At 60.7% G+C, this 44,236-nt stretch carries 45 protein-coding genes, 2 tRNA genes and 1 riboswitch (1 of these 48 running past the window's edge); of the genes, 19 read left to right on the top strand and 28 right to left on the bottom strand.

Features of this window, described 5'->3' with window-relative positions:
- Positions 1-276 precede the first annotated feature (276 nt).
- Positions 277-3,060 carry a DUF349 domain-containing protein gene (locus B9Z47_RS15110; protein ID WP_199226425.1) on the bottom strand — a complete coding sequence of 928 codons (2,784 nt, stop codon included), beginning with the start codon at positions 3,058-3,060 and terminating at the stop codon, positions 277-279.
- Between the two features lie 402 nt (positions 3,061-3,462).
- On the opposite strand from B9Z47_RS15110, the gene B9Z47_RS15105 reads away from it, so the two are divergent.
- The 3 genes from B9Z47_RS15105 to nrdR all read left to right on the top strand — a co-directional run bounded on the left by B9Z47_RS15105 (position 3,463) and on the right by nrdR (position 6,215).
- Positions 3,463-4,248: a transglycosylase SLT domain-containing protein gene (locus tag B9Z47_RS15105; protein WP_158271702.1), complete on the top strand. Its 786-nt coding sequence runs from the start codon at positions 3,463-3,465 to the stop codon at positions 4,246-4,248.
- Between the two features lie 38 nt (positions 4,249-4,286).
- A riboswitch (ZMP/ZTP riboswitch) is annotated at positions 4,287-4,457 on the top strand.
- A gap of 51 nt (positions 4,458-4,508) precedes the next feature.
- Positions 4,509-5,753, top strand: coding sequence for a serine hydroxymethyltransferase (gene glyA / locus B9Z47_RS15100; protein ID WP_108332039.1), 1,245 nt, complete (start codon positions 4,509-4,511; stop codon positions 5,751-5,753).
- A gap of 12 nt (positions 5,754-5,765) precedes the next feature.
- The gene (gene nrdR, locus B9Z47_RS15095) at positions 5,766-6,215 is read left to right on the top strand and encodes a transcriptional regulator NrdR (protein ID WP_108332038.1); all 450 of its coding nucleotides are present in this window, start codon (positions 5,766-5,768) and stop codon (positions 6,213-6,215) included.
- Positions 6,216-6,280: 65 nt separating this feature from the next.
- Here the strand turns inward: nrdR and B9Z47_RS15090 are convergent, their stop codons facing one another.
- Complete coding sequence (locus B9Z47_RS15090; RefSeq protein WP_233253835.1) at positions 6,281-6,826, bottom strand: GspH/FimT family protein; 546 nt, start codon at positions 6,824-6,826, stop codon at positions 6,281-6,283.
- 180 nt (positions 6,827-7,006) lie between these two features.
- Here B9Z47_RS15090 and B9Z47_RS15085 point away from each other — a divergent pair, with 180 nt between their 5' ends.
- The 5 genes from B9Z47_RS15085 (at position 7,007) to ribD (ending at position 11,068) form a co-directional block, all read left to right on the top strand.
- A complete protein-coding gene (locus B9Z47_RS15085) occupies positions 7,007-7,468 on the top strand; it encodes a type IV pilin protein (protein WP_108332037.1) in 462 nt (153 codons plus the stop codon).
- A gap of 127 nt (positions 7,469-7,595) precedes the next feature.
- Positions 7,596-8,195 carry a PilW family protein gene (locus B9Z47_RS15080; RefSeq protein ID WP_108332067.1) on the top strand — a complete coding sequence of 200 codons (600 nt, stop codon included), beginning with the start codon at positions 7,596-7,598 and terminating at the stop codon, positions 8,193-8,195.
- Positions 8,192-9,424 (top strand): hypothetical protein, encoded by a 1,233-nt coding sequence (locus B9Z47_RS15075; RefSeq protein WP_108332036.1) that lies wholly within the window; start codon positions 8,192-8,194, stop codon positions 9,422-9,424. Before B9Z47_RS15080 ends, B9Z47_RS15075 begins: the two co-directional genes overlap by 4 nt.
- Positions 9,421-9,894 carry a hypothetical protein gene (locus B9Z47_RS15070; RefSeq protein WP_146185813.1) on the top strand — a complete coding sequence of 158 codons (474 nt, stop codon included), beginning with the start codon at positions 9,421-9,423 and terminating at the stop codon, positions 9,892-9,894. The genes B9Z47_RS15075 and B9Z47_RS15070 overlap by 4 nt, the downstream gene beginning before the upstream one ends.
- 70 nt (positions 9,895-9,964) lie before the next feature.
- On the top strand, positions 9,965-11,068 hold the full coding sequence (gene ribD, locus B9Z47_RS15065) for a bifunctional diaminohydroxyphosphoribosylaminopyrimidine deaminase/5-amino-6-(5-phosphoribosylamino)uracil reductase RibD (protein WP_233253834.1): 1,104 nt from the start codon (positions 9,965-9,967) through the stop codon (positions 11,066-11,068).
- A 17-nt stretch (positions 11,069-11,085) separates the two neighbouring features.
- Here the strand turns inward: ribD and rpiA are convergent, their stop codons facing one another.
- Positions 11,086-11,757 (bottom strand): ribose-5-phosphate isomerase RpiA, encoded by a 672-nt coding sequence (rpiA, locus tag B9Z47_RS15060; RefSeq protein ID WP_108332066.1) that lies wholly within the window; start codon positions 11,755-11,757, stop codon positions 11,086-11,088.
- Positions 11,758-11,863: 106 nt separating this feature from the next.
- On the opposite strand from rpiA, the gene B9Z47_RS15055 reads away from it, so the two are divergent.
- Both B9Z47_RS15055 and B9Z47_RS15050 read left to right on the top strand, forming a co-directional pair.
- Positions 11,864-12,907 (top strand): quinone-dependent dihydroorotate dehydrogenase, encoded by a 1,044-nt coding sequence (locus tag B9Z47_RS15055; RefSeq protein WP_108332033.1) that lies wholly within the window; start codon positions 11,864-11,866, stop codon positions 12,905-12,907.
- A 17-nt stretch (positions 12,908-12,924) separates the two neighbouring features.
- Positions 12,925-13,260 (top strand): lipase secretion chaperone, encoded by a 336-nt coding sequence (locus B9Z47_RS15050; protein ID WP_158271701.1) that lies wholly within the window; start codon positions 12,925-12,927, stop codon positions 13,258-13,260.
- A gap of 27 nt (positions 13,261-13,287) precedes the next feature.
- Here the strand turns inward: B9Z47_RS15050 and B9Z47_RS15045 are convergent, their stop codons facing one another.
- The 3 genes from B9Z47_RS15045 to B9Z47_RS15035 are packed head-to-tail and all read right to left on the bottom strand — an operon-like array spanning position 13,288 to position 15,017.
- A complete protein-coding gene (locus B9Z47_RS15045) occupies positions 13,288-13,575 on the bottom strand; it encodes a BrnA antitoxin family protein (RefSeq protein WP_108332031.1) in 288 nt (95 codons plus the stop codon).
- Entirely contained in the window at positions 13,565-13,852 is a 288-nt protein-coding gene (locus B9Z47_RS15040; protein WP_233253833.1) for a BrnT family toxin, read from the bottom strand. The genes B9Z47_RS15045 and B9Z47_RS15040 overlap by 11 nt, the downstream gene beginning before the upstream one ends.
- A 43-nt stretch (positions 13,853-13,895) precedes the next feature.
- Positions 13,896-15,017 (bottom strand): NAD(P)/FAD-dependent oxidoreductase, encoded by a 1,122-nt coding sequence (locus tag B9Z47_RS15035; RefSeq protein ID WP_108332064.1) that lies wholly within the window; start codon positions 15,015-15,017, stop codon positions 13,896-13,898.
- Between the two features lie 170 nt (positions 15,018-15,187).
- Between B9Z47_RS15035 and B9Z47_RS15030 the strand changes: the two genes are divergently transcribed.
- Positions 15,188-15,949, top strand: a complete 762-nt coding sequence (locus B9Z47_RS15030; RefSeq protein ID WP_108332030.1) for an SDR family NAD(P)-dependent oxidoreductase — start codon at positions 15,188-15,190, stop codon at positions 15,947-15,949.
- 53 nt (positions 15,950-16,002) lie between these two features.
- Here B9Z47_RS15030 and B9Z47_RS15025 read toward each other — a convergent pair whose 3' ends face one another.
- On the bottom strand, positions 16,003-16,410 hold the full coding sequence (locus B9Z47_RS15025; protein WP_108332063.1) for a heme-binding protein: 408 nt from the start codon (positions 16,408-16,410) through the stop codon (positions 16,003-16,005).
- A gap of 184 nt (positions 16,411-16,594) precedes the next feature.
- Between B9Z47_RS15025 and B9Z47_RS15020 the strand changes: the two genes are divergently transcribed.
- On the top strand, positions 16,595-17,290 hold the full coding sequence (locus tag B9Z47_RS15020) for a Bax inhibitor-1/YccA family protein (protein ID WP_108332029.1): 696 nt from the start codon (positions 16,595-16,597) through the stop codon (positions 17,288-17,290).
- Positions 17,291-17,381: 91 nt separating this feature from the next.
- Here the strand turns inward: B9Z47_RS15020 and rlmD are convergent, their stop codons facing one another.
- The 5 genes from rlmD to surE all read right to left on the bottom strand — a co-directional run bounded on the left by rlmD (position 17,382) and on the right by surE (position 22,154).
- On the bottom strand, positions 17,382-18,818 hold the full coding sequence (gene rlmD, locus B9Z47_RS15015; RefSeq protein ID WP_108332028.1) for a 23S rRNA (uracil(1939)-C(5))-methyltransferase RlmD: 1,437 nt from the start codon (positions 18,816-18,818) through the stop codon (positions 17,382-17,384).
- A 65-nt stretch (positions 18,819-18,883) separates the two neighbouring features.
- Positions 18,884-19,669 (bottom strand): 3'-5' exonuclease, encoded by a 786-nt coding sequence (locus B9Z47_RS15010; protein ID WP_108332027.1) that lies wholly within the window; start codon positions 19,667-19,669, stop codon positions 18,884-18,886.
- Between the two features lie 43 nt (positions 19,670-19,712).
- Positions 19,713-20,528, bottom strand: a complete 816-nt coding sequence (locus B9Z47_RS15005; RefSeq protein ID WP_108332026.1) for a peptidoglycan DD-metalloendopeptidase family protein — start codon at positions 20,526-20,528, stop codon at positions 19,713-19,715.
- A 13-nt stretch (positions 20,529-20,541) separates the two neighbouring features.
- Positions 20,542-21,387: a protein-L-isoaspartate(D-aspartate) O-methyltransferase gene (locus B9Z47_RS15000; RefSeq protein ID WP_369912401.1), complete on the bottom strand. Its 846-nt coding sequence runs from the start codon at positions 21,385-21,387 to the stop codon at positions 20,542-20,544.
- A complete protein-coding gene (gene surE, locus B9Z47_RS14995; RefSeq protein ID WP_108332024.1) occupies positions 21,384-22,154 on the bottom strand; it encodes a 5'/3'-nucleotidase SurE in 771 nt (256 codons plus the stop codon). The genes B9Z47_RS15000 and surE overlap by 4 nt, the downstream gene beginning before the upstream one ends.
- A 165-nt stretch (positions 22,155-22,319) precedes the next feature.
- Between surE and B9Z47_RS14990 the strand changes: the two genes are divergently transcribed.
- On the top strand, positions 22,320-23,294 hold the full coding sequence (locus B9Z47_RS14990; protein WP_108332023.1) for an NADPH:quinone oxidoreductase family protein: 975 nt from the start codon (positions 22,320-22,322) through the stop codon (positions 23,292-23,294).
- Between the two features lie 190 nt (positions 23,295-23,484).
- Here B9Z47_RS14990 and B9Z47_RS14985 read toward each other — a convergent pair.
- The 5 genes from B9Z47_RS14985 to B9Z47_RS14965 all read right to left on the bottom strand — a co-directional run bounded on the left by B9Z47_RS14985 (position 23,485) and on the right by B9Z47_RS14965 (position 27,297).
- Positions 23,485-23,560: transfer RNA gene (locus tag B9Z47_RS14985), tRNA-His, on the bottom strand.
- Between the two features lie 57 nt (positions 23,561-23,617).
- Complete coding sequence (locus tag B9Z47_RS14980; protein ID WP_108332022.1) at positions 23,618-25,531, bottom strand: SurA N-terminal domain-containing protein; 1,914 nt, start codon at positions 25,529-25,531, stop codon at positions 23,618-23,620.
- A gap of 61 nt (positions 25,532-25,592) precedes the next feature.
- Positions 25,593-25,668 (bottom strand) — tRNA-Val (locus tag B9Z47_RS14975).
- Positions 25,669-25,680: 12 nt separating this feature from the next.
- A complete protein-coding gene (locus B9Z47_RS14970) occupies positions 25,681-25,953 on the bottom strand; it encodes an HU family DNA-binding protein (RefSeq protein WP_108332021.1) in 273 nt (90 codons plus the stop codon).
- A gap of 255 nt (positions 25,954-26,208) precedes the next feature.
- On the bottom strand, positions 26,209-27,297 hold the full coding sequence (locus B9Z47_RS14965; RefSeq protein ID WP_108332020.1) for a tartrate dehydrogenase: 1,089 nt from the start codon (positions 27,295-27,297) through the stop codon (positions 26,209-26,211).
- A 96-nt stretch (positions 27,298-27,393) separates the two neighbouring features.
- On the opposite strand from B9Z47_RS14965, the gene B9Z47_RS14960 reads away from it, so the two are divergent.
- Positions 27,394-28,383 carry a LysR family transcriptional regulator gene (locus tag B9Z47_RS14960; RefSeq protein WP_233253832.1) on the top strand — a complete coding sequence of 330 codons (990 nt, stop codon included), beginning with the start codon at positions 27,394-27,396 and terminating at the stop codon, positions 28,381-28,383.
- On the opposite strand, the gene B9Z47_RS14955 is transcribed toward B9Z47_RS14960, so the two are convergent.
- Genes B9Z47_RS14955 through uvrC form a run of 3 tightly spaced genes read right to left on the bottom strand, consistent with a single transcriptional unit; the run spans position 28,334 to position 31,797 of the window.
- Entirely contained in the window at positions 28,334-29,245 is a 912-nt protein-coding gene (locus tag B9Z47_RS14955) for a DMT family transporter (protein WP_108332018.1), read from the bottom strand. The two genes, B9Z47_RS14960 and B9Z47_RS14955, sit on opposite strands and share 50 nt — an antisense overlap.
- Positions 29,242-29,811 (bottom strand): CDP-diacylglycerol--glycerol-3-phosphate 3-phosphatidyltransferase, encoded by a 570-nt coding sequence (gene pgsA / locus B9Z47_RS14950; protein ID WP_108332062.1) that lies wholly within the window; start codon positions 29,809-29,811, stop codon positions 29,242-29,244. The genes B9Z47_RS14955 and pgsA overlap by 4 nt, the downstream gene beginning before the upstream one ends.
- A gap of 54 nt (positions 29,812-29,865) precedes the next feature.
- The gene (gene uvrC / locus B9Z47_RS14945; RefSeq protein WP_108332017.1) at positions 29,866-31,797 is read right to left on the bottom strand and encodes an excinuclease ABC subunit UvrC; all 1,932 of its coding nucleotides are present in this window, start codon (positions 31,795-31,797) and stop codon (positions 29,866-29,868) included.
- 125 nt (positions 31,798-31,922) lie between these two features.
- Here uvrC and earP point away from each other — a divergent pair, with 125 nt between their 5' ends.
- The 5 genes from earP to B9Z47_RS14920 all read left to right on the top strand — a co-directional run bounded on the left by earP (position 31,923) and on the right by B9Z47_RS14920 (position 35,615).
- Complete coding sequence (earP, locus tag B9Z47_RS14940) at positions 31,923-33,035, top strand: elongation factor P maturation arginine rhamnosyltransferase EarP (RefSeq protein WP_108332016.1); 1,113 nt, start codon at positions 31,923-31,925, stop codon at positions 33,033-33,035.
- A gap of 9 nt (positions 33,036-33,044) precedes the next feature.
- On the top strand, positions 33,045-33,527 hold the full coding sequence (locus B9Z47_RS14935; RefSeq protein WP_108332015.1) for a YeeE/YedE family protein: 483 nt from the start codon (positions 33,045-33,047) through the stop codon (positions 33,525-33,527).
- Positions 33,524-33,958 (top strand): DUF6691 family protein, encoded by a 435-nt coding sequence (locus tag B9Z47_RS14930; RefSeq protein WP_108332014.1) that lies wholly within the window; start codon positions 33,524-33,526, stop codon positions 33,956-33,958. Before B9Z47_RS14935 ends, B9Z47_RS14930 begins: the two co-directional genes overlap by 4 nt.
- Before the next feature lie 96 nt (positions 33,959-34,054).
- Entirely contained in the window at positions 34,055-34,609 is a 555-nt protein-coding gene (efp, locus tag B9Z47_RS14925) for an elongation factor P (protein ID WP_062404128.1), read from the top strand.
- A 121-nt stretch (positions 34,610-34,730) separates the two neighbouring features.
- Complete coding sequence (locus B9Z47_RS14920) at positions 34,731-35,615, top strand: TIGR00730 family Rossman fold protein (RefSeq protein WP_108332061.1); 885 nt, start codon at positions 34,731-34,733, stop codon at positions 35,613-35,615.
- Between the two features lie 119 nt (positions 35,616-35,734).
- Here B9Z47_RS14920 and B9Z47_RS14915 read toward each other — a convergent pair whose 3' ends face one another.
- The 8 genes from B9Z47_RS14915 to B9Z47_RS14880 form a co-directional block, all read right to left on the bottom strand.
- Positions 35,735-36,913, bottom strand: a complete 1,179-nt coding sequence (locus B9Z47_RS14915; RefSeq protein WP_108332013.1) for an MFS transporter — start codon at positions 36,911-36,913, stop codon at positions 35,735-35,737.
- A 15-nt stretch (positions 36,914-36,928) separates the two neighbouring features.
- Positions 36,929-38,326 (bottom strand): DNA recombination protein RmuC, encoded by a 1,398-nt coding sequence (locus tag B9Z47_RS14910; RefSeq protein ID WP_108332012.1) that lies wholly within the window; start codon positions 38,324-38,326, stop codon positions 36,929-36,931.
- The gene (locus B9Z47_RS14905) at positions 38,323-39,309 is read right to left on the bottom strand and encodes a D-glycerate dehydrogenase (RefSeq protein WP_108332060.1); all 987 of its coding nucleotides are present in this window, start codon (positions 39,307-39,309) and stop codon (positions 38,323-38,325) included. The genes B9Z47_RS14910 and B9Z47_RS14905 overlap by 4 nt, the downstream gene beginning before the upstream one ends.
- Positions 39,309-40,733, bottom strand: coding sequence for a sodium:proton antiporter (locus tag B9Z47_RS14900; RefSeq protein ID WP_108332011.1), 1,425 nt, complete (start codon positions 40,731-40,733; stop codon positions 39,309-39,311). Before B9Z47_RS14900 ends, B9Z47_RS14905 begins: the two co-directional genes overlap by 1 nt.
- A 58-nt stretch (positions 40,734-40,791) precedes the next feature.
- Complete coding sequence (gene pncB, locus B9Z47_RS14895; protein WP_108332059.1) at positions 40,792-41,976, bottom strand: nicotinate phosphoribosyltransferase; 1,185 nt, start codon at positions 41,974-41,976, stop codon at positions 40,792-40,794.
- A 67-nt stretch (positions 41,977-42,043) separates the two neighbouring features.
- Entirely contained in the window at positions 42,044-42,700 is a 657-nt protein-coding gene (locus B9Z47_RS14890; RefSeq protein WP_108332010.1) for an ABC transporter ATP-binding protein, read from the bottom strand.
- The gene (locus tag B9Z47_RS14885; protein ID WP_108332058.1) at positions 42,693-43,526 is read right to left on the bottom strand and encodes an ABC transporter ATP-binding protein; all 834 of its coding nucleotides are present in this window, start codon (positions 43,524-43,526) and stop codon (positions 42,693-42,695) included. The genes B9Z47_RS14890 and B9Z47_RS14885 overlap by 8 nt, the downstream gene beginning before the upstream one ends.
- A gap of 5 nt (positions 43,527-43,531) precedes the next feature.
- Positions 43,532-44,236, bottom strand: the 3' portion of a protein-coding gene (locus B9Z47_RS14880; protein ID WP_108332009.1) for an ABC transporter permease. Its footprint extends 1,167 nt past the window's final position; only the last 705 of its 1,872 coding nucleotides appear in the window; its start codon lies beyond the right edge, outside the window — the gene reads right to left on this strand; it ends in the stop codon at positions 43,532-43,534.

Genomic DNA, 44,236 nt, shown 5'->3' with positions numbered 1-44,236 from the left:
CCACCTCGCCTTGGTCACAAGAGCTTTGCAGTAATGGGCCTGCTCGCCCTGCTTGGCAACGCCTTCTATGCGGTTCTTGTTCATCGGCTCACGATTTACGCTCCACGCTTCCTTCCCACGCTCGGTCACCCTCACGCAGTTGCGCTTCGCTTTGCTCACTGTGACCAGCTCGCAGCGGGACTTGCACCCGCAGGTGTGCGCCCATGCTGGGCGCACCCAAACAAAACGGCCGCTCACAGAGCGGCCGTTTTGCATGGGCGCAACAGGTGACAGAGATCAGCCGCGCAACAGGTTCTTCAACACGTTTTGCAGACGACGTGCCGTGCCGGCATCGTGCGGTCCTGACAAGACCTGGGCCACATCCTGACCCCAGGTTTCCGTGGGGCCGGGCTGGTTGCGCTGGGTCAGCAATTGCAATTGCAGGGCGCGACGCTCGCTCAGGTTGTCGGCCGGGGTCGGCACTTCAGCGGCCATTTCCAAGCGCAGCAAAGCGGTGCTGGCGGGCGTTTTGGCTTCGGTGCTGACCGCTTGTGCCCAGGCCTGACGGGTTGAAGCATTGATGGCTTTGCCCAGCTCCTGTGCAGTGGGCAGGGCCTCGGCCTGACGCTCTTGCCAGGCGGTCATCAATCGGGTCAGGGTTTCGCCATGGGCTTGTGCGGCCAATTTGCGCAGCGACATTTCGGCGCGTTCCATGGCCTCGCGCTGGGCACGGAAAGCGGCATCGCCCAAACGCGGACCCCGGTCTTCCCGGAAATCACGGCCTTCACCACGCCCGCCCCGGTCACCAAAACGGTCCCCACCACGTTCACTGCCACGCTCGCCAAAGCGGCCCGGTCCCCGGTCACCACCCGGACGCGCGCCGCGCTCACCGGGTCGGCCATCACGGCGACCATCGCGCCCTGTCGGGGCTTCGGTCTTTTTCTGGCCGGGGCGGTCATCGCCGCGCACCGCCACCACCGGCTTGGCCGGTTTGGGGGCCGCCACGGGGGCCGTTTCGGCAACGGGCGCTTCAGACTGGGCCGACCCATCCACATCGGTCACGCTGTCCTGAACGCCTTCGGCAGCCTCAACCTCGGCTGCAGCGGCAGCTTCCGGTGCAGGGGCCGCCTCAGGGCCAGCCTTCGCATCGGCAGCCACAGCAGTCGCAGCCACTTGAGCGGCCTGTGCTTCCTGAGCCTGACCGCGCAAGGCAGCGTCCAATGCGGCCATGGCCGTGCGGATTTTGGCCGCATCACCGCTGGCATTGGCGTCATCCAGTGCTTTCGAGGCGTCGATCACGGCACGGTCGCGGGCACTCAACGGCCCCGCGGCCTGTGGTCGGTCACTGCCTTTGCGCTGGAATGCTTCGTCCAAGGGCGCACGGAACACTTCCCACAATTTCTGCTCTGTCTTGCGGTCCAGCGGCACCTGCTGGGCTTCAAGCTGCCAGCGCTGCTGCAAAGCTTTGACGGCGTCCACCCGCAAGGCCGGTGCAGCACTCACTTCACGGGCTTCATGGATCAAGCCTTGACGCCGCTCAATGCTGGCTTTTTGTGCCGCTTCCAGGCGAGCGGCTGCGGCCTTGAAGACCACCTTCCATTGCGCTTGCATGTCGCCAAAAGCTTTTTCACTCAAATGGCCCGCGTTGCGCCACCGATCCGCAAACTGATGCAGGGCGCGCAATTGCGCACGCCAGTCCTCGCTTTGCGCTTGCGCAGCAGTCCAGGCTTTGACTTCTTCGAGCAAAGCCAGGCGCTGAGCGCGGTGATCGGCTGATTCTTTTTTGATCTGCTCCAGCCATAGCAGCACCGTCTTGTAAGCCTCATTGCAAGCGGCATCAAAACGCTTCCACAAAGCATGGTTGGGCAAGCCACCTTGGTCGGTTTGCTTCCAGCTCTCACGCAATTGGCGCAGCTTGTCCTGCATCTTGCGCCCCCCCACGGTCGGTGCTTTTTCGGCATCCAGCAGGGCTTCAGCTTGGGCAACCAGGTCATGGCGAAGTTGATCGGCTCGCCAACGCTGCCAGCCTTCCAGCTCGCCTGCTGACGTCAAAGCGACATGCACGCGCTCATCCAAGGCTGTATCCAGGTGTTTGCCATGCGTTTTGAGCACACTGCGCAAAGCAGCCGCAGCACCCGCCGAGGCTTGGCCATGACCTTCGGTCACTTCTTTTTCTACGGCTTCGAGCACTTGCGTCACGGCCAGATTCGCAGCATCGCGCAAGGCCTGGCGCTCAGCGGGGTCCATTTTGGGCTTGACCGGCTTGTCGGCTTTTTCGGGCTTGACTGTGCCGTGTGCGGGGACCGCGTCTTTGGTCACTTCACCGCGCAAACGGCGGATTTCATCGGCCCAAACAGGGACCGGAGGCAAGGCTGCCGCAGCGTCGGTTTGTGCCAGACTGGCCATCGCCACGGCAGCTGAAAAACCATCCCAGACGGCTTGCAGCTGCTTGCCGGCCGTGTCCAGCTGGGAGGGGTATTTCAAATCGACGCTAGGCCAAACATGGTTCTGCATCAAGGCCTGGGCCTGGTTTTGCCATTGCGCCACATCGGCCTGCAGACCTGTTTGCCCGCCTTGCGCCTCACTCAAAGGTTTGGTCGAGAGCACTTCAATCCGCTGCGCCAACAAAACCGCGGCCTCGCGCTGCACCATCACCTGGTGTTGCAAGTCTTCCACGCCTTTGACGACTTCGTTCAACCGCAGCTTCAAGCTGGCCAGAGGCTCGCGAGACAACGGTGCTCCCGCCTTGGCCGCATCACGTTGCCATGCCAGCGCATCGGCAATGTTCAAGCGGGATGCCTGCAGCATGTGCTCTGCCTTTTGTGCCCACTCGGCAGCCAAGGCTTCTTGGCCATGGGTGCGTTTGATGTCATCCAGCTTTTCTTTGACCAACTTGGCCACCCCTTTGTCGCGACTGGAAAGCTCGCGGTAAACCTCTCCCAGGAGTTCTGGCGACGGCTCGGTCAGCAACCATTCACGCAAACGGGCGCTGCGCTCGCCGGAGGTCGGGGCGTTGAAAATCCCAGCCGTCAAAGGGTCAAGGGCGGCAAAATCAAGGGGTTTGGATGAAGATGAAGTCACGGTAAAACTTTAAAACACGGACATGCCAATGCGGCGTCAAGCGCGGTTGGGCTGAAGATGCAAAGCAAATCAACACACACGGCAACACCCGGTATTTTCGCCGGTATTTCAGCCGGACAGGCCGTCGTCCTTCAATCCACTGCAATCTCTGTGAATTTTCGAACACACCCCGCCTTTATATACAAAATATTACAACAAAAAAACCATCGATATACTTGACTGGTTATGAAAACTTCCTAAAATCCGTCCACCCTGAACCTATCAGGGATAACCCGATACCGCTGCCGAACCCGGCTCAACCTGCAAAAGTGCAGACCACTTGTTGCAGGTCGCGTACCCCCCAACCCACCGATTGCGAGCGACCACCGTCCGTTGCTCGCGCTTGGCATGAGAGGAAGTGCTATGACAGCGAATTTGACTTGGATCCGTTTTTGGCAGGCCCTTGCCACACTGGCTGGCGACATTCGTGAAGGCTTTGTGGAAATCACCCGTCATAGCCTGGCCTTGATTGGCCTGGCCGTGGTGGCCATCACCTTGACATTTGCGGCCCGTCCGGCTTTGCAGATTTATGCCAGTGAAACCCTGATGAACTGGCTGGAAATGCGTCAAGTGGTCGCACTGGATTTGCCCAGCATGGACAACGCCGCCACGCGCTCGACGGCAACGCCCCTGCAGGACTTGCCCAGAAATCAGGTGGCCATCACGCACTGGCTCAGCCGCAAATACGGTGTGTCACCAGAACCTTTGGGCGCTTTGGTATCCGAGGCTTGGAGCATCGGCGAACGCAGCCAGATCGCGCCGACCCTGATCCTGGCAGTGATGGCCATTGAATCAAAATTCAACCCTTTTGCCTCCGGTACACAAGGCGCGATGGGCTTGATGCAAATCGAGCCAGAAGCGCACAACACGGCGTTGACCTCTTTCGGTGGCCGTTTGGCCGCGTTCGACCCTTTGACCAATTTGAGAATTGGTACACGTCAGCTGCAAGCGCTGATCCAGAAGTCCACCACGATCGAAGAGGCCTTGCGCCTTTACGCATCCACCTCCGGACAAGGCAATGAAGGCCAATACATTGAACGGGTGCTGGCAGAGCAAAAGCAGCTGGACAAAATCAACACGGGTCAAAAAACCGCTTCAGCCAACAAAAACACCACGGCTTTGCCCAAGGTTCAGCAAGCCCAGTTGTGATGTCAGGGCCATCGGGTGCAGCGGGCGTGGGATACACTCAGTGGGTGCGCGACTGGCGATAGGAGCCTGTTTTCAAAAGCAAAACAGACCACTCTGACGTGGAGCGTGGCGGCCCAACACCGCCCCCGAACCACTGGGAAGCGCACAGCCGACCGAGAATTTTTTCAAATCCCCGGCTTGGTTTTAAGCCGTTCGCCTGGGCAGCCCTTGTCCATTCACCCTGAGTTCTGGTCAAGGTCACCTCCATCCAAAGGACTGCCATGTACAACCGCAACATTCTGATTGAACAAGCCGACCCCGAAATTTTTGCCGCCATCCAGGCTGAAAACGCGCGTCAGGAACACCACATCGAGCTGATCGCCAGCGAAAACTACGCCTCGCCCGCCGTCATGGCCGCGCAAGGCTCGCAGCTGACCAACAAATACGCCGAAGGCTACCCCGGCAAGCGCTACTACGGTGGCTGCGAGTTTGTGGACATTGCCGAACAGCTGGCCATTGACCGCATCAAGCAGATTTTTGGTGCTGACTGCGCCAACGTGCAGCCCCATTGCGGCGCATCGGCCAACGAAGCCGTGTTCTTGGCTTTCCTGAAACCCGGCGACACCATCATGGGCATGAGCCTGGCCGAAGGCGGTCACCTGACCCACGGCATGCCGCTCAACATGTCGGGCAAATGGTTCAACGTCGTTTCTTATGGCCTGGACAAGAATGAAGCCATCGACTACGACGCGATGGAAGCCAAAGCCCGCGAGCACAAGCCCAAGCTGATCGTGGCCGGTGCCTCGGCCTACTCGCTGCACATCGACTGGGCCCGCTTTGCCAAAGTGGCCAAAGAAGTCGGCGCAATCTTCATGGTGGACATGGCCCACTACGCGGGTTTGATTGCCGCTGGCGTGTACCCCAACCCCGTGCCCCACGCGGACGTGGTGACCTCGACCACGCACAAGAGCCTGCGCGGCCCACGCGGCGGCATCATCTTGATGAAGGCCGAGCACGAAAAAGCCATCAACAGCGCCATCTTCCCCGGCCTGCAAGGCGGCCCGCTGATGCACGTCATCGCAGCCAAGGCCATTGCCTTCAAGGAAGCTCTGCAGCCCGAATTCAAGGCTTACCAAGCGCAAGTGGTCAAAAACGCCCAAATCATCGCCCAAACCTTGACCGAGCGCGGCCTGCGCATCGTGAGCGGTGGCACCCAAAGCCACGTCATGCTGGTCGATTTGCGCGCCAAAGGCATCACCGGCAAAGTGGCCGAAGCCGCATTGGGCGCAGCCCACATGACGATCAACAAAAACGCCATCCCGAACGACCCTGAAAAGCCGTTCGTGACCAGTGGCGTGCGCATCGGCACCCCGGCCATGACCACCCGCGGCTTCAAGGACGAAGAAGCCCGCGCCACGGCCCACCTGATCGCCGACGTGCTGGACAACCCGCTGGACGAAGCCAATCTGGCCACAGTGCGCGCCAAAGTGCACGCCCTGACCAGCCGTTTCCCGGTCTACGGCTGATCGGACAGCACGATGAAATGCCCGTTTTGCGGTCACCTCGAAACCCAAGTGGTGGAGACTCGGCTGGCCGAAGACGGGGATTTCATCCGCCGTCGCCGTCAATGTGGCGCGTGTGAAAAGCGCTTCACCACCTATGAAAAGCCGGAAGTGAACTTTCCGGCCATCGTCAAAAAAGACGGCAGACGGATCGAATACCAGCGGGACAAACTGCGCGGTAGCATGAACCTGGCCTTACGCAAACGCCCTGTCAGCATCGAACAGGTGGACAGCGCCATTGAGCGGATTGAAGAAAACCTGCTCAATCTTGGCTTGCGCGAAGTGGCCTCGCACAGCATCGGCGAACTTGTGATGCGAGAGCTTAAAAAACTCGACAAAGTGGCCTACGTGCGATTTGCCAGCGTGTACCGCAACTTTGAAGACATCGATGCATTCAAGACGTTGGTGGACGAGGTTGGCAGCTGACTGGTCCGGCGTCAATGGCCGTCGCGGCCTGATCAAGCGGCTTTGTCAGGCCCGTTCATTTGTATTCAGCACGCCTCACCGGCTTTCAGAGCCACCGTTTGCAGCCGTGGTTTACCCACCGCGTTGACCACCACCTCCATAACGGACGACTGGCCCGGTCTGCACAAGGTCAAGGTTCCGGCTTGAAAAGCCCCTGTGATGGTCTGGCTGCGGCCTAGCGGCCCGTACGACACATAACGGTTGACCGTGCTGTTGCCGTAAAACTTCCAAAACGATGGAACAGCCGCATGTGACTGCACAACCACTTCTGTCGCATCCAGCATGGCGTTGTCATTGCCATCCACAAACACCAACCAGCCCTGAGCCCAACTGCCCTCGCCTGCGCAAACATCGCCTGCGCCACGCACGCAGACGGTCACCCGCTGTTGGCGGCGCAAAGCCTCCGAGCGAGCGAGCATCAAACTGGCCAGCAACTGCTCGCCCTGACTTTGCATCTGATGACTTTGACGCAAGCCAGTCAGGCTGGGGGCCGCCAATGTCAAAAGTGTGCCCAGCAGGGCCAGCACGACCAGCGCTTCGAGCAGTGTGAAGCCTTGAACCCAGCCATTCAAATTGCAAGGCTGTCTGCGCTGCAGATGCGCTGGCCGAGGTGCTTGGCACGCTGTTGGCATGTTCCCTCCGATGATGTCCTGCACAAGAGCAGACGTCTTGATTGAAACAGCTCACGCTGTACAACGGATTATTAAGTATTCACAATACAAAGTCCCATCACATTTTGTCAGGAGCCTGACATGTGCAAGTCAAACCGGACCCTGCAAGCCACGCCTGTGCATGAGGCGGCGGGTTGGACATTGAGCGAATTGCTGATCAGCCTGGCCCTCATGGCTGTGCTGACGGCGATCGCCCTTCCCGCCTACAACACGCAACAAAGTCAAGCCCGGCGCATTGACGCACAAAGCGCCTTGCAACAATTGCAACTGGATCAAGTGCGCTGGCGCGGCACCCACGAAAGCTATGCATCCGACCTGAACAGCCTGGGCTGGGCCTCTGAAAATTCACCTGCCGGGCATTACCGCATCGCCATCGCCGACGCATCGGCCGACGGCTTCACCCTGACTGCGACGCCCCTCGGTGCGCAAGCCCGGGACACCATTTGCAACCCCATGCGCCTGCAACACCTGCACACCGCCAGTGTCGTGCTCAGCAGTGGCGCGGATTTATCAACGGACACGGGGCGTTGCTGGCGGCAATGAATTTCGCATGAAGTTGCATGTGTTGCCCCACCACATTCGCCTTGCTCAAAAGGGCGCGGGAAAGCACCCGGCAAATCAACCACACAGGATCCACTTTGGTCCTGCAGGGGCCCAAAAAGGCGAAACCATGGTGGGCCTGATCGTGGGCATGGGCATCGGCCTGGTGGTTCTGGCTGCGGGTGCCAAAATGCTGGCGCAGCACTTGCAAGGTCACCGGTGGGCATTGCAGGACAGCCACTTGCACCACGATCTGCGCTCGGCGCTGGACACCATGGCGCGAGAGCTTCGCCAGGCGCAGGCCGTGGGTCAAGCCTGGACAACACGCACAACGCCCGATTGCCGGGATGTATTTTGTGCCACGGCTGCGGACATTCAAATTCGAGGTCAGCGCATCGATTTCAGCCGCGACAAAAACCAAAACGCTGTGCTGGACAACAATGAGTGCGTGGGTTTTCGCTTGAAAGACAAAGAGCTGCAGGTGCGCACCGCCTGCGCACCCGAGGTGTGGACCGATTTGACCGATGCGGGCAGCCTGAAAATGGTCGACTTGCAGTGGAAACTGCACTGTGAGCGACGTGGACGCTGGGTGGCCCGCTGGATCAGCGCGCAACTGAGCGCCGAGTGGCCACGCGATGCCTCAAGACGACTGAGCTTGTCTCAAACTGTGTGGCTGCGCAACGATGTGCCCGCCACACCCTGGCCTGCCGCCTGTGGTGTCCTGCCATGAAAAAGGCCGTCACAGCAGGCCAAGACGGTGCCGTGACCTTGCTGGTCGCCATCACCTTGGTCATGCTGGCGGCTTTGGCCAGTTTTTACAGCACGCGCAGCGTGCTGGTCGACCGCTTGGCCAGCCACCACCAAAGCAGCGCGATGCAAGCCCGCCTGATGGCCGAAGCAGCTTTGGCATGGAGTCGGGCTGAACTGGCCCGGCAATTCACGCTCAACCCGGACAACCCCGCTGTTTGGGACCGGACAGCCACCATCGCCTGTCCGGCGGGTTATTGGGGACCTCGCTGGCAATGCAGTGAACTGCGGCCACCGGCACACCCGAGCTTGCCCCATGTGAATATGCAGGTGGTGGCTGTGCGCGACCTCGTGACCTCCCCGCATGTGACCGAACTGCACGCCAGCGCCCATCTGCCAGGCCAAAACAGCCAAGGCTTGGTTCAGGCCAGCGTGTTTGTACCCACCGTCGCTGCGGCCCCCATCGGGGCCAGTGCTGCCGCCTTGGTACTCCATGGCTGCGCGACGCCTGTTGCAGGTGCAGCGCTCACCGTGTGCCCACGCTCCGCCAAGGGGGCTTCATGCACTGGCGTACCGACAGGCAACACTGTGCACAGCTTTTGGCTCGCAGACTTGGACGGCAACGGCGTGATTTCTGCTGCAGAGCGCAGCAAATGTCTGGCTTTTTTGCCCGAGCATCTGCCTGGAGGCGGCGAATTGACCGGCCCCATGACGGCCATGCCCCGGACAGATTGCAGCCATCAGGCCTGGAAAAACGTGTTGGGCGACATCACCCCAGCGCAGATCAAAGCTTGGTCGGACGCGCAAGAGCGCAATGGCTTGCACGCCCAAAGCCAGCCACCACGCAGCATTTACTGGGTCGACAGCGCTGCCACTTGGACGCAAAGCCTGGGTCAGCCCGACGCGCCCGTGTTGCTGGTTTTTTCGGCTGCAGCCTGTTCACAACGCTGCCCCAGTCTGGCCAGCGGCGTACGCATTTCAGGCACTGTGGTGTTACAAAGTCAATGTCAGGATGAAAAAACCCGCGCTTGGCGAGCCGGCCAAATTGAGGGGCAACTGGTGGTGGAGTCGGGTTTGCCCGATTTGCAAAACGGCAGCCACATACACGCACGTACTTTTGACAAACCGGCATACCAAGTCACATGGCCTGTAGGCATGGACGCCAGCCAAGTGCAACGGGTCTCCGGGAGTTGGCGCGAGGCAAATCGATGACCCACCCGCACCCAAGACACGCCGGGCAGCGACCCCGCAAAACTTCCTTGCAGGGCATGGCCCTGATCGAGGCGCTGGTGGCCTCTGCCATTTTGGGCATTGGCCTGGCGGGTGCCACACGACTGACGTTGCAAACCCTGCAAATCGCCAGTGACACACGCCAACATACCGTGGCCCAGTCGCTGGGGGCCCATGCGATGGAGTGCCATCAATCAGGTCGTGCAGACTGCGGTATGCAAGAAGTCATGACCCTACAAGGGACACGCTACACCATCCAAAGCCAGTGGCAGGCCCGTGCTGGTGTGGCACTGTCCGACATCGAAGTGCGCGTTCAATGGCAAAGCCTGGGCGCTGTGAAAAAATCAGCCACGCTGTCACCCCACCCAGAAACGGCATCGCCCACCGGTCAGTTGGTTTTGCACAGCAGCCGCGACGAAGTGCCCGCCTGGCTTGGCGTATCCTTGCCATGATTTGATGCAGCACCTTCACCCTGTGACCTCTCCTCCACTGACAAGCTCTTTGCCCACGTCCGCCACCCCAATGGCCCGCGCCCTCGATCTGGCAGCGCAAGCCCTCTGGCTGACCTCGCCCAACCCGCGGGTGGGCTGCGTGATCACCGCCGCCGACGGCACCGTGCTGGGCGAAGGCCACACCCAGCGGGCCGGCGAAGCACACGCCGAAATCATGGCGCTGCGCGATGCCGCCGCACGCGGCCACAGCGTGCAAGGCGCCACCGCCTGGGTCACGCTGGAGCCCTGCGCCCACCAAGGGCGCACCGGGCCATGCTGCGATGCGCTGGTCGCCGCAGGCATCGGCCGGGTGGTCTCGGCCGTGACCGACCCCAATCCCCAAGTGGCCGGACAGGGCCTGGCCCGGCTGCAAGCGGCGGGTGCGCAGGTGCACACCCTCGCCCCCACCGACCCGCTGGCCGTGCAGGCGCGTGAGCTGAACATCGGCTTTTTCAGCCGCATGGAACGTGGCCTGCCCTGGGTGCGCATGAAAATCGCCGCCTCGCTGGACGGGCAAACCGCCTTGCAAAACGGCCAGAGCCAGTGGATCACCAGTGAACCAGCCCGCACCGACGGCCACGCCTGGCGGGCCCGTGCCTGCGCCATCCTGACCGGCATCGGCACCGTGCTCGAAGACGACCCGCTGCTCAATGTGCGCGGCGTAGACACCCCGCGCCAGCCGCACTTGGTGGTGGTGGACAGCCGCCTCGACATGCCGCTGAACGCCCAATTGCTTGACACCCAAGGCTTTGGCGAGCAAGCCCGGCAGATCTGGATTTACACAGCCACGTCAGAACACCCCGACAAGCGTGCAGCGCTGACAGCACGCGGGGCCCAAGTGATCGACTGCCCCGGCCCCGGCGGCAAGGTCGATCTGGCGGCCATGCTGCGCGACCTGGCTCGGCGCGAAATCAACGAGCTGCATGTGGAAGCCGGGCACAAGCTCAACGGCTCCTTCATCCGGGAGGGGTTGGTCGATGAATTTTTGCTATACATCGCGCCCCAACTGCTTGGCCCAGGGCAAGGCATGGCCAACCTGCCCGCGCTGACCGCGCTGGGCGGCGCGGTCAAACTGGGCTTTCATGCGGTGGACCGCATCGGACCGGACTTGCGCTTGCTGCTGCGCCGGGCTTGAGGCGCGAAAACCCAGCGTCAGAAATTCAATGTTTTGACGCCTTCAGACGTGCCCAACAAGCACACCTGGGCTTTTTGCAGGGCAAACACGCCCACCGTCACCACGCCGGGCCATTGGCTGACTTCGGTCTCAAACGCCACCGGATCGGTGATCTTCAAGCCCTTCACGTCAACGATGTGTTGGCCGTTGTCGGTCACCAGCGGCTGGCCGTCTTTTTGGCGCACCACGGCGCTGCCGCCCATGGCCGCAAACTGGCGCATCACGCGGGCCGTAGCCATCGGGATGACCTCGACCGGCAGCGGGAAAGCGCCCAGGGCGTCGACCAATTTGCTCTCGTCCGCAATGCAGACAAACTGTTTGGACTGAGCCGCCACAATTTTTTCGCGGGTCAATGCCGCGCCACCGCCCTTGACCATGTGGCCCTGGTGGTCGATCTCGTCGGCACCATCGATGTAGACCGACAGGCTCTCGACCTCGTTGCTGTCAAACACCGGAATGCCCAAGGCCTTGAGCCGCACTGTGGAGGCTTCGGAGCTGGACACTGCGCCCTTGATCTGGTCTTTCATGGTGGCCAGCGCGTCGATGAATTTGTTCACCGTGGAGCCGGTGCCCACGCCGACGATCTCGCCGGGAACAACGTATTTCAGGGCGGCCTGGCCCACCAGGGCTTTGAGTTCGTCTTGGGTCATGAAAAGGGTCAGTTGGAAGGAGAAAAAAGCGCGGTGCTGGGTTTGCGACAATCGGGGCAACCGTTTTCAACGCATTCACCACGCTCTCGCAGACCGGAATTATCCAATGTCCCTGATCCCCTACGCCCTGGTTCGCCCGTTTTTGTTCAAGATGGACCCCGAAGAGGCCCACGAACTGACCATCGACGGCCTGGCCCGCACCCAAAACACCCCGCTGGACCGCGTTTACCGCCAGCCCTTTGTGGCGCAGCCGGTCACGCTGGCGGGTCTGCATTTCCCCAACCGTGTGGGCCTGGCCGCCGGGCTCGACAAAAACGCCCGCTGCATCGATGGCCTGGGGGCCATGGGTTTTGGCTTTGTCGAGGTCGGCACCGTGACGCCCAAAGCGCAGCCGGGCAACCCCAAGCCCCGCATGTTCCGCCTGCCCGAAGCCAACGCGCTGATCAACCGTCTGGGTTTCAACAACGACGGACTCGACGCCTTCATCGCCAACGTCAAGCGCTCCAAATTCCGCCAGCAAGGACGCCTGCTGGGCCTGAACATCGGCAAAAACGCCGCCACGCCCATAGAGAACGCCACAGACGACTATTTGATCGCGCTGGCTGGCGTCTACCCACACGCTGACTACGTGACGGTGAACATCTCCAGCCCCAACACCAAGAACCTGCGCGCCCTGCAAAGCGACGAAGCGCTCGACGGCCTGTTGGGTGCGCTGGTGGCGCGACGCGAAGAGCTGGCCGCACAGCATGGCCGTCGCGTGCCCATGTTCCTCAAAATCGCGCCCGATCTGGACGAAACCCAAGTGGGCGTGATCGCCGCCACCTTGCAAAAACACGGCATGGACGGCGTGATCGCCACCAACACCACACTGGCGCGCGACGCCGTGAGCGGCTTGGCGCATGCCGAAGAAATGGGCGGCCTCTCAGGTGCCCCCGTGTTGGAAGGCAGCAACCGCGTGATCCGCCAGCTGCGTGCCGCTTTGGGCAAGGACTTCCCCATCATCGGCGTGGGTGGCATCCTGAGCGGACACGACGCGATCTCCAAAATAGAAGCCGGGGCCGATGTGGTGCAGATTTACACCGGCCTGATTTACAAAGGCCCGGCGCTGGTCACCGAAGTAGCCAGCGCCTTGCAGCAGATGAAGCGCTGAGCGCTCTGCAAGCGAATTTGCCAGCGCAGGTCAAAGCCGAGCTCGATGCCCCAAGGCAGGTGCTGTTGTTGCAACATAAGGTGGAGCAACTGCGCGAACAAGGTGCCAGCGACGACGAGATTTACCGACTGCGCGCCCAGACCGTCAACCCCGAAGCAGCCGCCCGACTGGCCGAGCTGGACCGGGAAGAAGCTGCTTGGAAAAACCGCATCGCCCAGTACCAGGTGGCACGGCAACAAATTTTGCAATCCGGCGACAGCGCAGCGCAGCAACAAGCGGCCTTGCAACAACTGCAAATGCGTCAGTTTTCAGCCCAGGAGCGGCCCCGGTTGACGGCTTATGAGGGGCCGTGAAATAACAACCCCAACCTGACGCATGGCTCAACCAGCCGGGTGTTCCGCTAAATAACAGCGCAACGCCTGATTGATGCGCGTTTGCCAGCCTTGGCCCTGTGCACGAAACGCCTCCAGGATGTCTTTGTCCAGTCGAATGGCCACCTGCTCCTTGATGCCACTGCCTGCAGGCCGCCCACGCTTGCGGGCCATGACAAGGCCCTGGGCCAACTCGCTGGCAGTGGCAGGACGGTCGTCCTCGTCCTGCCCATCCCAGACATAAGGCGCAAGCCGCTCACTGACCTTCAACGCCTTGATCACTTCTTTACGGCTCATTGCATTCATTTTCAATCCAGACAAGGTACGCCTCTCTTTCTGCCGTGCTGGCACACCGGAAACTGATCACCCGATAACTGCTATCACGCTGCGTATGGACGACGGTCAAAACAGCCAGAAAACCCATGGCATAGGACATGGACAGGATTCGCTGTTCACCGTTTCGGATGACAGAGATGTCCCACCGAAAGCGCGAATCCAGCACTTCGAGCGAATGCACAAAATCCAGTCCATGTTTGGCCAGATTGATTTGCCGCTTGGCCTCATCCCAGTTCAATCGGATGTCCATTTAATTAATGTAGATGCAAATAATAAAACCGTCAAGTCAAAAGACTTCGTACATGTGCCGCCAGCGCCAGCGAGCTGGTGAGGCCCGGCGACTCGATGCCCAGCAGGTTGACCAGCCCGGGCACGCTGTGGTCAGCGGGTCCCTGGACCATGAAGTCGGCAGCCGCCTCGTGCGGGCCACTGATCTTGGGACGCATGCCGGCATAACCCGGCTGCAAAGCGCCATCGGGCAAATCGGACCAATAACGGCGGACCTCGGCATAAAAAGCCTCCCCTCGCCGGGGGTCGACCTGCAGATCGGCTGGGTCATCCACCCATTGCACATCCGGGCCAAATTTGGCCTGACCGCCCAAATCGAGCGTCAGGTGCACGCCCAACCCGGCCGCTTCGGGCACCGGGTAAATCAGGCGCGAAAACGGGGCCTTGCCCGCCAGCGTGAAGTAGCTGCCTTTGGCGAAATACGCCCGGGGAAACGCTTGCGCCAGCAGGTTGGGGGCCAGCCCGTCCATGCCGCGCGCCAGCGCCACGGCGTTCAGGCCTGCCGCATTGACCAGCACTTTGCAAGCCAACTCGGTGCCGTCTTGCGTGGTCACGCGAATGGGGTGCGTGGCCGTGCCGTGCCGAAGGCCCATGTGCTGCACCGGCGAGACCAGCGCCAGCAACCCCCCTGCGTTTTCCATGTCGCCTTGCAAGGCGAGCATCAAGCCATGGCTGTCCACCACGCCCGTGCTGGGCGAAAGCAAGGCCGCTTCGCAGGCCAGTGCAGGTTCCAGCGCTTTCGCCTCGGCGGCGCTGAGTTTTTGCAAGTCGTGCACGCCGTTGGCCGCAGCCTTGGCCAGGATGCCGTCCAGCGCCTGCACCTGCTCGGGGCGGGTGGCCACAATCAGCTTGCCCAGGCGCTGGTGCGCCACGCCGCGCTCGGCGCAATAGGCGTAAAGCATGCCCTTACCCTGCACACACAGGCGCGCCTTGAGCGAGCCGGCCGGGTAATAAATGCCCGCGTGGATGACCTCGCTGTTGCGCGAGCTGGTGCCGGTGCCGATGGCGTTTTCCGACTCGAGCACCATCACCTCGCCCCCGGTCAGCGCCAATTCACGCCCCACGGCCAGGCCCACCACCCCGGCCCCGATCACGACAGTATCGATTTGTTCCATGGCCCGCATTGTGGCGCAGGCTTTGGCATTTTTTAGGCGCTTGCCTGCAAGCGATGGAGCCATCGCCAGCGGGGCAGGCTCCTGCCACTGCGTTGGAGATGACGCCAGCAAGACAGACGCGTGCACCGCACACGGGCAGACTGCCAGGCATTCAACAAGGAGACCGTTTCATGTCGTTGTTCAATCTCAAAGGCAAAGTCGCCATCGTCACGGGCTCCAGCCGGGGCATTGGCCGTTCGATTGCCCTGCAGTTGGCCAAGCAAGGCGCCAAAGTCGTCGTGTCCAGCCGCAAGCAAGACGCCTGCGAAGTGGTGGTCAAGGAAATCCAGGCCGCAGGAGGTGAGGCGATGGCGGTGGCCGCCAGCATCTCCAGCAAAGAGCAGCTGGAAAACCTGATCCACCAAACCCGCGCCGCCTGGGGCAGCATCGACATTCTGGTGTGCAACGCCGCCACCAACCCCTACTACGGGCCAGCCACGGGCATGAGCGATGAAGTGTTTGACAAGGTCATGCGCAACAACGTGCTGTCCAACGCCTGGCTTTGCAACATGGTCTATCCGGACATGAAGGCCCAAAAAGACGGGGCCATCGTGATCGTGTCATCGATTGGCGGGCTGCACGGTTCTTCGGTCATCGGGGCCTACAACCTGTCCAAAGCCGCCGACATGCAACTGGCGCGCAACCTGGCGGTCGAATGGGGCCCGGACAACATCCGCGTGAACTGCATCGCCCCGGGCCTGATCAAGACCGACTTTGCGAAAGCCCTGCACGAAGACCCGGTGCTGAGCGCCAAATACAACAGCCAGGCCCCCTTGCGCCGCATGGGCGAGCCCGACGACATCGGCGGCATCGCCGTGTTTTTGGCGAGCCCGGCCGGGCAGTACGTCACGGGGCAAACCATCGTGGCCGATGGGGGGATGATGATCCGCTGACGAGATCGCGCAGGGTTGCACCTCGCAGGAGTTGCCCCCTCTGCGCCCCAGCATCAAAGCCCGATGGCAGCGATACCCGCTTTGGCAATCTGGGCGTCTTCGTTCGACTTGACACCGCTCACGCCCACCGCGCCCAGGCAGAAGCCGTCTTTCATGATCGGAACGCCACCTTCGAGCATGCCTTTGATGGTGGGGGCCGACAGGAACGAGGTCCGGCCGCCATTGATGACGTCTTCGTAGCCCTTGGTCTCGCGGCGACCTAAAGCGGCTGTGTTGGCCTTGGCAGGCGCGATGTGCGAAGAAACGGGGGCTGCACCATCGAGCCGCGCAAAGTGCAGCAAATGGCCGCCTGCGTCGACGATGGCGATGCTCACCGCCCAGTTGTTCTTGAGGGCTTCGGCTTCGGCCGCAGCGGCAATGGCTTTGACATCGGAGAGTTCGAGGCTGGCTTGGGTTTTCATGGTGTTTTGAAAGTTGGTTTGAAAAAAAGCAAGGATACACGGGCCGGGCAGCGCCATTGCACACCCCTGCGCAAAACTGATTCACCCGGATAACCCCATGACAGCGCGGACATTGGGGGTGGCAGGCAGCCTCACTCTACAATGCAATGGCCCTGAAATCAGGGTTTGAACAGGAGAGACAACCATGAGCGACCTTCGCACTTTGAACACCACAGACTGGGGCCACGGCACCGATCTGGCCACACGCAACCGCGTGCTGCGCAACACCTATTGGCTGCTGGCCCTGAGCCTGCTGCCCACCGTTTTGGGCGCCTGGCTGGGCGTGAGCACCGGCATCACCCGCTCGCTGTCTGGCGGCGTAGGCCTGGTGGTCTTCATGGCCGGTGCCTTCGGCTTCATGTTCGCCATCGAGAAAACCAAAAATTCGGCAGCGGGTGTGCCCGTGTTGCTGGCCTTCACCTTCTTCATGGGCCTGATGCTCTCTCGCATGATCGCCATGGTGCTGGGCTTCAAGAACGGTGCCGACCTGGTGATGACCGCCTTTGCGGGCACAGCAGGCGTGTTCTTCGTCATGGCCAGCCTGGCCAGCACCATCAAACGTGACCTGTCGGGCATGTCCAAGTGGCTGTTTGTCGGAGCTTTGGCCATCATGATCGGCGGCATCATCAATGTGTTTGTCGGCTCCACCGTGGGCATGATGGTGATCTCGGTCATGGCCATCGGCATCTTCAGCGCTTACATGCTGTATGACCTTAAACAGATCATCGACGGCGGCGAGACCAACTACATCAGCGCCACACTGGCCCTGTACATGGACATCTTCAATGTGTTCCAGAGCCTGCTGGCTTTGTTGGGCATCATGGGTGGCGAACGCGACTGACCTGCGTTGCACATCCCCCCAACAACAAAGGCTCCCTCGGGAGCCTTTGTTGTTGGCGCAGGACAAGCGGCCCGCACCTGATTCAGAAGCATCAGGCCAACTCAAACACCGCCATGCTCTCCACATGCGCGGTGTGCGCGAACATGTTGATCACACCCGCGGCCACGCAGCGGTAACCCGCACGGTGCACCAGCAGCCCAGCATCCCGGGCCAGCGTCGCCGGGTTGCAACTGACGTACACAATGCGTTGCGGCGGTGTCCAGCCCTGCCGCAGGTCCTGGTTTTCGTGCAACTCGGCCAGCGCCTTGCTCAGAGCAAACGCGCCTTCACGCGGCGGATCCACCAGCCACTTGTCGGCGGTGCCATCGGCCACCAGCATCTCGGGCGTCATCTCAAACAAATTGCGCGCCACAAACTGCGTGGGGGCCAGGGTCTGGCCCTCGGGCCGGGTGGCCTGGTTGCGGGCGTAGTTGTCGCGTGAACGGGCCACCAGGGTCTCGGCCCCTTCAATGCCGAGCACCTGCCCCGCTTGTGTGGCGAGCGGCAAGGTGAAGTTGCCCAGGCCGCAAAACCAGTCAATCACCCGCTCGGTCTTTTGCGCTTGCAGCAAGCGCAGCGCACGGGCCACCAGCACGCGGTTGATGAAGGGATTGACCTGGGTGAAGTCGGTGGGCCTGAAAGGCATGGTGATGCCAAAGTCGGGCAGGCCGTAACTGAGCTGCACCCCACCCTCGTCCAGCAAATGCACCGTGTCCGGGCCTTTGGGCTGCAGCCACCACTGCACTTGGTGCTCGGCGGCAAATGCCCGCAGCAGGGCTTTGTCGCCCTCGCTCAAGGGCTCCAGGTGGCGCAGCACCAAAGCCGTGACCTCATCGCCGCAGGCCAGCTCCAGCTGGGGCAAGGTTTCGCGGGCATCCATCTGGCCGATCAAGGCGCGCAAAGGCAGCAACATGCGGCTGACATGGGGCGGCAGAACCGGGCAGACCTTCATGTCGGCGATGTAGCGGCTTTTGCGCTCGTGAAAGCCGATCAGCACTTCGCCTTTTTTGATCACATAGCGCACCGACAAGCGGGCGCGGTAACGGTAGCCCCAGGTCGGCCCTTCGATGGGGCGCAGCATGGTTTCAGCTTTGACTTTGCCCAGGTGCCACAGGTTGTCTTCCAGCACGCGTTGCTTGATGGCCACCTGGGCCGAAGCCTCCAAATGCTGCATCTTGCAGCCGCCGCAGGCCCCTGCATGCAGGCCGAAATGCGGGCAGCCCGGCCGCACACGCTGGGAAGACTCGTGGTGGATCTGGGTGACGGTGCCCTGCTCCCAGTTGTTTTTTTTGCGATGCACATTGACCGAGACCAACTCGAAAGGCAAAGCGCCTTCGATGAAAACAACTTTGCCGTCAGGTCGGCGGGCGATGCCCTGGGCATCCATGTCCAGAGAGCCGACGCGCAGCCAGCCCTCGGGCAGGTCGGCGCTGGAGTGGCTGGGGTCGTCGGCGTGGGCTTGGGATAGGGAAATGTCGGGTTCGCTCATCCCCCAATTGTCTCAGGATGTGAGGCCCGCCTTGAGGGCCCAGCACACAGTTTCGCAGGGAAACTTCAATTCCAGGCTTGCAGGTATTCCTGCCAGTGCGGCTCTTGCGGGGCCAAGTTGCCCAACTCGTCTTGGACAAAGGCGATTTCCTGCGCGTACTCGGCCTCGGTGAAGCCGCCGCGCATTTTCTGAAAGCGGCAGTACAGCAAATAGGTGTTCATCACATCGGTTTCGCAGTAGCGCCGGATGTCTTCGGTGTTCCCCGCCTGGAACTGCGCATAGACCTGCGCGCCATCCATGCCCAGCTTGCCGGGAAAACCGCACAGCTTGGCCAGCGCGTCCATGGGCGCATTGTTTTTGGGCGTGTATTTGGCCAGCAGGTCCATCAGATCCAGGTGTCGCATGTGGTAGCGCGAGATGTAGTTGTTCCACTTGAACTCGCGGTCATCGTCACCGAGGTCCCAGTACTTGTCGGCCACCACACCGTGCATCAGGCCCCGGTAATGAAGCACCGGCAAATCGAAACCACTGCCGTTCCAGCTGACCAGCTGGGGGGCATGTTTTTCGATGGCCTGGAAAAAGCTCTGCACCACCTTGGCTTCGCTTTGGCCATCGCGGTCCACAAAGGAATGCACCCGCAAGCCCTCGGCATTGCGAAACACGCAGCTGATGCACAGGATGCGCTGCAGGTACAGGGGCATGAAGTCGCTTTTATTTTCTGCGGCCCGATCAGCCTGCCACTGCGCATGCAATTGGGCATCGGTCACATCGGCAGGCCCCGGACTCAAGCGACGCCAGCCGGCCATGTCCGGGATGGTTTCGATGTCAAAAACCAGGACAGGCCAGGGCATCGGAAAGATTGACCAGACGAACGAACAAGCTTGCCTGCGTGCGTTAGCGCGCAGGAAGGTACTTGGCAGGATCGACCGGTTTACCCTGACGACGAATTTCGAAATGCAGCTTCACGCGATCGGCATCGGTTTTGCCCATTTCAGCGATTTTCTGGCCTTTGCGCACTTTTTGATCCTCCTTGACCAGCAAGGCCTGGTTGTGGGCATACGCCGTCAAAAAGGTGTTGTTGTGTTTGAGGATGATCAAATTGCCATAGCCTCGCAATCCAGAGCCCGCGTAGACCACCTGACCATCCGCTGCAGCGAGTACCGGATCTCCGGCTTGTCCAGCGATATCGAGACCCTTGTTTTTGGCTTCGCTGAAGCCACTGATCAGGCTGCCGCTGGCAGGCCAGACAAAGCCAAGCCCCTCGTCGTTGGCTGCGGCAGGCGGCTGCACGGCTGGCGAAGTGGCCGGCTTCACCTCCGCAGCGTTGCCAATGGGCTGCACCACGACACCAGAAGCCTCCACAGTGGCACTCGGCGGAACCACGCGCAAAACCTGCCCGATCTCGATCTGGTGGGGATTGGGCAGGTTGTTCCAGCGCATCAAGTCTCGCCAGGACTGCCCATTGTCCAAGGCAATTCGTGTCAGGGTCTCGCCCTTTTGGACGGTGTAATAACCAGGTTTTCCTGCGTTTTCGGCACCCGGGAGCAATTTTGCGTTTTCGGTCACAGCGGTGGTATCTGCAGGGGCCACGCGCACGCCGGGCATGCGATTTTCAACCGGTGCAGGCGCACGCGGCGAGGACGTACAACCCGCCAAAACCAAGGCCGCCAGGCAACCGCTGAACAAACGTGAAAAGTCAGGAAGAATCATCCGGGGTGTTCCATCAAGCAATGCCTGATTTTAGAGGGACAAAGTGCACAGCTTCCAAAATTTGCCGCTCAAAGCCTTGTGATGTTTTGTGGATCACCACCAAGGCCTGCTGCCCCGATGCCGTGACCGTGGGTGCCACCAAACGCCCCCCCTCGGCCAGCTGCGCCATCCAGCTTGCGGGAACGTCATCGCCTCCGGCTGCGGAAATGATGCCAGCGTAGGGAGCCCCCTTCGGAAAACCTTGCATGCCATCGCCAAAAATCAGGTGCACGTTGGGCAATCGGAACGGCAACAGATGGCCTTTGGCTTTTTCATGCAAGCCGCGCAACCGCTCAATGCTGTAGACCTCGGTCGCAACATGGCTGAGCACGGCCGCCTGGTAGCCGCACCCGGTGCCAATTTCCAGGACACGTCCCAATCGCCCACTGGCCCCTTGCCGAAGCAACTCGATCATGCGAGCGACCACATTGGGCTTGGAGATGGTTTGCCCCAAACCAATGGGCAAACTGGTGTCCTCGTAGGCCTGATTGGCCAGTGCGCTTTCAACAAATCGGTGGCGCTCCACCCGCCCCATTGCCTGCAAAACCAAAGGATCTTGAATACCCTGTGCCGCCAGTTGGCTCACCATGCGCGCACGCACGGCACTGGAGTCCAGGCCCAAACCCGTTGACGCCGGAATGTTCTGCATTGCCGCAGGCGTCAACGGTGCGCGCGATCGAACCGGGCCAACGCCCAAACGAACAGGTTGAGCACGCGCAGTTTGAACCGTTCCCGAATTAGAAAACGCAGACCGCCCACGGGCATTGTCGGCAGGCTCCGAAGGGGGCAACCGGGCGGGAAATCTAGGGCGCTGATTCATGCCACAACTTGCCGCGACAAGTGGCTGCAGGTTTGCATCCACGCCTGCAGGTGATCGTGATCGGTCAAATCAACCTTCAAAGGCGTGACCACCACATGCCCCTGCCCTGCCGCGTGAAAATCGGTGCCCTGACTGTCGTCCATGGCCGGGCCTGCATTGCCGATCCAATACATGGTCTGACCCCGGGGATCGACTTGGGTGATCACGGGCTCGGCCGCATGACGACGCCCCAGCCGACACACTTGAGGCGGCTTGATCTGATCAAAGGGCAAATTGGGAATGTTCACATTCAGCAACCAGGGGCGCGTTTGCAGCGAGGCATTTGCCATCATTTGCTGCACCAGGTTTTTAACGGTCAAGGCTGCGGCATCCAGGTGGGCCCAGCCTTTGTCGATCTGGGACACCGCAATAGCGGGAATACCGAACAAGTAGCCCTCCATCGCAGCCCCCACGGTGCCGGAATACAGGGTGTCATCGCCCATGTTGGCGCCGTTGTTGATCCCCGAAATCACCAAATCGGGGCGATAGCCCAAAAGACCTGTCAAAGCGATGTGCACGCAATCGGCCGGCGTGCCATTGACGTAACGAAATCCATTGTCTGCACGGTGCACATAAAGCGGTGTGTGCAGCGTCAGCGCATTGGATTTGGCACTGTTGTTGTGCTCAGGGGCTACCACCTCCACGTCCGCTACGGCCTTCAAAGCGTTGAACAGCGCCACAATCCCGTCAGCGCGGAAACCATCGTCATTGGAAATCAAAATTTTCATGAGGGCCTCATTGGAGGGATCATTGTAGGACGCACGAACATGACCTGGCCCGCGCCTGATCTTGCCGCGCTTTGCACGACCGGTCGCTCGGGGGACATGGCGCACCACGCACCCTTGCCTAAGATCAAAGCCACAAAACGACACCCCTTGAATCGGAGAATATAGATGCACGCTTGGCTTTGCGAGAACCCCGTGGGCGTTGACGCCCTGAGCTGGAAAGAACTCCCCACACCCACACCGGGTCCCGGTCAAGTGCTGATTCAAATTCAGGCAGCCAGTCTGAATTTTCCGGACTTGCTGATTGTTCAGAACAAATACCAGATGAAACCGGAACTGCCTTTTGTACCGGGCTCCGAATACGCTGGCGTGGTCCAGGCCATCGGTGAGGGCGTCACACAACTGAAAGTCGGCCAAAGTGTGGCCTGCCTGTCAGGCACTGGCGGCTTTGGCACCCACACCCTGGCACCCGCCAAGCTGTGCATGCCCTTGCCAGAAGGTTTTCCCGCCACCGATGGGGCCGCGTTCATCATGACCTACGCCACATCGCACCACGCGCTGGTGGACCGTGCTGCACTGAAAGCAGGTGAAACCGTGCTGGTGCTGGGCGCTGCCGGCGGCGTGGGCACTGCGGCCATCCAGATCGCCAAGGCCATGGGCGCCAAAGTGATCGCAGCGGCATCCACCGATGAAAAATGTGCGCTGTGCACCCAGCTGGGGGCCGACGAAACCATCAACTACAGCCGCGAGAATTTGCGCGAAGCCCTGAAAGCCCTGACCGATGGGCGCGGTCCCGATGTCATTTACGACCCTGTGGGGGGAGAGCTGGCCGAACCGGCCTTCCGCTCCATCGCTTGGCGCGGCCGCTATCTGGTCGTGGGTTTTGCAGGTGGCCCCATTCCCTCCTTGCCCCTGAATTTGCCGCTGCTCAAAGGCGCTTCGCTGGTGGGTGTGTTCTGGGGCGACTACGCCCGACGCGAACCGCAAGCTAACGCGGCCATGATGGCCGAACTGGGCCAATGGTATGGCCAAGGCAAGATCAAGCCGGTGCTCGACCGCACCATGCCCATGAGTGAGCTCAAAGCCGCCTACGCCCTGATGGGCTCGCGCAGTGTCAAAGGCAAACTGGTGATGGTGAACTGACGCCCCCATTGAGATCGGCAGAGGGGGCCTTCAATTGAGAGAGCACCCCTGCCACCCACGCGACATGCGAATCAGCACCGGGCGGATCGAGCGCTTGGGGTCAGGACAACGGCGTGCGTTCATGCTGGGCACACCACAATAAAAAGATATAAAAAAAGCCCTTCCAGTTTAGGAAGGGCTTTTTCAATTTTGGGGTGGCTGATGGGGCTCGAACCCACGACAACAGGAATCACAATCCTGGACTCTACCAACTGAGCTACAGCCACCGCGAAGCCATGATTATAACCTCAAGATCAAGCGTTTTACGAAGGACGGGGGATGATTTATGAAGCCGCGACGGCTTTGGGTTTGGAGACCAAAATTTCAGCCTTGAATTGCGACTTGAGGTGTGACAAGTAAGCTGCTGCCTCTGCACTGCCCAGCAAACGTGCAAATTGCTGGCGGCTTTGCGCATGCTGCTGGGGATTGGGCTCTTCGCGAGTCACCAGTTTGTTCACCCGAACCACGGCGTAGCCTTGCTGTCCCAGCTCAACGCCTAAAAGCACGGGCATGCGGGCAGGGTCTGCGCGTAAAACAGCATCCATGACGGCTTGCGGCTGGCCTTGCGGCTGATCGCGCGAAACAACCAAACTGGCCCCAAGCTGAGCTTGTGCCGGCTGGTTTTTCCAGTCGACCCATCGCGCCTGGCCTTCAGCTTTGGCCATGCTCAGTGCTTGGTCCTTCACATACTGGGTACGAACTTCGTCTTTGACCTCAGCAAAAGGGCGCAAGGCAGCGGGTCGGTGTTGGATCACGCGAGCAGATACCAAAGTGTTGCTGCTCACCTCAAGTGCGGCCGTGTTGCGGCGCTTGCTGATGGCGTCTTCAGCAAAAACGGCATCCAAAATTTTGGGACTGGACAACAAGCCTTGTTGTGTTGCCTGGGAGCGCGTCAAGCCTTGAGCCTGCTGAACCGTCAGCTTGAGCTTTTCCGCCACAGGTTTGAACGTATCGGCCTGTTCATAAACACTGTTGCTGAAAGTTTCGGCAAACTCCGCAAACTGTCTTTTGGCTTGTTGTTGACGCAGGTCGGCCACCAACTGGGGCCGCATAGACTCCAGCGTCGGGGCCACAGCCGCTTTGACGTCGGTCAATTGAATGATGTGGAAACCGAACTCAGACTCGACAACCGAGCTGATCTCACCCTGTTTCAATTCAAAAGCGACATCTTCAAATGCCTTGACCATGGCGCCTTTGGCAAAGAAATCAAGATCGCCGCCTTTGCTGGCTGACCCTGTATCGTCCGAATTCTTACGGGCCAAATCAGCAAAAGCTTTGGGATCTTTGAGCAAACTGGCCAGCAAGGCTTCGGCTTTGAGTTTGGCTTTTTCACGTTCTGCGGCAGGCGCATCTTTGGCCGCGTTGATCAGAATATGACTGGCTCTGCGCTGCTCTTTGCCTGCGAGTCGCTGCAAGTTCTGTTCATAATAAGTTTTGATGTCCTGCTCAGACAATGTGATGCTTTTTTCAAGGGATGCGGCATCCAGAACCAAATACTCAATGTCCACCGATTCCAGCGAACGGAAACGGTCTGATTGGGCTTGGTAATACTTTTCCAGATCAGCCTCGCCCGGCTGCACTTTGGCTACAAAATTGGCGGGCTCAAAGCGTTGCATCTGAATTTCACGACGTTGCAAATAAGCTTGCAAGGCACCATCGCTTTGTCGTTGAGAGGCCACTGCAGACGCCTGAAGCACAGACAAAACCTGCTGGTTGGACAAATCACGACGCACTTGCTCTTCCAGCATCTGAGGGGTCATGCCCTGACTGGCAGCCATTTGACGGTATCGGTCCATGTCGAGTTTGCCGTCTGCTCCACGCAAACCGGCAATCGAGGGGTCACGTTGCAAATAATTGGCCAATCGCTGATCACTGGTCACAAGCAATTGCTTTTGAGCGGCAACAGCAATCAAACGGTCATTGACCATGCGCTCCAACGTGGCGTAACGCGCCTCGTCTGAGCCCAGCAATTTGGCATCCAAATTGGGCATGGATGCACGCATCCGGTCCACTTCGCGTTGATGCGCGGCGTCCCACTCCTGTTGGCTGATTTCTTGACCATCCACCTTGGCCACCACGGCACCCTTGGCATCCCGCTGGTTATAGCCATCGATACCAAACAGAACGAACGAGGGAATGATCAACAAGGCCAACAACCCCATCAGGATCTTGGAGTTGTTGCGGATGGTGTCAAACATGGTCAAGGTCTCAGGTTATCAACAAAAAAGGCGAACATGACGTTCGCCTTTGATCAAGAGGTGGTGGGTGCTGACGGTCTCGAACCGCCGACCTACTCCGTGTAAAGGAGCCGCTCTACCAACTGAGCTAAGCACCCTCTCAATATGAATCAGTTCAAAGCGTCCTTCAGACCCTTGCCTGGGCGGAACTTTGGCACATTGGCTTTCTTGATTTTAATCGCAGCGCCGGTGCGTGGGTTACGGCCGGTACGAGCAGCACGCTTGCCCACAGCAAAAGTTCCGAAACCGACCAAGGAAACAGTGCCACCTTTTTTCAAAGTGATACGCACGGCACCCAGCGTGGCTTCCAATGCACGGCCAGCCGCAGCTTTGGACAAGTCAGCTTGCTTGGCAATGTGTTCGATCAATTCTGTTTTGTTCACAAAAAACCTCTGGTTATGAATGTCGGAAAAACCGACGATTGGACTGAGATTCGAATCAACAGACCATGCATGTTGATTCACTTTGTTCAGGCAGTGAATACCCAAATCGATTAAAGCCAGACCCGTCTGGTCTGTCAATCACATCCACTCAGCGTCCAATAGGCGTTGGATTCTAGCCTTGAATTTCCAGCAAGTCCGAAACTGGCCAAGATTTTTTAGCCCACTTTCGTGCTCACCGCGTCACCCCTCAAGCCTTTACAACACCTCGGCAATGGCGCGACCGATGTCTGCGGTTTTGGCCGTGCCCCCCAGATCCGGTGTTCGTGGCGCGCCGCTGCCCGGTGCCAGTACTTTTTCAATGGCCGTCAAAACCGCATCGTGTGCCGCCTTGTGGCCCAGGAATTCCAACATCATGGCACCGCACCAAATTTGACCGATCGGGTTGGCAATGCCTTGCCCTGCGATGTCTGGGGCCGAGCCATGCACAGGTTCAAACAGCGAGGGGAACTTGCGGTCGGGGTTGAGGTTGGCGCTGGGCGCAATGCCAATGGTGCCCGTGCAGGCAGGCCCCAAATCACTGAGGATGTCGCCAAACAAATTGCTGGCCACCACCACGTCAAAAAAGTCTGGGCGCTGCACGAAATGCGCGGTGAGGATGTCGATGTGGAACTTGTCCACGTTGATGCCAGGGTAGGCCTTGGCCATCTCAGCCACACGCTCGTCCCAATAAGGCATGGTGATGGCAATGCCGTTGGATTTGGTGGCACTGGTCAGGTGTTTTTTGGGTCGGGTCTGGGCCAGTTCGAAAGCGAACTTCAAAACACGATCCACGCCGATGCGGCTCATGATGGACTCCTGCATCACGATTTCGCGATCGGTGCCGGAGAACATCCGCCCCCCCACGCTGGAATATTCGCCTTCGGTGTTTTCCCGGACGATGTACATGTCGATTTCACCAGGCAGACGGGGGCTGCCATCACGACGCACCACAGGCGCAATGATGCCGGGCATCAAGCGTGCGGGGCGCAAATTGATGTATTGGTCGAATTCCCGACGAAACAAAAGCAAAGAACCCCACAAGGAGACATGGTCAGCAATTTTGTCTGGCCAGCCCACCGCACCAAAATAAAGCGCATCGTGGCCGCCAATCTGGTCCTTCCAATCATCAGGCAGCATCTTGCCGTGCCGTTCGCAATAGTCCCAGCTTGAAAAGTCAAAGTGATCAAATTGCAAGTCGATACCGAATTTCCGAGAAACGGCATCCATCACCCGCAGCCCTTCGGGCATGACCTCCTTGCCAATACCGTCTCCAGCAATGACGGCGATGCGGTGCTTTGGGCTCATGTGTACTCCTGTGGGATTGAAACAGTGGGATAGCTCCAAGCTTAAAGGGCTTCCGGGAAATAATATGGCAATTCATTATTTCCAAGGAGGCAACAATTGAACTCTGTTTTGAACCGCGCCGATCTGGAACTTGTTGTGGCCATTCGGCAACATGGAAGCTTGGCCAAAGCAGCGCAATCACTCCAACTGGCCCCCCCTGTGGTGACCAAACGCCTGTCCGCACTCGAAGCTGGACTTGGCTTGCAACTGTTCCAGCGCACGACCCGGCGTGTGAGCCCAACCACCGAGGGCCACACCTTGTGTGAGCGTGCCACGCAATTGCTGCGCAACTTCTGCGCGATCGAAGAGGAGTTGCGCGAACACCAAAGCGAGCCCTCTGGCCCAGTCCGCATGGTCTGCAGTTTTGGCTTTGGTCGTCTGTGGCTGGGGCCATTGCTGGCCGAGTTCCAGCAGCGCTATCCCGCGGTGCGCATCGAACTGCAACTGAGCGAACAGCTGCCCAATCTGGCCGGTGAAGGTTTTGACGCCGCCATCTGGTTATGGAACCCGCCCGCCCACATCGCAGCCGAATGGATATCACGCAAGCTGGTGACCAACCAGCGGGTGCTGGTGGCCGCCCCCGGCTACCTGCAGCGGCATGGCACACCTCGCACACTGGACGAGCTGGTCACGCACGCCTGTCTGGTGGTCAGGGAAAACGGAGGGGATACGGGCCAAGGTCAGCACTTTGACCAATGGCAGCTGCAAGAAGGTTCAAGCCGGACACGACACCTGCGGGTGCAAGGCCCGCTTTCCAGCAATTCGGGCGAAATGGTGCGCGACTGGTGCATGGCGGGCTACGGCATCATGCTGCGCAGCTTGTGGGACATCGCCCCGCAAATGGCCTCAGGCCAGCTGGTGCGGGTGTTGCCGGACTGCGCCATGCACGACGCAGACATTCACTGGCTGGCACCTTACCGCACGCAAATGCCCTGGCGTCTGCGGCTGCTGCAAGAGTTTCTGACCTCTCGGCTGCGTGAAGAACCCTGGAAGTCGGTCAACTCGGCCGAGCAGGTCGCACCACCAAGCTCACCCCCAGCGCCGTAAGGGCCGTTCCACCCAAGGTGGCAGCGGTGATGGTCTCCCCAAACAGAAGCCAGGCGATGATGGCTGTGGTGGGGGGCACCATGTACATCAGGCTGGTCACTGACGCGGCAGCACCGCGCTGGATCAGCATGTAAAGCAAAGAGCTGCCGCCCAAGGTCAGCCCCAGCACCGACCAGGCCATGGCACCGACCAACTCGGCATTCCATCGCATGGCCTCTGGCTCTGCCCAAGCCAGCGGCACGGTCACGGCGAACGCCGCCAACAGCTGAACCGCGTTGGCCGAACGCACATCGCAAGGCTGCACAAAGCGTTTTTGGTAAAGCGTGCCGATGGTGATGCTCAGCAGCGCCCCGATGGCAAAGGCCATGTTGACGGGCGTGACGTGATCCATGGGTGAGCCCAAAGTGAGCTTGCGCCAGACCACCATGAGCAGGCCCGCAAAACCCAGCAACAAGCCCAACCACTGGCGGCGCGACACGCCCGGTTGGTCCGAGCCGCGCAAGCTGTAAGACAACCAAATGGCGGTGAGCACCGGCTGAAAGCCCACGATCAGGGACGACAAACCCGAGCCCATGCCCGCCTTCACCGCAGCCCACACGCCGCCCAGGTAGCCCGCATGCATCAAGATGCCCGTGACCGCCAGGTGCAGCCACTGCGACCGACTTTGCGGCCACTTGACGCGGGCCAGCACAATCCAGGGCAAAAAACACAAAATGGAGAGCAGGTAGCGCACCAGCAAAAAACTGAACGGCGGCGCATGCGGCATGCCGTAACGGGCGACGATGAAACCGGTGCTCCAGATCAGCACGAACACGACGGGCATGGCCTTGATCCAGGCCGTGGTTTCTTGAGAATCGGTCATTTCACCCGTGCCCGGATTTCAGGCAGGGCCTTTTGCATGTAATAAACCATGGACCAGATGGTCAGCACGGCCGCGATCAAGATCAACACCGCGCCCCAAATGCGGGTATCGATCACGCCAAACAACATGCCGTCGTAAAGCAGGAATGGAATGGCCACCATCTGCACTGTGGTCTTGAGCTTGCCCACCATGTGCACCGCCACACTCTTACCCGCGCCAATCTGGGCCATCCACTCGCGCAGCGAAGAAATGGCAATCTCGCGGCCGATGATGACCAAGGCAATCAGCACATGCACCCGGTTCATGTGCACCAAAATCAGCAAGGCCGCACACACCAAAAACTTGTCGGCCACCGGGTCTAAAAAGGCACCAAAAGCCGAGGTCTGGTTGAGCTTGCGGGCCAGATAACCATCCAGCCAGTCGGTGATGGCAAAGAGCACGAACATGACCGTGGCGATCATGTTTTGGGTTTCCACCGTCAGGCTCTGCAGGTAATACACGCCAATGATCAAAGGGATCGCGACAATGCGCGTCCAGGTCATGATGGTGGGAATCGTGAAAAACATGGGCTTCATTGTGGCACGCCAAACGGGGTTTTCGTGGGCTGATGGGCCAAGAACTCAATGCAGGGCGTTGTAAATGCTCTCGGCCAACTCGCGTGAAATGCCCTCCACGCCCAGCAGGTCTTCCACGCTGGCGCTTTCCACGCCGCGCACACCCCCAAAACGCTGGAGCAATTTGGCCCGTTTGCGCGGGCCGATGCCGGGGATCTCCTCGATTTTGCTGCCGCCCATGCGCACCTTGGCCCGCTGCGCCCGCATGCCGGTGATGGCAAAGCGGTGTGCCTCGTCACGTATTTGGGCCACCAGCATGAGGGCGGCCGAATCCTTGCCCAAATAGACCTTCTCGCGGCCATCGGCAAACACCAGCTCTTCCAGACCTACCTTGCGGCCTTCCCCCTTTTCGACGCCCACGATGCGTGACAAATCCAGACCCAATTGGGTAAACACCTCTTTGGCCATCGAGACCTGGCCCTTGCCGCCGTCAATCAGCACCAGATCGGGCAAGCGGGCGGTGCCTTCGGCGCTGCGCAAAGCCTCGGCCAGTTTGCCGTAGCGGCGCATCAGCACCTGGCGCATGGCGGCGTAATCGTCGCCGGGCGTGATGCCCTCGATGTTGTAGCGGCGGTATTCGCTGCTTTGCATCTTGTGCTGACGAAACACCACGCAAGAGGCCTGGGTGTTCTCGCCCGCCGTGTGCGAAATGTCAAAACACTCAATGTGCAACGCATCCAGTTCGTCAGGGGCCAAATCAAGTGCGTCGGCCAGCGCCCGGGTGCGGGCCTGCTGAGAGCCTTCTTCGGCCAAAAGCCGGGCCAACTGGATGTCGGCGTTTTTCTCGCTCATCTCTAACCACACCCTGCGCTGCTCACGCGGGTTGTGCACGGCAGCGATCTTGTAGCCGGCTTGCTGCGACAGCGCTGCAACCAAGCCTTTGTCCACCGCCACGCTGGTGATCAGGGCCGCAGGCACCGGAATGCCGATGTAATGCTGCGCCATGAAAGCTTCGAGCACCTGAACCTCCACCGGCACTTGGGTTTGGCCATCGTCCTCGACCGACTGCAGGGCATGGGCGTCTTCCACATGGGCCGGAAAGTACGCTCGGTCCCCCAAATGCCGCCCGCCACGCACCATGGCCAGGTTGACGCAGGCACGCCCGCCCTGCACCCGCACCGCCAGAATGTCCACATCGGTGTCGGTGCCCGTGTCCACCGACTGCTGGTGCAGCACCCGGGACAGCGCCGTCATCTGATTGCGCACCTCGGCGGCCTGCTCAAACGCCAGCCGCTCGGCGTGCGCCATCATCCGCGCTTCCATCTCTTGCAACAACGCTTGGGTTTCGCCCTTCAAAAAGCGCTCGGCGTGTTGCACATCGTCGGCATAGGCCTGCGGGCTGATCAAATTGACGCACGGGCCCGAGCAACGCTTGATTTGGTACAGCAAGCAAGGCCGGGTGCGGTTGGCAAACACCGTGTCTTCGCAGGTGCGCAGGCGAAACACCTTTTGCAATAGCTGGATCGACTCTTTCACCGCCCAGGCACTGGGAAACGGTCCAAAGTAGCGGTGTTTTTTTTCGACCGAACCCCGGTAATACGCCACGCGTGGAAAGGTCTGCGGCTCGGGCGCGCCGTCCACAGCCTTCAAAAACAGCGTGCCGTTGCCCGTGAGCTTGAGGTAGGGATAGGTCTTGTCGTCCCTGAACAAGATGTTGAAGCGCGGGCTCAGCGTCTTGATCAGGTTGTTTTCGAGCAGCAGCGCCTCGGCCTCGGAGCGCACCACCGTGGTCTCCATGCGGGCGATCTTGCTCACCATGTGACCGATGCGCGTGCCGCCGTGGTCTTTCTGGAAATAGCTGGACACGCGCTTCTTGAGCTGCTTGGCCTTGCCGACATACAGCACGTTGCCTTGCGCATCAAAATAACGGTAAACCCCCGGCAAAGCCGGAAGCGCAGCCACCTGGGCCAGCAAGGATTCGTCGTGTTCAGCCATCATGGCGCGTATTGTGGCGGCAAAACAAAGCCTTGGTTTGAGCTGCAAGCCTGCGCAACATCCTTGAAGTGGGAGCGAGCCCCTGCGGCCACAAGTTCGGTCGGTTTCAGCCAAGCGACAATCCACGCATGCCAAGCAAGCCACTCTGGGACATTTTTTGCACCGTCATCGACAACCACGGCGACTTGGGCGTGTGCTGGCGGCTGGCCCGTCAACTCGCCGATGCTGGGCAATCGGTGCGCTTGTGGGTAGACGACGCCTCGGCCCTGGCCTGGATGGCCCCGGACCATTTACGCTGTCAAGTACCCAACATTCAAGTACTGCCCTGGGCAGCCGCCAGCCAAAACGACGTGCTGCAAAACCTGCCGCCAGCCGACGTCTGGATCGAAGCCTTTGGATGCACCCTGCCCGAAGCCTTTGTGGCACATGCTGTGAACACGCGTCCAAAGCAACCCGTCTGGATCAACCTCGAATACCTGAGCGCCGAAAGCTGGGTGCCCCGCATGCACGGCCTGCCCTCGCCCGTGATGAGCGGCCCCGCCAAGGGCTGGACCAAGACATTCTTTTATCCCGGCTTCGCACCCGACACAGGTGGCCTGCTGCGTGAAACCGACCTGCTGGCCCGGCAAAAACGCTTTGACCGCGCTGCCTGGCGAACGCAACACGCACCTGACCTGGCACCGGGTGGCCTGCTGATCAGCCTGTTCTGCTACGAACCCGCCGCCCTGCCCCAACTGCTGACGCAACTGGTGGGCACACCCCACCACCTGCTCGTCACCCCCGGCCGCCCACTGGCGGCTGTGCAGCAAGCACTGGCAGGCATGCCTGTTCAACCCCACTGGAGCGCCCTGCCTTACACAAGCCAAGACGGCTTCGACGACATGCTCTGGGCCTGCGACCTCAACTTTGTGCGCGGCGAAGACTCACTGGTGCGCGCACTTTGGGCAGGCCAACCTTTCATCTGGCACATCTACCCCCAGGATGACAACGCGCACCACGCCAAACTCGAAGCGTTTTTGGATTGGATGCAAACGCCGCCAAGCCTGCGGCAGGCGCATCGGGTCTGGAATGGGATGGAAAACCCAGAACTGCCTACATTGGCAGCCAACAACCTGGGAACCTGGGCCACCTGTGCTCAGGCAGCCCTCGATCGCTTGTTGGCGCAAAAGCCACTCATCACGCAACTTCTTGCGTTTGTGCAAAACAATGACATCCAGGTCACCCCTTCACAGCCCCGATAATCCCGCCCCATGTCCCTCATCAATACCCTCTTCCCCCTCGGCTGGCAGCACTACCTGCTGGGCGGCCTGACGATTGGCGCTGGCGTGGCGCTGCTTTATTTGCTCAACGGCTGGGTCGGCGGCATGAGCACCGTCTTTTCCAGCAGCTGGTCCTTCGTATTCAAGCGTGACTTTTTTCGGCAAGCCCGCTTTTTGAACACCCGCAACTGGCGCTTGGTCTACGCCTTGGGCGTGGTGCTGGGCGCTTTGGTCTGGCGCTTTGCGCTGGCGGGCGGTGAGGCGCAGCACACCAGCGTGCCTGCGTGGCAACTGTTGGTGGGTGGTTTTCTGGTCGGTTATGGGGCCCGTCTGGGCAACGGCTGCACTTCGGGCCACGGCATTTGCGGGCTGGGCTCGCTGCAATTGCCTTCGCTGGGCGCGGTGCTGACCTTCATGGCCACAGCCTTTTTGACCGCCAACCTGATGGCCATCACCACGAAAGGTCTGGCATGAACACCGTGAATCCACACGCCCTCACCCTGCCCAAAGCGCTGGTCACCTTGTTGGCCGGGGCGCTGTTTGGCTTTGGTCTGTCGCTGGCCACCATGGTGCAACCCGAAGTTGTCCTCAGCTTCCTGCGCTTTCAAGACTGGGGGCTCATGTTGGTCATGGGCGGCGCGGCGGGCCTGGCCATGCTGGCTTACAAAGGCTTTCCGCGCTGGTTTGCCCGCCCCTTGCTGGGTGGTCAGTTCTTGACCCAGCCCGCCAGCTGGAACCGCCAAACCGTGATCGGCTCGGCCATTTTTGGCGTGGGCTGGGGGCTTTCGGGCGTGTGCCCCGGGCCGGCCATTGCGGCACTGGGCACGGGCAACACCGACATCCTGTGGGCTTTGGGCGGTATTGTGCTGGGCGGACTGGCGCATGGCCTGACGGCGCGGGATTGACTCTGCGCAGCCATCCACCCAAGAAAACCAAGCCTCGCAGGTTAGAATAGCAGGCTTGACCTCAGGTCACCCCTTTTCATTTCAGACTCAATTCCTATGAAAACCGCTCAAGAAATCCGCGTCGGCAACGTCATCATGCACGGCAAAGACCCCATGGTCGTCCTGCGCACCGAATACCAACGCGGTGGCCGCGGCTCGTCCACCGTGCGCATGAAGCTCAAAAGCCTGATCGCCAACTTCGGCACCGAAGTCGTGTTCCGCGCCGATGACAAGATGGACCAGGTCATTCTGGACAAGAAAGAGTGCACTTACTCGTATTTCGCTGACCCCATGTACGTTTGCATGGACACCGATTTCAACCAGTACGAAGTCGAAGCCACCAACATGGGCGACGCCCTGAACTACCTCGAAGACGGCATGGAACTCGAAGTGGTGTTCTACAACGAAAAAGCCATCTCGGTCGAATTGCCCACCAGCGTGGTGCGTGAGATCACCTGGACCGAGCCCGCTGTCAAAGGCGACACCTCGGGCAAAGTGCTCAAGCCCGCCAAGATCGCCACCGGCATGGAAGTGCCTGTGCCTTTGTTCGTGAGCCAAGGCGACAAGATCGAAATCGACACCCGCACTGGCGAATACCGCAAGCGCGTCTGATCGACAGATCAAGCCCTGATGAAAGCCCCGCAAGGGGCTTTTTTCATGGCCGAGACGATTCGTCTGTGTTTTTTGAAGATGGATGGCCATGGCCACAGAGCAGTCCATGCACAATGCCGCCATGCAATCCAGACAAGACCTCTTAGCCCCCTCGCTGCCCCACGCCTGGGCCGATCTACAAGCCGAAGCCAGCACCGCCGACTGGCTGGAACCCGAGGCCCACCGCCTGGCCTTTGCCGACCCCGAGTTTTTGTTACGCCGCGAAACCCGAGGCATTCGTTTTCAGCTGGAGATGCTCAAACCCGATTTGGCGCAAACCGAGGCCAAGATCGAGCACACCGTGGTGGTGTTCGGCAGTGCACGGTTCATGGACATGGAAAGCGCACAAGCGCGACTGCAGGCAGCACAGCAAAACGGCCTGGCGCAAGACATCGCCCGTGCCGAAACCGCCGTGCGCAATGCCCAGCATTACGAGAACGCCCGCGTCTTTTCACAGTTGGTGGCCAGGTCTTGCTCGTGCTTGCCCGACGAAGAAAAGTTGTTCATCTGCACGGGCGGCGGCCCCGGCATCATGGAAGCGGCCAACCGGGGGGCGCAAGAAGTCGGAGCGCCTTCGGTTGCCCTGAACATCGCCCTGCCCCACGAACAAAAGCCCAACCCTTACGTCACACCTGAACTGAGCTTCAAGTTCCATTACTTCGCGCTGCGCAAAATGCACTTCATGATGCGCGCCAAGGCTTTGGTCGCGTTTCCGGGTGGTTTTGGCACACTGGACGAACTGTTTGAAGTGATGACGCTGGTGCAAACGCGCAAATCGCGTCCGGTGCCGATTTTGCTGTTCGGCACCGACTTCTGGAAGCGTCTGATTGACATGGAACTGTTGGTGCAAGAAGGCACCATTTCCACCGAGGACCTGAAACTGTTTCATTATGTGGACACGCCACAAGCCGCATGGCAAACGATTTGCGATTTTTACCAATTGTCGGCTTCACCTGCGGCGGCCTGAGCAATCACCCAGGCCATTGGCCGATGTGGGTGAAGGGGAAAAACCAGGGTGCGCCATGGCTTCCCCCCACAACTGGCTCTGCACAAGCGACAAAGCACCGCTGCCCCCGGGCAGATCCTTTAGGGGTTGTGGACTTTGCCCGGGCGCAATCGCCATGCTGCGCGGGAACCCCAGCCCACGCTGACGCCGACCACCCAGAACACCGGGGCCACCCCGGCCACCGCACCGGCTGCGCCAAACAGCATGGGCATGAGCACACTGGATGCGTTGATGGTCATCAGGCGAAGGCCCAGCGCTTCGCCCTGCCGGTGCTGTGGCGTGATCTGGTGCATGGTGCTCATGATCATGGGTTGCACCGTGCCCAGCACCAACCCCAACAACACCGAACACATGCCCATGGCCCAGGCCGTAGGCATCAGGGGATAAATCACAAACAACAAGGCCGTACACGCCATGGCGGCGGTGATGATCTGGTGCTCGTGCAAATGGCGTGAAATCCAGGGCAAACACACACGAATGAAGGCTGCGGCCATGGCAAAAGCCCCCAGGATGGTGCCCACCACAGAGGCGCTGTAACCCCGCTCGTGACCCAGCACCGGCACCACAAAGGTATGCACATCCCAACAGGAAGACAGCAGCCAGTTGACGCCCAGCAAGCGCCGCATCATGGGTTGGGCCAGCAGATCCATGGCGCGTCGAGGCGTGGCGTTTTCAACGGCCTTTGGCGCATGCAACTCGGACACCGAACGAACCCAGAACCAGGTGCTCAAGGGCAACGCCGCCATCAGCAAAAAAGCCCAGCGAAAGCCTGTGACGTGTGCAGGCTCCGGCCCTGCAAAATCAATCAACAAGCCCGCCAGAACCGGCCCTAAAAAGTTGGAAATGGCCGGACCAATGGACAACCAGCTGAAAGCGGCACGCAACTGCACCGGATCTTTGGCCATGCGCCCCACATGGCGCTGCAACGCGATCACGGCCATGCCCGTAGCGCCCCCGGTGGCCAGTGCGCTGATGCACATGACCGGAAAGACCGGCCAAATGGCCGACACGCAGGCCCCTGCAGAAGAGACCCCAACGCTGATGAACAGGGGCTTTTTCAGGCCATGGCGATCGGCATAACGCCCTGCCGGCAACGCCAGAAACACCTGCGTGAGTGCAAACAAGGCCAGCAAAGCCCCCACGGCCATGGCGCTGTAACCCTGCTTGAGGGCCAGCAGTGGCGTGGCCATGCGCATGCCGGCCATGCAGGCGTGCAAGAAAATTTGCCCTGCAATCAGCCGTGTCAGTTCACGTTTCATGCCGTGGTCGTGGGATCAGGCTTCGCCACCAGGCAACAGGGCCTGGGCCTCGGGTTCAGGCAGCGCGTCCACTTGGCGCAGCGCACGGTTCATCACGTTGCTGCGGGTCTGCGCCTGATCGAGCGTGTTGAGCACGGTCTGGGTCTGGTTGCGCACCTTGTCCAGCACATCGCCAAACTTGCCAAACTCGGTCTTGACCGCGCCCAGAACCTGCCAGACTTCGCTGGAGCGTTTTTCCAGCGCCAGGGTTCTGAAGCCCATTTGCAGGGCATTGAGCAAGGCCATCAAATTGGTCGGCCCCGCCAGCGTGACGCGGTGGTCGCGCTGCAGGGTTTCCATCAAACCGGGGCGGCGCAGCACCTCGGCATAGAGGCCTTCGGTGGGCAAAAACAGGATGGCAAAGTCGGTGGTGTACGGTGGTTCGAGGTACTTTTCGGCAATCGATTTGGCTTCGAGTCGGATGCGATTTTCCAGCGCCTTGGCGCACAGCTCGGCCTGCACCGGGTCGGCACGGCCCTGCGCTTCGAGCAGGCGTTCATAGTCTTCGTTGGGAAACTTGGCGTCGATCGGCAGCCAGACCGGCTCGCCGTTGTCGGAGCGGCCCGGCAAGCGGATCGCAAAGTCCACCCGGTTTTTGTCACCGGGGCGCGTGGCCACTTGCACCGCATATTGTTCAGGGGTCAGCACCTGTTCCAGCAACGACGCCAGTTGCGCCTCGCCAAACATGCCGCGTGTCTTCACATTGGTCAGCAGGTGTTTGAGGTCGCCCACGCCTTGGGCCAGGTGGTGCATTTCGCCCAGGCCTTTGTGCACTTGCTCCAGCCGCTCGGCCACTTGCTTGAAGCTCTCGCCCAAGCGGGCCTGCAAGGTGGCCTGCAGTTTTTCGTCCACCGTCTGGCGCATTTCGTCCAGTTTGGCGGCATTGCTTTGCTGCAGCTGGGCCAGCTGGGTTTCCATGGTGCCGCGCATCTCGGTCAAGCGTCGGGCATTCGCCTCAGACAGCGCATTGACCTGTTGGGCCAGGCTGTCGGTCAGGCTTTTTTGCAGCAAGGCCAGTTGCTGGGCCAGTGCGTCGATCTGCTGGTTTTGCGTGCGCGTGGCTTCGGAACTTTGCTGCAACAGCGATTGCTGGAACAGCGTCAGCGTCTGCATGGACTCTTGCCGCCCCTGCACGCCCGACTGGCTGATCTCGGTGCGCAACTCGCGCTCCAGCCGTTCAGTCTGGGCCTGCACCGCGGCAAACTGCTGCTGTTGCCAGGCATTTTGTTCAGCCCTTTGCGCGGCTGTTTGCTCGGCCAGCAGCGCAGCGGTTTGCTGCGCTTGCGCATCCGGCGAAGTGCCGCCGCGCAACAGGAGCAAGACCACCAACACCAGGTTCAGCCCGCCCAGGGCCAAAAGGACCCACTCGTTCATGCAGCGGTGCCGGGCACGGTGTTCAGGGGCGTCAGCGCCTGACCTCGTGTCAGGTAGGCCACCAGGTTGTCGGCGGCCAGCTGGGCCATGGCCTTGCGGGTCTTGACGGTGGCGCTGGCAATGTGGGGTGTCAGCACTACGTTGGGCACCTTGAGCAAATCGGGGTGCACAGCAGGCTCGCCCTCGAACACGTCCAGGCCCGCCGCCGCAATCTGCTGGGCCGCCAAGGCCTGGGCCAGCGCAGCGTCGTCGACGATGCCGCCGCGTGCGATGTTGACCAGCGTGGCGGTGGGTTTCATCTGTGCCAGTTCTGCCGCGCCGATGGTGTGGTGCGACTCGGCGCTGTAGGGCACGACCAGCATCACATGGTCGGCGGTCTTCAGCAGTTCTTCTTTGGACACGTAGCGGGCCTTGCACTGCGCTTCAAGCTCGGGGCTCAGGCGCGAGCGGTTGTGGTAAACGACAGTCATGCCAAAACCATGCGCCGCACGGCGGGCAATGCCTTGGCCGATACGCCCCATGCCGATGATGCCCAGGGTCGAGCCATGCACCTCGGCCCCGGCAAACATGTCGTAGCTCCACTTCTTCCACAAACCGGCTCGCAGGTAATGCTCGCTCTCGGTCACGCGCCGGGCCGTGGCCATCAAGAGCGCAAAGCCAAAGTCGGCCGTGGTCTCGGTCAGCACATCGGGGGTGTTGGTGGCGACCACGCCCGCAGCGGTCATGGCGGGCACGTCGAAGTTGTTGTAGCCCACGGCCATGTTGGCCACGATGCGCAGTTGCGGGTTGGCCTGCAAAAGCGCCGCGTCGATGCGCTCGCTGCCCGTGGTCAAAGCACCCGCTTTGCCCTGCATGCGGCGGGTGAGCTCGGCGGCAGACCAGACCTCGTCGGCCTGGTTGCTCTCGACTTCAAACACCTGCGCCAAAGACTGCAGGACCTCGGGGAAGATGGCGCGGGCCACCAGAATGGAAGGTTTGGACATCATTTGAACCAGATCAAACTCATCACGACAAACAGGGGCACCAAAATGCCGCCCGACCAAAGCATGTAACCAAAGAAACTGGGCATTTTCACGCCACGGTCTTCGGCAATGGCTTTGACCATGAGGTTGGGCGCATTGCCAATGTAGCTGTTGGCCCCCATGAACACGGCACCCGCCGAGATGGCCGCCAAAGTGGGGGCCAGCGTGGTCATCAGGACCTGCGGATCACCTCCAGCCGTGTTGAAGAACACGAGGTAGGTCGGCGCGTTGTCCAAGAAAGAGCTCAGCAGGCCCGTGATCCAGAAGTACATCATCACGTCCGGGCTGCCGTCGGGCTTCGTCACAGCAGACACCACGGCGCCAAAAGGCCCATGGGGGCCGGCCTTGAGCATGGCGATCACGGGGATGATGGTGAGGAAAATGCCGGCAAACAACTTGGCAACCTCCACCATGGGGCCCCAGCCAAACTGGTTGTCGGCATGGACTTGGGCGGGTGTCCATTTGAGCGACAGCCAGGTGATCAAGACCAAGCCCAAGTCGCGCAAGACGCCCGGCAAACCCACTTCGGTGCCCGCGATGTTGAATGACACGGGCGATTTCCAGATGCCGCTCATCAGTACCAGTGCCACCACGCCGCCGAGCAAGGCGAAGTTGATGCGGCCATCAAAGCCGATCTGGCGGGAGTCGGGGGTCGGGTCAACCGGCAACAACTCTTCGCGGCGGTGGTAAAACCAGGAATCCAATGCGTAAAAAATCGCCAGCAAAGAGCCGATCAAAAACAGGCTCTCCGGGAAAATGTGCTTCACGGTCCAAAAGAAATCCACCCCCTTGAGGAAGCCCAGGAACAGCGGCGGGTCACCCAGCGGGGTGAGCGAACCTCCTGCGTTCGAGACGATGAAAATGAAGAACACCACCACATGCGCCACATGCTTGCGGTTGTCGTTGGCCCGGATCAAGGGGCGGATGAGCAACATCGACGCCCCGGTGGTGCCCATGAAGCTGGCCAGCACCGCGCCAATGGCCAAGATGGCGGTGTTCAAGCCCGGGCTGCCATGCAGGTTGCCCCGGATGTAAATGCCCCCCGAGACGGTGAACAAGGCGGTGAGCAAGATGATGAAGGGGATGTATTCGGCCAGCAGCGCGTGCACCAGATTCACACCTGCCACGCCCGCACCAAACACCGCCGCAAAAGGCAACAAGAAAGCCAGCGACCAGGCGGCGGCCACTTTGCCGTAATGGTGGTGCCAGAAGTGGGGGGTCAGCAAAGGCATCAAAGCGATCGACAGCAAAATGCCGGCAAAAGGAATGCCCCAGGTTGCGGTCAACTGCGCACCATCGAATTCGGCGGCTGCAGCCCAACCTGGCCAGGCCATCAGCCCGAACAAACCTGTCTGAATGCCCCTTCGCCATAGCGATTGCTTCATCTCTTAGCCCTCTTTGATTTTTTGTTGATAGGTATGGTAACGACCGCGGCGACCGCGATCAGGCCGTCGGCGTAATTTCGAAGACTTGCCTTAAATAAGCCAGGTACTTCTCGTCGTCGCACATGCCCTTGCCGGGCGTGTCCGACAGTTTGGCCACAGGCTGCCCGTTACAACGCGTCATCTTGATGACGATCTGCAGCGGCTCGCAGCCCAAATCGTTGGTCAGGTTGGTGCCCACACCAAAGGCCAGCTGACAGCGCTCGCGAAATTGCTGATAAAGCTCGATGGTGCGGGGAATCGTCAAGCTGTCGCTGAAAATCAGCGTCTTCGATTTGGGGTCCACCCGGTTTTGCTGGTAGTGCGCGATCATGCGCTCACCCCAGCTGAACGGGTCACCACTGTCGTGGCGAGCGCCGTCAAAGAGTTTGCAAAAATACAGGTCGAAGTCGCGCAGAAAAGCGTTGAAACCATACACATCGCTCAGCGCAATGCCCAGGTCGCCACGGTATTCGCGTGCCCAGGATTCGAAGGCAAACACCTGGCTGTCACGCAAACGTGGTCCCAGCGCTTGCGCAGCCTGCAGGTATTCATGGGCCATGGTGCCCAGCGGGGTGAGCCCCAACAGGTACGCGTAATACACGTTGCTGGTGCCGGCAAACTGCCCGTCAGGCCCCGTGCCCAGACGGGCCGACAGCACGCGCAAAACCTCTTCGTGCCAGGCCCGGGAAAAACGCCGGCGTGTGCCGTAATCGGCGATCTTGAGCGTCTCCAGCCCCGGAGCTTGCAACTGCGCGATCTTGGTGTCCAGACGGCGGCGTCCTTCCATCAGATCCGGCACTTTCTGGGTGTTGCGGAAGTACACCTCGTTGACGATGGCCAGCACCGGGATCTCGAACGGGATGGTGTGCAGCCAGGGGCCCTGGATCGTGATGTCAATCTCGCCACTGGGCAGCGCCGTGACTTGGATGTATTTTTCGTTCAGCTTGAACAGCCCCAAAAAGTCGACAAAGTCACTCTTGATGAACCGCAGCGAGCGCAGGTATTGCAGCTCGGACTCCTTGAAGTTCAAACTGCAAAGGGAACGGATTTCCTGGCGGATTTCGTTGGCAAACGGGGCCAGTGGCACGCCCGGGTTGCGGCACTTGAACTTGTATTCGACCTGCGCGCCCGGAAACTGGTGCAGCACGACCTGCATCATGGTGAATTTGTACAGGTCGGTGTCGAGCAAGCTGGTGATGATCATGGTGTGTTGCCTCTGGCGGCTGGGCCGCTCCTTGTTGTCAGGCAGTGTAAGGGATGCCCACCCCGGCTCAAGCTGCAGGCGCCAGACGTCCACTGGTGAGCACCAGCACCCGGTCGGCATGCGCGGCCAGGATGTCGTTTTGCTCGGCCACCAGCAAGCTCAGGCCCTCGCCGCGCAATTGCAGCAGCACCTCGCGCAAAGCCTGCACCAGCACCGGGGCGATGCCCTCGCAGGGTTCGTCCAGCAAGAGCATGCGCGGGCTGCTCATCAGGGTACGGGCAATGGCCAGCATTTGCTGTTCGCCGCCGCTCATCTGGCTGGCGGGTCGGTCCATCAGCCGGCCCAGCACCGGGAACAGCGCCAGCACGCGGTCGAATTGCCGGGCCATGGCGACTTTGGACGGCCCCCGCGCGGCGATCCACAAGTTCTCGCGCACAGACAGGCCGGTGAACAAGCGACGGTCTTCGGCCACAAAGCCAAGACCTGCTTGCGCCCGGCGGTGCGCAGCCCAGCTGTCGATGCGCTGCCCGTCCCAAACGATGTGGCCAGCCACCCGGGGGCCGATGCCGATCAGGGCTTGCAGCAAGCTCGATTTGCCCGCGCCATTGAGCCCCTGCAACACGAGCAACTCGCCCGCCCCCACCGACAGCGACACGTCAAACAGGGCCTGTGCCTGGCCGTACCAGGCGTTCAGGTGCGTCACCTCCAACCGGGTGTCAAACATGGCCGCCCCCGTTTAACGGAGTCAAGGCATTGGCCTGGCTGGCTGCCGTGGTGAAGTTCACGCCCAAATAGTGCTGCAGCACCTGCGGGTCTTGGGCCACCACGTCGGGCAGGCCATCGGCCACCAAACGGCCTTGCATCAGCACCAGCACGCGGTCGGCCACGCCAAACACAGCGTCCATGTTGTGCTCGGTGTAGAGCACCGTCACGCCTTGCGCAGCCACCTGCCGCACCAAGGCCATCATGTCGGCCCGCTCGGCCAAAGCCAGCCCGGCGGCAGGTTCATCGAGCAACAGCAAAGACGGCGCGCAATGGGCATCCTGACCGGGCATGGCTTCGGGCAAGCCCGCCAGCGCCATGGCCAGCTCCAGCCGCTTTTTCGCGCCGTAGGGCAAGTCGGCCACGGTCGCATGGGCCTGAGACTGCAAGCCTGCTTGCGCGGCCAGATGCAAGGCGCGCTCGGGCTGGCGGCGGTCCAGCCGGTCCCACCAGGCCAGCGGCTGGGCGCTGCGCAGCACCAGCTGGATGTTCTGCAGCACGGTGAGCGCCTCGAAGGTTTGCGCCACCTGAAAGGTGCGGGCCACGCCCAAACGCTGACGCTCGGCGGGCGGTTTGCCCATCAGCGACTGGCCTTGCCACAGCACCTCGCCCGCCGTAGGCACCTGCTGGCCCGCCAGGCAGGCAAAGCAGGTGGACTTGCCTGCGCCGTTGGGGCCGATCAGGGCCACGCACTGGCCTGCTGACACGTCAAAATCCACACCGTCCAGCGCCCGCACGCCGCCAAAATGCTGGGTCAGACCACGCACTTGCAAGACGGTTGTGTTCATCGGGCTCATGCACTTCGCCCCTTGATGGGCCGCAACCGGGCCAACAACATTTGCACACCGCCCAGCACGCCACTCGGGGCCAACACCATCACGGCCATGATCACCAGGCCCAAAACACCGCGCCAATAGTCCAGACCCTGCCCCAACTCGGCCCCACCCCAAACCAGCAGCGCACTGCCCACGGCCGAGCCCCACAGCTGGTGCACACCACCCAGCAAAATCACCAGCAAAGCATCCACCGACATGGCGACCGAGGCCACCGACGGAAACACCGCCCCTTTAAACGCCGCCCACAAGCCCCCGGCCAGCCCGGCCAAAGTGGCGCTGCCCACAAACACCTGGTAGCGCAAGGCCTGCACCGGCAAACCGCTGGCCGCTGCGCGCAGCGGCGCATCGCGCACAGCCTGCAAAGCCGCGCCTCGGCTGGAGCGGGCCACACGGGCCATGCCCGCCAAGGCCAGCAGCATGAAGGCACACAGCAGCGCATCCCACAAGGCCCGCGACTCGGGCGCGATCAAACGCAAGCCGATCAGGCCGTTGTCACCCCCCGTCAGCCCCACCCACTGCGTGGCACCCGCCCAGATCATTTGCGCCAGCGCCAGCGACAGCATGGCCAAATACACCCCGCTGCTGCGCACCACCAAGGCACCAAAAGCCAAGGCCACGGCCAGCGCCAGCGCCATGCCTGCCGCCAAAGCCGCAGGCAAGCT

This window comes from Limnohabitans sp. 2KL-1, from assembly GCF_003063435.1.
GTDB lineage: Bacteria > Pseudomonadota > Gammaproteobacteria > Burkholderiales > Burkholderiaceae_C > Limnohabitans_A.
Note: the sequence above shows the minus strand (reverse complement) of the source record. Positions and strands in the feature narration are given on the sequence as shown.

Coding starts and splice junctions, on each gene's coding strand:
- B9Z47_RS15075 (WP_108332036.1), top strand. CDS start 8,192: ATGAAAAAGGCCGTCACAGCAGGCCAAGACGGTGCCGTGACCTTGCTG.
- B9Z47_RS14900 (WP_108332011.1), bottom strand. CDS start 40,733: ATGAAGCAATCGCTATGGCGAAGGGGCATTCAGACAGGTTTGTTCGGG.
- B9Z47_RS14930 (WP_108332014.1), top strand. CDS start 33,524: ATGAACACCGTGAATCCACACGCCCTCACCCTGCCCAAAGCGCTGGTC.
- glyA (WP_108332039.1), top strand. CDS start 4,509: ATGTACAACCGCAACATTCTGATTGAACAAGCCGACCCCGAAATTTTT.
- nrdR (WP_108332038.1), top strand. CDS start 5,766: ATGAAATGCCCGTTTTGCGGTCACCTCGAAACCCAAGTGGTGGAGACT.
- B9Z47_RS15085 (WP_108332037.1), top strand. CDS start 7,007: ATGTGCAAGTCAAACCGGACCCTGCAAGCCACGCCTGTGCATGAGGCG.
- B9Z47_RS14885 (WP_108332058.1), bottom strand. CDS start 43,526: ATGAACACAACCGTCTTGCAAGTGCGTGGTCTGACCCAGCATTTTGGC.
- B9Z47_RS14955 (WP_108332018.1), bottom strand. CDS start 29,245: ATGACCGATTCTCAAGAAACCACGGCCTGGATCAAGGCCATGCCCGTC.
- B9Z47_RS15025 (WP_108332063.1), bottom strand. CDS start 16,410: ATGAAAACCCAAGCCAGCCTCGAACTCTCCGATGTCAAAGCCATTGCC.
- surE (WP_108332024.1), bottom strand. CDS start 22,154: ATGAAAATTTTGATTTCCAATGACGATGGTTTCCGCGCTGACGGGATT.
- B9Z47_RS14910 (WP_108332012.1), bottom strand. CDS start 38,326: ATGAACGAGTGGGTCCTTTTGGCCCTGGGCGGGCTGAACCTGGTGTTG.
- earP (WP_108332016.1), top strand. CDS start 31,923: ATGCCAAGCAAGCCACTCTGGGACATTTTTTGCACCGTCATCGACAAC.
- pncB (WP_108332059.1), bottom strand. CDS start 41,976: ATGATCATCACCAGCTTGCTCGACACCGACCTGTACAAATTCACCATG.
- rlmD (WP_108332028.1), bottom strand. CDS start 18,818: ATGAGCGAACCCGACATTTCCCTATCCCAAGCCCACGCCGACGACCCC.
- ribD (WP_233253834.1), top strand. CDS start 9,965: ATGGCCCGCGCCCTCGATCTGGCAGCGCAAGCCCTCTGGCTGACCTCG.
- B9Z47_RS15030 (WP_108332030.1), top strand. CDS start 15,188: ATGTCGTTGTTCAATCTCAAAGGCAAAGTCGCCATCGTCACGGGCTCC.
- B9Z47_RS15105 (WP_158271702.1), top strand. CDS start 3,463: ATGACAGCGAATTTGACTTGGATCCGTTTTTGGCAGGCCCTTGCCACA.
- B9Z47_RS14905 (WP_108332060.1), bottom strand. CDS start 39,309: ATGTCCAAACCTTCCATTCTGGTGGCCCGCGCCATCTTCCCCGAGGTC.
- B9Z47_RS15000 (WP_369912401.1), bottom strand. CDS start 21,387: ATGAATCAGCGCCCTAGATTTCCCGCCCGGTTGCCCCCTTCGGAGCCT.
- B9Z47_RS14915 (WP_108332013.1), bottom strand. CDS start 36,913: ATGAAACGTGAACTGACACGGCTGATTGCAGGGCAAATTTTCTTGCAC.
- B9Z47_RS15055 (WP_108332033.1), top strand. CDS start 11,864: ATGTCCCTGATCCCCTACGCCCTGGTTCGCCCGTTTTTGTTCAAGATG.
- B9Z47_RS15070 (WP_146185813.1), top strand. CDS start 9,421: ATGACCCACCCGCACCCAAGACACGCCGGGCAGCGACCCCGCAAAACT.
- B9Z47_RS15005 (WP_108332026.1), bottom strand. CDS start 20,528: ATGATTCTTCCTGACTTTTCACGTTTGTTCAGCGGTTGCCTGGCGGCC.
- B9Z47_RS14990 (WP_108332023.1), top strand. CDS start 22,320: ATGCACGCTTGGCTTTGCGAGAACCCCGTGGGCGTTGACGCCCTGAGC.
- B9Z47_RS14920 (WP_108332061.1), top strand. CDS start 34,731: ATGCAATCCAGACAAGACCTCTTAGCCCCCTCGCTGCCCCACGCCTGG.
- rpiA (WP_108332066.1), bottom strand. CDS start 11,757: ATGACCCAAGACGAACTCAAAGCCCTGGTGGGCCAGGCCGCCCTGAAA.
- B9Z47_RS14965 (WP_108332020.1), bottom strand. CDS start 27,297: ATGAGCCCAAAGCACCGCATCGCCGTCATTGCTGGAGACGGTATTGGC.
- B9Z47_RS15035 (WP_108332064.1), bottom strand. CDS start 15,017: ATGGAACAAATCGATACTGTCGTGATCGGGGCCGGGGTGGTGGGCCTG.
- B9Z47_RS14935 (WP_108332015.1), top strand. CDS start 33,045: ATGTCCCTCATCAATACCCTCTTCCCCCTCGGCTGGCAGCACTACCTG.
- pgsA (WP_108332062.1), bottom strand. CDS start 29,811: ATGTTTTTCACGATTCCCACCATCATGACCTGGACGCGCATTGTCGCG.
- efp (WP_062404128.1), top strand. CDS start 34,055: ATGAAAACCGCTCAAGAAATCCGCGTCGGCAACGTCATCATGCACGGC.
- B9Z47_RS15080 (WP_108332067.1), top strand. CDS start 7,596: ATGGTGGGCCTGATCGTGGGCATGGGCATCGGCCTGGTGGTTCTGGCT.
- B9Z47_RS14890 (WP_108332010.1), bottom strand. CDS start 42,700: ATGTTTGACACCCGGTTGGAGGTGACGCACCTGAACGCCTGGTACGGC.
- B9Z47_RS15020 (WP_108332029.1), top strand. CDS start 16,595: ATGAGCGACCTTCGCACTTTGAACACCACAGACTGGGGCCACGGCACC.
- B9Z47_RS15010 (WP_108332027.1), bottom strand. CDS start 19,669: ATGCCCTGGCCTGTCCTGGTTTTTGACATCGAAACCATCCCGGACATG.
- B9Z47_RS14980 (WP_108332022.1), bottom strand. CDS start 25,531: ATGTTTGACACCATCCGCAACAACTCCAAGATCCTGATGGGGTTGTTG.
- uvrC (WP_108332017.1), bottom strand. CDS start 31,797: ATGATGGCTGAACACGACGAATCCTTGCTGGCCCAGGTGGCTGCGCTT.
- B9Z47_RS15045 (WP_108332031.1), bottom strand. CDS start 13,575: ATGAGCCGTAAAGAAGTGATCAAGGCGTTGAAGGTCAGTGAGCGGCTT.